This is a genomic window from Sphingobacterium sp. R2 (assembly GCF_040760075.1).
Classification (GTDB): Bacteria; Bacteroidota; Bacteroidia; order Sphingobacteriales; family Sphingobacteriaceae; genus Sphingobacterium.
This window is the reverse complement of the sequence record NZ_CP142884.1, coordinates 749,730-807,400: the sequence shown is the minus strand read 5'-3', so window position 1 is coordinate 807,400 and position 57,671 is coordinate 749,730. Positions and strand designations below refer to the sequence as shown.

At 41.1% G+C, this 57,671-nt stretch carries 46 protein-coding genes (2 of these 46 cut by a window edge); 17 read left to right on the top strand and 29 right to left on the bottom strand.

The annotated features are described in order from the left end of the window. The 7 genes from VXM68_RS03345 to VXM68_RS03315 form a co-directional block, all read right to left on the bottom strand. A protein-coding gene (locus VXM68_RS03345) for a nitroreductase (protein WP_367210450.1) crosses the window boundary here: on the bottom strand, positions 1 to 470 show its 5' portion. Its footprint begins 94 nt before the window's first position; only the first 470 of its 564 coding nucleotides appear in the window; it begins with the start codon at positions 468 to 470; the stop codon falls past the left edge of the window. A gap of 122 nt (positions 471 to 592) precedes the next feature. Beyond that, positions 593 to 1,855: a peptidase T gene (gene pepT, locus VXM68_RS03340; protein WP_367210449.1), complete on the bottom strand. Its 1,263-nt coding sequence runs from the start codon at positions 1,853 to 1,855 to the stop codon at positions 593 to 595. Between the two features lie 329 nt (positions 1,856 to 2,184). Then, positions 2,185 to 3,003: a DUF4197 domain-containing protein gene (locus tag VXM68_RS03335; RefSeq protein WP_294185304.1), complete on the bottom strand. Its 819-nt coding sequence runs from the start codon at positions 3,001 to 3,003 to the stop codon at positions 2,185 to 2,187. A 232-nt stretch (positions 3,004 to 3,235) separates the two neighbouring features. After that, on the bottom strand, positions 3,236 to 4,072 hold the full coding sequence (locus VXM68_RS03330; RefSeq protein WP_293957073.1) for an endonuclease/exonuclease/phosphatase family protein: 837 nt from the start codon (positions 4,070 to 4,072) through the stop codon (positions 3,236 to 3,238). Between the two features lie 101 nt (positions 4,073 to 4,173). Continuing rightward, the gene (locus VXM68_RS03325; RefSeq protein ID WP_294185309.1) at positions 4,174 to 4,941 is read right to left on the bottom strand and encodes a glycerophosphodiester phosphodiesterase family protein; all 768 of its coding nucleotides are present in this window, start codon (positions 4,939 to 4,941) and stop codon (positions 4,174 to 4,176) included. A gap of 252 nt (positions 4,942 to 5,193) precedes the next feature. Further along, positions 5,194 to 5,841 (bottom strand): HD domain-containing protein, encoded by a 648-nt coding sequence (locus tag VXM68_RS03320; RefSeq protein WP_293957070.1) that lies wholly within the window; start codon positions 5,839 to 5,841, stop codon positions 5,194 to 5,196. After that, the gene (locus VXM68_RS03315) at positions 5,834 to 7,015 is read right to left on the bottom strand and encodes a class I SAM-dependent RNA methyltransferase (RefSeq protein ID WP_312362302.1); all 1,182 of its coding nucleotides are present in this window, start codon (positions 7,013 to 7,015) and stop codon (positions 5,834 to 5,836) included. The genes VXM68_RS03320 and VXM68_RS03315 overlap by 8 nt, the downstream gene beginning before the upstream one ends. 77 nt (positions 7,016 to 7,092) lie before the next feature. Between VXM68_RS03315 and VXM68_RS03310 the strand changes: the two genes are divergently transcribed. Together VXM68_RS03310 and VXM68_RS03305 are read left to right on the top strand one after the other, a co-directional pair. Further along, positions 7,093 to 7,467 (top strand): DUF3127 domain-containing protein, encoded by a 375-nt coding sequence (locus VXM68_RS03310; protein WP_070570272.1) that lies wholly within the window; start codon positions 7,093 to 7,095, stop codon positions 7,465 to 7,467. Between the two features lie 197 nt (positions 7,468 to 7,664). Beyond that, a complete protein-coding gene (locus VXM68_RS03305) occupies positions 7,665 to 8,129 on the top strand; it encodes a copper resistance protein NlpE (protein ID WP_367210448.1) in 465 nt (154 codons plus the stop codon). Between the two features lie 21 nt (positions 8,130 to 8,150). Here the strand turns inward: VXM68_RS03305 and VXM68_RS03300 are convergent, their stop codons facing one another. The 5 genes from VXM68_RS03300 to VXM68_RS03280 form a co-directional block, all read right to left on the bottom strand. Beyond that, on the bottom strand, positions 8,151 to 9,152 hold the full coding sequence (locus VXM68_RS03300) for an acyltransferase family protein (protein WP_293957067.1): 1,002 nt from the start codon (positions 9,150 to 9,152) through the stop codon (positions 8,151 to 8,153). 15 nt (positions 9,153 to 9,167) lie between these two features. Then, complete coding sequence (locus tag VXM68_RS03295) at positions 9,168 to 10,322, bottom strand: MFS transporter (RefSeq protein WP_294348259.1); 1,155 nt, start codon at positions 10,320 to 10,322, stop codon at positions 9,168 to 9,170. A gap of 63 nt (positions 10,323 to 10,385) precedes the next feature. Beyond that, on the bottom strand, positions 10,386 to 10,919 hold the full coding sequence (locus tag VXM68_RS03290) for a fumarate hydratase (protein WP_294348256.1): 534 nt from the start codon (positions 10,917 to 10,919) through the stop codon (positions 10,386 to 10,388). A gap of 3 nt (positions 10,920 to 10,922) precedes the next feature. Beyond that, positions 10,923 to 12,320: a class II fumarate hydratase gene (gene fumC, locus VXM68_RS03285; RefSeq protein ID WP_294185313.1), complete on the bottom strand. Its 1,398-nt coding sequence runs from the start codon at positions 12,318 to 12,320 to the stop codon at positions 10,923 to 10,925. Positions 12,321 to 12,449: 129 nt separating this feature from the next. After that, positions 12,450 to 13,019, bottom strand: coding sequence for a hypothetical protein (locus tag VXM68_RS03280; protein ID WP_293957062.1), 570 nt, complete (start codon positions 13,017 to 13,019; stop codon positions 12,450 to 12,452). Positions 13,020 to 13,335: 316 nt separating this feature from the next. On the opposite strand from VXM68_RS03280, the gene VXM68_RS03275 reads away from it, so the two are divergent. Continuing rightward, a complete protein-coding gene (locus VXM68_RS03275) occupies positions 13,336 to 14,946 on the top strand; it encodes a S41 family peptidase (RefSeq protein ID WP_293957061.1) in 1,611 nt (536 codons plus the stop codon). Here the strand turns inward: VXM68_RS03275 and VXM68_RS03270 are convergent. From VXM68_RS03270 to uvrA, 5 genes are all read right to left on the bottom strand, one after another. Next, the gene (locus VXM68_RS03270; protein ID WP_294185314.1) at positions 14,936 to 16,000 is read right to left on the bottom strand and encodes an endonuclease/exonuclease/phosphatase family protein; all 1,065 of its coding nucleotides are present in this window, start codon (positions 15,998 to 16,000) and stop codon (positions 14,936 to 14,938) included. The genes VXM68_RS03275 and VXM68_RS03270 overlap by 11 nt on opposite strands. 43 nt (positions 16,001 to 16,043) lie before the next feature. Next, complete coding sequence (locus VXM68_RS03265; RefSeq protein ID WP_294185315.1) at positions 16,044 to 16,922, bottom strand: rhomboid family intramembrane serine protease; 879 nt, start codon at positions 16,920 to 16,922, stop codon at positions 16,044 to 16,046. An 11-nt stretch (positions 16,923 to 16,933) separates the two neighbouring features. Beyond that, complete coding sequence (locus VXM68_RS03260) at positions 16,934 to 17,620, bottom strand: rhomboid family intramembrane serine protease (protein ID WP_367210447.1); 687 nt, start codon at positions 17,618 to 17,620, stop codon at positions 16,934 to 16,936. 12 nt (positions 17,621 to 17,632) lie between these two features. Continuing rightward, the gene (gene mutL, locus VXM68_RS03255; RefSeq protein ID WP_367210445.1) at positions 17,633 to 19,519 is read right to left on the bottom strand and encodes a DNA mismatch repair endonuclease MutL; all 1,887 of its coding nucleotides are present in this window, start codon (positions 19,517 to 19,519) and stop codon (positions 17,633 to 17,635) included. 301 nt (positions 19,520 to 19,820) lie between these two features. Then, complete coding sequence (gene uvrA / locus VXM68_RS03250; protein WP_310081437.1) at positions 19,821 to 22,661, bottom strand: excinuclease ABC subunit UvrA; 2,841 nt, start codon at positions 22,659 to 22,661, stop codon at positions 19,821 to 19,823. Positions 22,662 to 22,818: 157 nt separating this feature from the next. Between uvrA and VXM68_RS03245 the strand changes: the two genes are divergently transcribed. Beyond that, a complete protein-coding gene (locus VXM68_RS03245) occupies positions 22,819 to 23,874 on the top strand; it encodes a DUF2157 domain-containing protein (protein ID WP_293957054.1) in 1,056 nt (351 codons plus the stop codon). A 3-nt stretch (positions 23,875 to 23,877) separates the two neighbouring features. Here VXM68_RS03245 and VXM68_RS03240 read toward each other — a convergent pair whose 3' ends face one another. Both VXM68_RS03240 and VXM68_RS03235 read right to left on the bottom strand, forming a co-directional pair. Further along, the gene (locus VXM68_RS03240; protein ID WP_367210444.1) at positions 23,878 to 24,552 is read right to left on the bottom strand and encodes a response regulator transcription factor; all 675 of its coding nucleotides are present in this window, start codon (positions 24,550 to 24,552) and stop codon (positions 23,878 to 23,880) included. A 105-nt stretch (positions 24,553 to 24,657) separates the two neighbouring features. Beyond that, on the bottom strand, positions 24,658 to 25,992 hold the full coding sequence (locus VXM68_RS03235; protein ID WP_310081444.1) for a HAMP domain-containing sensor histidine kinase: 1,335 nt from the start codon (positions 25,990 to 25,992) through the stop codon (positions 24,658 to 24,660). A 230-nt stretch (positions 25,993 to 26,222) separates the two neighbouring features. Here VXM68_RS03235 and VXM68_RS03230 point away from each other — a divergent pair, with 230 nt between their 5' ends. Next, positions 26,223 to 28,592, top strand: coding sequence for an outer membrane beta-barrel family protein (locus VXM68_RS03230; RefSeq protein WP_367210443.1), 2,370 nt, complete (start codon positions 26,223 to 26,225; stop codon positions 28,590 to 28,592). 142 nt (positions 28,593 to 28,734) lie between these two features. Here VXM68_RS03230 and VXM68_RS03225 read toward each other — a convergent pair whose 3' ends face one another. From VXM68_RS03225 to VXM68_RS03215, 3 genes are all read right to left on the bottom strand, one after another. Further along, complete coding sequence (locus VXM68_RS03225) at positions 28,735 to 29,151, bottom strand: OsmC family protein (RefSeq protein WP_367210442.1); 417 nt, start codon at positions 29,149 to 29,151, stop codon at positions 28,735 to 28,737. A 148-nt stretch (positions 29,152 to 29,299) separates the two neighbouring features. Next, positions 29,300 to 30,628 (bottom strand): SGNH/GDSL hydrolase family protein, encoded by a 1,329-nt coding sequence (locus VXM68_RS03220; RefSeq protein ID WP_367210441.1) that lies wholly within the window; start codon positions 30,626 to 30,628, stop codon positions 29,300 to 29,302. Between the two features lie 22 nt (positions 30,629 to 30,650). Further along, positions 30,651 to 31,877: an OmpP1/FadL family transporter gene (locus tag VXM68_RS03215; protein WP_293883995.1), complete on the bottom strand. Its 1,227-nt coding sequence runs from the start codon at positions 31,875 to 31,877 to the stop codon at positions 30,651 to 30,653. A gap of 147 nt (positions 31,878 to 32,024) precedes the next feature. Between VXM68_RS03215 and tpx the strand changes: the two genes are divergently transcribed. Beyond that, a complete protein-coding gene (tpx, locus tag VXM68_RS03210; protein ID WP_294185325.1) occupies positions 32,025 to 32,525 on the top strand; it encodes a thiol peroxidase in 501 nt (166 codons plus the stop codon). A gap of 78 nt (positions 32,526 to 32,603) precedes the next feature. On the opposite strand, the gene VXM68_RS03205 is transcribed toward tpx, so the two are convergent. Next, positions 32,604 to 33,776, bottom strand: coding sequence for a PLP-dependent aspartate aminotransferase family protein (locus tag VXM68_RS03205; protein WP_209578140.1), 1,173 nt, complete (start codon positions 33,774 to 33,776; stop codon positions 32,604 to 32,606). Positions 33,777 to 34,101: 325 nt separating this feature from the next. On the opposite strand from VXM68_RS03205, the gene VXM68_RS03200 reads away from it, so the two are divergent. From VXM68_RS03200 to VXM68_RS03180, 5 genes are all read left to right on the top strand, one after another. Beyond that, entirely contained in the window at positions 34,102 to 35,985 is a 1,884-nt protein-coding gene (locus VXM68_RS03200; protein ID WP_367210440.1) for an alpha-L-fucosidase, read from the top strand. Further along, positions 35,975 to 38,314: a glycoside hydrolase N-terminal domain-containing protein gene (locus VXM68_RS03195; RefSeq protein WP_367210439.1), complete on the top strand. Its 2,340-nt coding sequence runs from the start codon at positions 35,975 to 35,977 to the stop codon at positions 38,312 to 38,314. The genes VXM68_RS03200 and VXM68_RS03195 overlap by 11 nt, the downstream gene beginning before the upstream one ends. Further along, on the top strand, positions 38,301 to 39,503 hold the full coding sequence (locus tag VXM68_RS03190; protein ID WP_367210438.1) for a DUF4369 domain-containing protein: 1,203 nt from the start codon (positions 38,301 to 38,303) through the stop codon (positions 39,501 to 39,503). Before VXM68_RS03195 ends, VXM68_RS03190 begins: the two co-directional genes overlap by 14 nt. Positions 39,504 to 39,569: 66 nt before the next feature. Continuing rightward, positions 39,570 to 40,430, top strand: coding sequence for an AraC family transcriptional regulator (locus tag VXM68_RS03185; RefSeq protein WP_293957040.1), 861 nt, complete (start codon positions 39,570 to 39,572; stop codon positions 40,428 to 40,430). A 247-nt stretch (positions 40,431 to 40,677) separates the two neighbouring features. Then, a complete protein-coding gene (locus VXM68_RS03180) occupies positions 40,678 to 42,120 on the top strand; it encodes a hypothetical protein (protein ID WP_367210437.1) in 1,443 nt (480 codons plus the stop codon). 90 nt (positions 42,121 to 42,210) lie between these two features. On the opposite strand, the gene VXM68_RS03175 is transcribed toward VXM68_RS03180, so the two are convergent. The 4 genes from VXM68_RS03175 to VXM68_RS03160 form a co-directional block, all read right to left on the bottom strand. Further along, positions 42,211 to 43,680: a glycine--tRNA ligase gene (locus VXM68_RS03175; protein WP_312362293.1), complete on the bottom strand. Its 1,470-nt coding sequence runs from the start codon at positions 43,678 to 43,680 to the stop codon at positions 42,211 to 42,213. Positions 43,681 to 43,712: 32 nt separating this feature from the next. Further along, a complete protein-coding gene (gene bcp / locus VXM68_RS03170; protein ID WP_293957034.1) occupies positions 43,713 to 44,174 on the bottom strand; it encodes a thioredoxin-dependent thiol peroxidase in 462 nt (153 codons plus the stop codon). 74 nt (positions 44,175 to 44,248) lie between these two features. Continuing rightward, positions 44,249 to 45,973, bottom strand: a complete 1,725-nt coding sequence (locus VXM68_RS03165) for a M23 family metallopeptidase (protein ID WP_367210436.1) — start codon at positions 45,971 to 45,973, stop codon at positions 44,249 to 44,251. Positions 45,974 to 45,985: 12 nt separating this feature from the next. Continuing rightward, a complete protein-coding gene (locus VXM68_RS03160; protein WP_367210434.1) occupies positions 45,986 to 46,597 on the bottom strand; it encodes a fumarylacetoacetate hydrolase family protein in 612 nt (203 codons plus the stop codon). A gap of 372 nt (positions 46,598 to 46,969) precedes the next feature. Between VXM68_RS03160 and VXM68_RS03155 the strand changes: the two genes are divergently transcribed. From VXM68_RS03155 to VXM68_RS03130, 6 genes are all read left to right on the top strand, one after another. Then, complete coding sequence (locus VXM68_RS03155; protein WP_367210433.1) at positions 46,970 to 47,605, top strand: DUF6266 family protein; 636 nt, start codon at positions 46,970 to 46,972, stop codon at positions 47,603 to 47,605. 36 nt (positions 47,606 to 47,641) lie between these two features. Beyond that, the gene (locus tag VXM68_RS03150) at positions 47,642 to 48,301 is read left to right on the top strand and encodes an HAD family phosphatase (protein WP_293883975.1); all 660 of its coding nucleotides are present in this window, start codon (positions 47,642 to 47,644) and stop codon (positions 48,299 to 48,301) included. An 87-nt stretch (positions 48,302 to 48,388) separates the two neighbouring features. Then, positions 48,389 to 48,877 (top strand): gluconate 2-dehydrogenase subunit 3 family protein, encoded by a 489-nt coding sequence (locus VXM68_RS03145; RefSeq protein WP_293957024.1) that lies wholly within the window; start codon positions 48,389 to 48,391, stop codon positions 48,875 to 48,877. Between the two features lie 7 nt (positions 48,878 to 48,884). Then, positions 48,885 to 50,600, top strand: coding sequence for a GMC family oxidoreductase (locus VXM68_RS03140; protein ID WP_312362296.1), 1,716 nt, complete (start codon positions 48,885 to 48,887; stop codon positions 50,598 to 50,600). Positions 50,601 to 51,003: 403 nt separating this feature from the next. Continuing rightward, positions 51,004 to 54,180 carry a SusC/RagA family TonB-linked outer membrane protein gene (locus tag VXM68_RS03135; protein WP_367210432.1) on the top strand — a complete coding sequence of 1,059 codons (3,177 nt, stop codon included), beginning with the start codon at positions 51,004 to 51,006 and terminating at the stop codon, positions 54,178 to 54,180. Between the two features lie 17 nt (positions 54,181 to 54,197). After that, positions 54,198 to 55,760 carry a RagB/SusD family nutrient uptake outer membrane protein gene (locus VXM68_RS03130; RefSeq protein WP_294185354.1) on the top strand — a complete coding sequence of 521 codons (1,563 nt, stop codon included), beginning with the start codon at positions 54,198 to 54,200 and terminating at the stop codon, positions 55,758 to 55,760. Positions 55,761 to 55,987: 227 nt separating this feature from the next. On the opposite strand, the gene nrdF is transcribed toward VXM68_RS03130, so the two are convergent. Both nrdF and nrdE read right to left on the bottom strand, forming a co-directional pair. Beyond that, a complete protein-coding gene (gene nrdF, locus VXM68_RS03125; RefSeq protein WP_209578155.1) occupies positions 55,988 to 56,974 on the bottom strand; it encodes a class 1b ribonucleoside-diphosphate reductase subunit beta in 987 nt (328 codons plus the stop codon). 44 nt (positions 56,975 to 57,018) lie between these two features. Then, a protein-coding gene (nrdE, locus tag VXM68_RS03120; RefSeq protein WP_294348217.1) for a class 1b ribonucleoside-diphosphate reductase subunit alpha crosses the window boundary here: on the bottom strand, positions 57,019 to 57,671 show its 3' end. Its footprint extends 1,453 nt past the window's final position; 653 of the gene's 2,106 nt are visible here — the last part of the coding sequence; its start codon lies beyond the right edge, outside the window; the stop codon is at positions 57,019 to 57,021.

Sequence of the window (57,671 nt, the reverse complement as noted above, 5' to 3'; positions counted from 1 at the left end):
TTTTGATTTTCTTCGAGATTTAAGAAACCACCCAAGTGATTGATTAAACCTGGGGTTGCCCAGTATCCGCCGATATTTAGCGAGTGCGCAGCTAACCACATGTTTTCAACTGCAGCAGCGGTACAGGCCAGCTCTTCCCATTCAGGAACTTCTCCCGTATAGTTGACAACAATCGCAATGGCAACGTTTGACTGGGTTGCTTTTTTACCCATGGTTATTTCTGTTGCCTCCGTGTATTTCTCTGTTGGTGTTACCGATTTGTAAATACGTGACAATTCGGCCCCTAAACGTTCTAACCCCTCTTTACGGAAGATTACAAAACGCCAAGGTTGTGTTCTTTTATGGGTCGGAGCCGCGTTAGCGGCTTCCAAAATATTCAAGATATCTTCTTTACTGACTTTTTCTTCTGTAAAAGAAGCTTGAAATACGGATCTTCTGTAATGTATCGCTTTTAATACGTCGTTTTTCATTGTTAATTATTTATGCGTGTCTACTTTTTAATTCTATAAATGAACCTGTTATACTCAGTTATTTGCTCAGAAATTGATATTATTTTGGGCATACACAATGCCTTTGGCAGGATGAAGTCCAACTATGCTTTCTCTTCCCATAAAGATACGACATGTAGAATTGTTTTAACAGCTTTTTCCATATCTTGTACCGCTACCCACTCTTGTTTTCCGTGGAAAGCATGGCCTCCGGCAAAAATATTCGGACAAGGTAAGCCCATAAATGAAAGGCGCGAGCCGTCTGTTCCACCACGGATACTTCTTCTTTCAGCCACCATTCCTGCGCGGTTGATCGCCTCCATGCCGATTTCCATGATTTCAGGATGCTGATCCAGCACTTCTTTCATATTACGGTACTGTTCTTTTACAGCGAAAGTATACGTACAATTTGGGTATTTTCCCACGATAGATTTTGCAATTTCCTCCAGTTCGTCTTCGTGTTTCTTGAGATTGGCGGTCACATGATCGCGTATGATAAACTGAATTTCTGCTTTTTCTACCGAACCGCTGATATGAACAGGATGTACAAAACCATCTTTTTTACTGGTACTTTCAGGGGAAAGCCGATCTTTTGGTAATGCATCAATTACTGAGCTGGCAATTTTGATAGCACTTTGCATCTTCCCTTTGGCAAAACCCGGGTGCACAGATACACCATGAATAGTCAACGTTGCCCCATCCGCTGAAAATGTCTCATCTTCAATAGTACCTGCTCTTTCACCGTCCATGGTATAGGCAAAATCTGCTGCTAAACGTTTTAGATCTGCTTTATCAACACCTCTACCAATCTCTTCATCGGGCGTAAAAAGTATTTTGATATCACCATGTTTGATTTCAGAATGTTTCATTAATAAACGGGCCGCATCCATAATTTCCGCCACACCAGCTTTGTCATCTGCACCCAATAACGTGGTGCCGCTGGCAGTAATGATATCATTGCCAATTTGATTGGCCAGGTCTGGATGCTCAGCGTATTTGATGACAATACTATTGTCGTCAGGAAGCACCAAGTCTTGTCCCTGATAGTTTGTGTGTACCAAAGGTTTAACATCCTTCCCCGAAGAATCCGGAGAAGTATCCATATGAGAACAAAAGCAGATAACAGGAACTTGCTTTGTAGTATTGGAAGGGATGGTTGCATAGATGTAGCCATTTTCATCCATTGCCGCGTCTGAAATACCTAACGCCAACAATTCCTTTACCAGTAACTCTCCAAGGTTTTTTTGCTTTTCCGTGGAAGGACATGTTGGTGAATTTGCATCAGATTGTGTGTCAATCTGTACATAGCGTTGAAATCTTTCGGATACCGAAAAATCACTTATGTTATTGATATCAAATGTGCTCATTTTCTAATAGCCTTAATGTGATAAGGGCGATCAAACTTAGATAAATTGCTTTTTATTTGCAATTTAATTTGGTTGCATTTACAAACAAATTGTCCCTACTCCATGGGTTTAATTCTATTTATTAACAAACCGATAGGAACTGAAACCTATAGGAGCGGATACGATCTTATTTGCCTTTGAAGAGAATTTATTGCTACATATAATTGCATTGGCGCTTTTGAATACTAAAGTTTTACCCTTCGATATTTGAAAAGAAATCTTGGATCATTCCACATCAAAAAAAAGACCTATCAAATCGTTGACAGGTCCTCTTTTTATTGTATCGTTCTCTATTTCTTTTCGTCTGCGTAACCAAATACTTTCTGTAAAATATTGGTATTTCTACTGCCGCCTATGTTCTGCCTAATTTTTGACTCCTGGTCGGCAACTTTGATGAAAAGGCCGTCAATTGCTTTCTGCGTAACGTAGGCAGTAAGATTTGTCTCCACTTTATTGCCTAAAGGGAGATTGTTGTAAGCTGAGGTCAATTGTGTCCAATACTGGTCCACATTGTTTGCACCCATGGCAGATTTGATAACAGGACTAAATTTGTTCGTTAACTCCGTCGATGTATTTGTTTTAAAAAACGTTGTCGCGGCGTCTTCTTTGCTGCCTAGAAGAATATTGGTCGCATCTGTAATCGTCATCTTCGAAAGTGCATTGACAAATACAGGGGCAGCCTCTTTAACGGCTCCCTCAGCAGCTCTGTTCATGCTCTGTATAAACTGATCGCATAATTTTCCCATACCAACAGCGCGAAGCGTTTTTTCTACTTTCTGTGCTTCGGCAGGCATCAAAATCTTTACTGCCGCATCACCCAAAAAACCATCCTTCTTGGCTAAAGATTCGATACTCAGATTTAAACCATTGCTTAAAGCCTGTTTGATCCCCAAAGAAGCATCTTTGTTAGATAAAGAGGTCAAGGTATTAGATTTCGATGCTGCTGCTTTAGTATTTGAAGCTGTAGTGGTTTTAGTACTGTCGGTTTGCCCCTGATTTGCTTTTGTCAATGTTTCACTGATTTTCTTAAAAATCTGTGCGTCACTTGCATTGGAATAAAGTAGTCCTGAGACAAATAGTGTACCATATAATAGTGGAAATTTCATCATGTTATTGTTTTGCTGTCAAAATTAAACATATCGACTGTTAATCGATGTGAAAGTTTAACCCAATTTCTAGAAACCATGGCTATTGTCTAGCATCGTAGCAGATAGGCTACAGCAATCTGTAGAGATCGTACGAATGCATCACCCCAAATCACTTCAATTGACGCAATTTAAACAAAAACAGCAGGTCCTCATCGGACCTGCTGTTTTTACGATAGGATTTCTTCACGCAATATTATTTCCAGGAGAGTGTCGTTGCCACTGGAAAGTGATCTGAAGGGAATTTATTCATATACGTGTCCGTTAGGATACCATATTTTTTAACCTGGAAAGGTTTGGTAATAAAAATATGGTCAATTCGGCCTGTTGGTCTGATGCTTTTTCCCCAGCCATTGAAGGAAGAATTGGGCTCGTATTTGAATGCTGCCAATTCATGTACGTCAGTGACTACTTTGCTGTTTGCTAAGGTGAAATAAGCTTCATCCTTTTCATCCACATTGAAGTCGCCGGTTAAAATCAACGGTAGATCTTTGGCAAACTCTTTTGCTTTTGCCAATATCAATTTGGCACTTTCGGTACGTGCTGTACGACCGATATGATCAAAGTGTGTGTTCATAAAGATAAAGCGTTTTTTGTTGGCCTTATCCTCAAAAATACCCCAAGTACAGATCCGCGGTAGTGCTGCATCCCAGCCTTTATTCGGGTGTTCGGTGTCGGTTGCTGAAAGCCAAAAAGTTCCACTCTTTATCGCTTTAAAGCGATTTGTATTGTAGAAAATAGCGGAGTGCTCACCTTCCTGAGCGCCATCATCGCGTCCAACTCCCACGTAATCAAATCCAGGAAGCAGCTTTTTAAGATCTTGAACCTGATCAAAGAATCCCTCCTGAATACCAAAAATATCGAAGCCGTGATATTTGATCAGATTAGTTAACGGAACTTTACGGTCGTTCCACATGTTGTCCACATCGACAGTGTTTCTTTGGCGAATATTATAGCTGCCCGCAATAAATTCTTGGGCATAAGACAGAAAGGAAATGCAGAGCGCTAAAAATAGAAAAAGACTTTTTTTCATGAATAGTTTCGTTTTTAAATGTTGGTGATTTGTTAATGACCACGATGTCAACCTTTTTAATTATTCGGCTGATTGTGGGGCATAACTATGTTAAAGCATTCTTATTTCTTTAATATGCGGAGTAACAATTCAGGCTCATCCGTTGTAATAAAATCAATATTCTGATTGATTAAATTGGTCATCTCCTCAGCAGTATTTACTGTCCATGCGTTCACTTTCATACCAAGCTGATGCGCATCTTTTAACCAAGTGCCATTCTTTTTGAAAACCGAAAAGTGATAATCCAATCCATTTATTCCAGCAGCCTTCACCTCAGCTGGAGATTTGTCGCCCGTAAGGTATTGGATATTGGCTTTGGGAGCGAGTTCGTGAATCTTTTGACAAGCCTCCAAGCTAAAGGAAATATAGTCGGTGACTTTCTCCGCCTTTAATTTTTTGACCATTTCCACTGTTTTTGCGGTCGCTTCAAGCGTACGCTCGACGCCGAGTTTATTAATTTTTAATTCAAGGATAAGACGTAAACCCTTCAATTTTTTTCCGGCGTTAAGATATTCTTCCAAAGTGGGAATAGATTCACCGTTAGGATGCTTCTTCTCCAAAAGTTCCTTGTATGTTGCTGTAGCAATATCGATACCATAGAAATCATTGTCATGGTTGACAACCAATATGTTGTCTTTGGTCAGATGCACATCAAACTCGGACCCAAAAAGCTTGAGATCGTGAGCAGCAGTTAACGATGCAATTGAATTTTGGGGAAGGTGGCTGTTTTTCCATACGCCACGATGCGCAATGGCTTTAGTTTGTGCAAATAATGCCGAAGATGAGATCACCATGGCTAGCGTAAGGCAGCTAAAAATATGTTTTTTCATGCTATAATTATGTATGAGTGTTTGTTTTAAACGGTATAAATTATCCGTTTCACCCGTTTATTTATTCCTGTTTTTGAACAATTAATCTTGAAGCTTATAAGCTAAACCGCATAAGAGCACCACTGATCATATTATTATTTCTTGCGAATAATTTCTAAAGCTGACGTTATAGAAAGCAAAAAGTGGTACTTTTTATCTCGATGTACAAGATCTAAAGTACCACTTTTATATTTAGTAATTGTTAAGTGTAATTTATTTTTTACCATTCCATTCGGCTATAAACTCATCTAGAAAGCTGAGCATATAATCGTGGCGATGTGCTGCTATTTTCTTCGCAGCCTCTGTATTCATCTTATCCTTTAGCAATAAGAGTTTTTCGTAGAAGTGATTGATTGTAGGAGCTTCCGAATGTTTGTACGCCTCTTTATCCTTATATTCCTGTACGGGAATGTTAGGGTTATACATCTCACGTCCCTTGTTTCCGCCAAAGCTGAATGCGCGGGCAATACCAATGGCTCCGATGGCATCCAGGCGATCCGCATCTTGTACGATCTCCATCTCTTTCGAATGGAATGACACTTCGCCTAAGCTTGCTTTAAAAGACATGTTGAAGATAATTTTTTTAACATGGTCAATGATCTCAGGCGAAATTTCTAGACTTGCCAAAAACTCTCCGGCAACACGAGGGCCTACAGTTTCGTCGCCATCATGAAATTTACTGTCAGCGATGTCATGTAATAGCGCGGCCAATTCGCAGACCATGACATCTGCCGTTTCATTTTCTAAAATTAACTTCGTATTGTTCCATACGCGTTGAATATGCGACCAATCGTGGCCTGCTTCTGCAAATTTCAATCGGTCTTGCACAAATGCTACTGTGCGCTCAATAATGTTATTCATACAATACTTTTGTTTTTTCGCGAGTACCCTCGTATAATTCGTATTCTAATAATCTACAATCTAATTTACCATTATAAAACTCTATCCTTCGGGATGCACGCAGCCCAATTTTCTTTGCCAAATCTGGATTCCCTGTAAATATATAGCCTCTATACCCTTTGCACTCCTGCTTCATGAAATCCCCCATACGCTTGTAGGTAATTTCCAGTTTGCTGTGCGTGCCTAGGCGTTCACCGTATTCAGGATTGAATAAAATAACGCCACCTTCCTCTTTAGGAACGTGTGTTTCGGCAAAATCGCATACTTCAAATGAAATTAATTGTTCCACGCCGGCAGTCCTGGCATTCATCTTGGAAACATTGATCGCCTCTTCCGAAATATCACTAGCAATAATTTGTGGGGCCGCTTTTTTATTGATCTGATCTTTCAGTAGTCTGCGCTCTTGGAAGAAAACAGTTTCATCATAACCGATGAAATGCATAAAAGAGTAATTCATGCGCAGCAAACCCGGTTTCCTGTTTGTTGCAATCAGAGCGGCTTCGATTGCTAACGTTCCAGAACCGCACATCGGGTTCACAAATGGCGCATTTCCATCCCATTTGGATGCCATAATTGTTGAGGCTGCAAGAGCTTCCAGCATAGGCGCTTTTCCAGGGATCTTGCGATAACCATGTTTTGCTAGGGTCTCACCGGAAGTATCGATAAAAATTTCTGCGCGGTCATCTTTCCAATACAGGTGTACAACAGCTTTATTGTTGTCTGGACCTGAATTAGGACGCATACCCTTTTTTTCCTTGATGCGGTCCACGATAGCATCTTTAACCTTTACGTTTGCAAATAAAGGTGTGCTGATTGTTTCATTGTCCACATTGGAGCTGACCGAGAAGTATCCGTCAAATTGAATGAGTTCTTCCCAGGCAATTTGACTTAATTGTTCATAAAGCTCCGTAGGATTATTGGATGTAAACTCTTTTAACGAATACAAAATTTGCGATGCTGTACGTAGGTTCAGATTCAGCTTGATCGTATCATTTATACTAACCTTTAACTCTACTCCTGTAGGAAATGCCCTGACAATGTCAAAACCTAACTCTTTAACTTCCTGCTGCAAATAAGGTGATAAGCGCTTATTGCACGTTATAATAACTTTATTGGGGGTGTTGAAAACTTCCATCATATTTTGTACAAAGTTAATTAAACTCTTCCTCAAAAATTGCTTAATTTTACGCTTTAATATTTATTTTTTTGATTATGGAAATTAGAGGAAAAGTACACGAGATAGGAGCGACACAACAAGTGACAGAATCATTCAAAAAACGCGATATGATTGTAGCTTATGCCGAAAACCCACAATTTGTTGAGTACATCCGTTTTGAAGCTACACAAGACAGAACGTCAATCTTTGATAACTTAGCGATTGGTGAAGAGGTAGAAGTATCTTTTAATCTTCGTGGTCGTCCCTGGACGAATAAAGATGGCGTAACAACTTATTTTAACTCATTGGTTGCATGGCGTGTAACAAAATTGGGTAATGCTGCTCCAGCACCTTCTTCCCCAGGTTACGCAGATATGCCTGCTCCTGTAGATTTAGCTGGTTCATCAGATGACGATGATCTACCATTCTAATCGGAATAGGATTTATGCAATACCCGCGGTAGCGTTAAAATAGATTATTTAAACTGTAAGCAATACAGTTATTTACAATAAAAAAGGCTTCTTCAAGAAGCCTTTTTTATCATATAGATAGCCCAATACCAACCGCTAGTTTTCTTGGCGCTGAAATTGCTTGCTGTTGGATGTTTTTAAATCAAAAAATAACAGCTATGAAATTACCCGTATTCTATTTTTGCTTAGCAGCGATTTCGCTAAGTGCTTGCAATCAAACCTCAAAAAATAGTCAGCATACAGCTGCAGATTCTGTTACACATGAGACTGCGGCAGCAGATAATGCCCATACATCGCAAAATTCGCTGGATTGGCCGGGTACCTACGAAGCTACTATTCCCTGTGCCGACTGTGAAGGAATCAAAACCAACATTACCTTAAAAAGTAACAACACATTCACCATTGTGAGTGAATATATTAATAAAAATACCAAGGTTGAAGATACTGGCAAAGTCATGTGGCACGACAACGGGGCAGTTGTTCATCTCACAGGGAAAGAAACCAATATAAAATTAAAGGTAGGGGAAAATAAGCTGATCGGACTGGATCAGGAAGGTCATGAAATCGATGGTCCCAACGCACATCTTTATGTTTACAATAAGGTTGAAGGAGAAAAATTATAAAACAAAACTCCGTTGCTTGACTTAGCCACTGACATACTTGCCATACGGAACTTTCCGTAATAGGTAGGTCAATAAAGCACTTGCCAATAGCGTGATCACCGTTGCAGCCGGTATCTTCCACATCGTGGACAACGGAAGCAGCGGATGGATATAATTCAGCAATAAAATATGGCATAAGTAAATGCCAAAGCTGTGAATGTCGATAAATTCCCAGAAGGCGTTGAGTTGTTCTGGGAGTTTAAGGCGTTGAACGAAAATAAATAAAAAGCCGGCGCTTAAGGCAATATTCGGCGAAAGATAATTGTAGAGTGTCGGATCAAATTCCCCTCGTGATACACTCAGATAATATGTTCCTGCAGTAGTTGTCAGACAGCATACCAGAAAAAATGTAAAACTCGACAATTTTGCCATCCCAACCGGGTAATTGCGCAGATAATGACCTAAGACCAAATACCCCATATAGCCCGAGAAAAAAGTCAGATCAAAATTAGGTAGGACACTATTAAACCATTTATTCATGAAAAATAACGCTGCAAACCACAACCCCAAAAAGATCTCAAGCTCTCTTTTACTGCAGTTGCCCACAATTTTACGGATAAATGGCACTGCAAGGTAGAGCCCAAGTATCATATATAGATACCAAAGGTGTGCATTCGTTCCTGACTTTAAGCGAATTAACACAATGTTAATAACTTGTGGAAAACCGATATAGTTAAAATCAATGTAACGAATGAAATAATAGACAAGATAAACGACAGTCCAAAAAAGAAAAGGCGGGACAATTTTTAACAGACGTTTTCGGTAAAACTGTCCCGTGCTTTCGTCTTTCTGTAGCAGCAGTGCGCCTGAGATGATGACAAATAGGGGTACTGCAAAGCGCGAGAAGCTATTGAGCCAATTGGCATAACTCCAGTCGAATGACTCAAATTCGTTGCTGTTTAGGTAGCCCGAAGAGGAATGAATCAAGATAACGAGGAATATCGCAACAATACGAAGTACACTGATATAACTGGTTCGCGCCATTTGATTATGCTATTTTTATTGACTTTTACTGTCGTATACTTTCAAATATAACAGGGTTAAGAGTGCACCAATGCTCGCCATCCCCACACCAACAAGCGACGGTGTGTTATAAGCTAAACCCAAGGTTATTGGAATTCCACCTAAAAATGCACCTAAGGTATTGCCAAGGTTAAAGGCGGCCTGACCACCTGCCGCAGCCAGTGTTGCCGCTTCTTTTGAAGCGCGAATTAACATCAGTTGTGTCGGCGAACCAATAGTGAAGGACACCAGTCCGGTAATAAAGGCCAGTGGATAGGCTGTCCAGCCCAATGGCGAAATAAAGTAAACCATCACAAGGCATAGCGCCATGGCGGAAAAACTAGCAATCGCAGCTTTGGTTGGGGAGATTGTATCCGCCAATTTTCCACCGATAAGATTCCCGAAAAACATACCAACACCGATCAGGATCATAATCAGTGGCACACGATCAGCAGCGATACCCGATACATTGGTCACCAAAGGGGCGATGTAACTGATCCAGGCAAAAAGTCCACCGGTGCCGATGGCGATAATAGCCATTAATAGCCAGGCAATTTTTTTGTTGAAGAAGTTGAGCTGACTAAAGATGTTATTCCCCTTGGAAGCTTCAATTTTTGGCATCCAAGCATATATTGCTGCAAAAGTGATTAAACCCAATATACTGATAATTCCATAGGTCAACCGCCATGAATAATGATGACCGAGATAGGTTCCTAGCGGTACTCCAGCCAAATTGGCAATGGTCATTCCTGTAAACATAATGGATATGGCCTGGGCTTCTTTTCCTTTCGGCGCCAAGCGAGCAGCAACAACAGACCCAACACCAAAAAATGCACCGTGCGGAAGCCCTGCCATGAAGCGGGAGAGGCTGATCAAAAACTGTCCCGGTGCGATACTAAAAAGGCCATTGAAAATAAAAAACAGCAGCATTAAGAACAGCAATACCTTCTTTGGAGGATATTTTCCCGTAAATAGCACTAATGTGGGGGCACCGACAACGACACCTAATGCATAGAGTGCAATCAGATGGGCGGCTGTAGGGATCTCAATACGAAGATCTTGGGCAATATCCGGCAAAATCCCCATCATCGTGAATTCGGTCATTCCGATGGCGAGCCCGCCAAATGCCAAAGAAATAATTCCTTTGTTCATTGTGTTTTAAGGTTGAGGTTGTACGATAATGGTACGAAGATAATAAATAGATTGTACTAAAAACTACTGATACCTTTTTTGAGGGACACAGGTAATATTTTTAGTTTTTCTTAAGATGATTTGACGTTGATCTAACCTGCTTTCCAGTACGACCGAATCAGCAGCATGATAAACGACTTTAAAGCGGGGGATATACTGGCCGGAAAGATAACAGCCAGAAATCTTTTGCTTGCCATTTTCTTTGGTATAAATACCATCGACAAGGATAGAGTCCCCACGCAAAACATAAATACCCTTTGCATGTTCTGTCCAGGATCCATCTTTGTAACAGCTATCCGGTATTGTCTGTACTTTATTGTTGACGTGCATTGTCGCGTAAACAGAATCACAGGTAAACTTGAAATCGGTCAAAGTATATTGCATCATCTGCTGTTGTCCTGGAATACTGTCTTGGACCCATTCTCCCTGTAAAAAGGGCGCGCCTTCGCTCTGCATATCTGAATTGAATTTGCAGGCTGTACAAAAGAAAAACATACCTATGGCAAATGCCAATAGGTATGTCTTCGTTTGTATATTTTTTATTGAAATAAAATTCACAGCTTATTTTAAACTTCCAACCATATCTTCTGGTTTAACCCAAGCATCAAAGTCTTCAGGAGTCACATAACCCAGGCGTACGGCTTCTTCTTTAAGCGTAGTCCCATTTTTATGTGCTGTTTGCGCGATTTCTGCTGATTTGTAGTAACCAATTTTTGTGTTTAGCGCTGTTACTAACATCAATGAGTTGTCTACCAATTCTTTGATGCGTTTGTAATTCGGCTCAATACCTGCAGCACAGTGCTCTTCAAATGAAACACAAGCATCACCCAATAGGCGAGCAGACTGTAAGAAGTTTGCTGCCATCAATGGTTTAAACACGTTCAGCTCATAATGGCCCTGTGTTCCACCAATGGTGATCGCAACATCATTACCCATTACTTGTGCCGCCACCATCGTCAAGGCTTCACATTGTGTCGGATTAACTTTACCTGGCATAATGGATGATCCTGGTTCGTTCTCAGGGATCAAGATTTCACCGATACCAGAGCGTGGGCCAGAAGCCAACATACGGATGTCATTTGCTATTTTATTTAAGGCTACAGCCAATTGCTTCAATGCACCATGTGTTTCAACAATTGCGTCGTGAGCAGCCAAAGCCTCGAATTTGTTTTCAGCAGTGACGAAAGGTAGGCCGGTAAATTCAGCGATATATTTAGCAACGACAACATCATAGCCCTTTGGTGTATTTAATCCTGTACCTACAGCAGTACCTCCCAGTGCAAGTTCAGACAAATGCGAAAGTGTATTTCTCAAAGCTTTCAGACCATGGTTCAATTGAGCAACATAACCTGAAATCTCCTGACCTAGCGTCAACGGAGTAGCATCCATTAAGTGTGTACGGCCAATTTTTACAACATTTTTAAACTCCTCCGCTTTTTTAGCCAAGGTGTCACGCAATTTTTCTACGCCTGGAATGGTCACTTCTGCCACAGCTTTGTAAGCTGCGATATGCATTCCGGTAGGGAAAGTGTCATTCGATGATTGTGATTTGTTTACGTCATCATTTGCTTTTAACACAGGCTCGCCCTCACCGATTTTATGTCCAGCCAGCACTTGCGCACGGTTTGCCACAACTTCATTCACGTTCATATTGGATTGCGTGCCCGAACCTGTCTGCCAGATAACCAATGGAAATTGATCATCCAATTTGCCCGCTAAGATTTCATCACATACTGCAGCAATTGCATCACGTTTCTCCACAGATAATACACCCAGCTCGTGATTAGCATAAGCGGCTGCTTTCTTTAAATAGGCAAAGCCTGCGACGATTTCTTGTGGCATAGACGCTGCCGGTCCAATTTTAAAGTTGTTGCGTGAACGCTCTGTCTGTGCACCCCAGTATTTGTCTGCAGGTACTTGAACTTCACCCATCGTGTCTTTTTCAATTCTGAATGACATAGTATGTAAGTATAAATAAAACGTAAAATTAAAAGTACATGCGCCAAGCACATCATACATCAATCACAAAGTTACAGGATAATACAGTAAAGAACAAGGATTAATAATAATACTCCCAATAGGCAGATCTTAAAAACCAAGCCGTTTTGTCAAGGATTCATTCACATGATAGAATACCTGTTTCGGCTTTAATGTTCGCCAAGCAAGCGTATTCAAGCCACCACCAAAATTAATGTAATAATCTATATTCTGTTGTTGGAACTCTTCGATCACATGTTCACGGAAACCAATGCCTGCAATCCAGCCATCCTCAATATCCTGAAACCATTCCTCATAGTATGAGTCGTCTGAAGCATGAAAATTCAGTACATTCTCGCCGATTACAATAAAATATTTGATACCCTGACTGATCAATACATCAATAATTTCTCGCTTGAATAACATAATATCATTGTAGATGGCATCATTCCATTCACCAATCAGTTCGATAATGCAATAGTGTTTCTCATAGTCGACAAACAGTATTTTTAAATATAAAGTAAGCGAACCAAATTCATCCCATTGCGGATGCAGGAGAAAATTATAGACCTGTTTATCAAAATCGAATTCACTATAGATCGTGCCATAGAAGGGCGATTGTTCATCTTCAGCGGCAATGTAATAATCCCGCCAATTGTAATAAGGTTCGATTTCGTGCATACCAGTTGAATCTTTTTCCACTCAAACTAAGATAAATTTACGCGGATTTGCAAGTTAAATTGAGGCATAATACTGTTTTGAGCAAAAGATCGGAAAAGTCCTACGGCTTGCTCTTCGATTCATCGAAAGTTTGTCGGGATGGAATTGAACGGACGCATGGCACTGACAGGCTGTTCTAAACCACAGAATGGATTTTTAATTTTTAATGTAAAAATATGGTTCACGTACTCGTTTAACCGAATAAACTTATTATTTTTGATCAGGTAATGAATGTTGAATAATTTTTCTTTTCTTCGATAATTCAGGAAGATTTCCCATGCAAAAAAGTATTAAAAGAAATATTTTTGTAGCCGCTACATATGCTGCAGTATTGCTTCTCGGCTTGCTGTTGGGACAAAATTATGCTGAAGAGCAAGGAAGTAACCAAAAAACAACCTTTTCAAGTTTACGCTCCAACGGAAATTCGGATAAACTGCAATATCTCATTCAATTAATTGCTGAAAATTATGTCGATAACGTCAGTATAGATACCGTTCAGGACGAAGCCATTGAGCATGTAGTTTCCCGCTTAGACCCTTTTTCCACATTTTTGAAACCAAATCAAGTACAGGCCAAGCAGGAGACCCTTGAAGGAACATTTGACGGTATTGGAGTAGAGTATTTTCGCTTGAAAGATACCCTGCTCGTCGTTGGGATGGTTGCTGCAGGGCCTGCTGAGAAAGCAGGAATGCGTATTGGTGACCGCATTTTAAAGATCGGAAATAACGACCTTGTCGGAAGAAAAGTGACCGAAAACGAAATAGAAAAACTGATCCGTGGAAAGAAAGGAACAGCGGTATTGATTTCCATTCAGCGTAATGGAGTGGTATTGAGCAATCCAATAAAAGTGATTCGTGATCAGGTCAATGTTTCGAGCTTAGATGCATCCTATATGATCGCTCCAAAAACAGCTTATGTTAAAATTCGGAGGTTTGGACATAAGACGGCAGACGAATTCAGGCAGTCACTCATTGACTTACGAAAAAGTGGAGCGCAAGATCTTATTTTAGATTTACGTAATAATGGTGGTGGGTTTGTGCACACGGCAATTGATCTAGCGGGTCAATTTTTTCAGGAAAAAAGACTCCTGATGTATACCGAAGGAGCCAATGAGCCACGTCAGGATTTCTATTCCGAAAAGCCTGGCGAGTTTGGCGATGGCCGTGTCATTGTGCTGATCAACGAAAGCACTGCCTCAGCAAGCGAAATTGTGAGCGGCGCTCTTCAAGACCTGGATCGTGCAACAATTGTCGGACGTAGGTCGTATGGCAAAGGATTGGTACAAGAGCAATTTGATTTTTCAGACGGTTCGGCAATCAATTTGACCGTGGCACGTTACTATACGCCGCTTGGAAGATGTATTCAACGAAAATATACACGTGCCAATTTTGATGCAGCAAAATACATGACAGGCTTCGATCTTTGGACAATGGATACCGAATTTAGTCAAAAAGAAATGTTTACAACCAGCAAAGGAAAGCTTGTGTTTGGTGGTGGCGGTATTCTTCCCGATGTGACCATCCCGATTGATACCAATGAGACCAGTGCCAAATACCGCGAGATCTTTCATTCCAATGCAATCGAAGAGTTCGTTTATGATCGATTCACAAAACATCTGCCCGCGTATTCTATCGAGAATTTTATAAGTGGCTACCATTTGCCTGCGGCAGAATTTGATCTATTTATTTCATATCTCAATAGCCAAAAGCGTATTTCGGTAACGTCCAGAGAAGCTGCAAATTTACATGATATCATTCAATCCGATATCGAAGCATTAGTAGGACGCTATTATTTTGGCCGTGAAGCCTACTATAAAATCAAAAATAGAAGAGATAAATTTATCGAAATAGGGCTTAAAACATTAGGGTATCAAATGCCTAAGGTTTAAGTCTAAGATCAGCCCATACCGGATAGTGATCTGATAATTTCTTTTTGACGATCTGATAGTTCATCACCTGAAATTTCTGGCTTGCAAAAATATAATCAATCTGAAAGATCGGTAAAAGGGAATGATGCGTCACGCCCCAGCCATTACCTTTCTCCTTAAATGCATTGTACATACCATCTCCAATCAGATTGACCGAGTAGCTCATCGGCGTATCATTGAAATCACCTACGGCAATATAAGGATATTGACATTCATTCATATGCTTCTTTAATGAATGTGCCTGTTCACTCCGCAGTTCGAATGCATTCTTCAGTTTGCGACTCAGTCTACGTGTTCTTGAATTATCCAACTCATTAGTATTGGATAAATTCTGAATGAACTCTTTGTCTTCATTTTGAAGTGCAAAAGAACGGAGATGTATATTGTAGAGGCGAATCAAAGTATCCTGTTTTTTGACATCGACATAACTGATTCGATTGATCCCGTAATCGTTGTCTCTTATAGTGCCTGAATCATAAATCGGGAATCGTGAAAGGACAGCCATTCCATAGGCCTCGTAATCATTTTTAGAGCTAGGTTCGAAGAAAAAGTAATCGTAGCCGAGCTTGTCTTTAAACTCTTCCGAAAAAACATGCTTTCCTTTAATTTTACTAATATATTCCTGAAAGCAGATCACATCGGGAGATATACTGTCGATAATGCGAACAACATCGGCTTTAAAGTTTTTTTTCTCATCGTTTACCTTTTTGAATAAATGTGCATTGAAGGTCATGATGCGCAGCGTACGCGTTTCCGACGAGACAGGGGCATTCTCTTTGCGAATGTTCCAGTGTTTAGTTAGATAAGGCCATCCAATCAGGATCGTCACGAGTGAATAAAATGCAATTTTTCGCTTACGGAGCAGCCAATAGCAGATAAAGCCAATATTAATAACAAGTATAGGGAGGTAGCCTAGTCCCATAAAGGCAATAGGCCAAAAAGATTTAGGATTGATGAAAGTCGCTGAATAGCTCATCAGCAGGGCAATGATCGCAAGCATATTTGCCAGGAACATTGTTTTACTTATAAACCCCAGTTTTCTCCTTAAAAATGTCCTTCTATCCATCAACCTTATCACCACTGTTGCTTGCCCTAAAGAGCGTTTCTTTTTCGGGATTCGTTAGACTGTCGTAGCCAGAAACAGAAATTTTATCTAAAATGGCATCGATTTCGGCCTGATTGGGCAGGTCATAACGATGTTTCCGATTTGTCTGTATGTTGTTGCCTACAACAACTTTCATTTTTGCAGGCTTATTTTGCTTTTTCTGGAATATTGTGGACCAGTCCATCCCCGATTTTAATGCATAGGTGAATCCCATTCCAAACAAAATAACCGCAAAATAGGAAATGGCCGCGGGACGGTTTGTCAGGGTGAGGGCCAGGAATTCCAACCCAAAATAAATGATGGCTATTAATTTTAATTTGATATTACCAATAAGCAGTAAACGTAATTCGTACTTGGGAACTAACGTGACAATAGCCGCCAATACCGCTGCCAGAGGGAGCGATCCGCCCATGAGCTGTAAATCGCTGGACATCGGAAGAAGCGATCCGAATCCCACGTAGAGGATACCGCCGAATAGCCAAGAGGTGATATAAATAAATAAAAACTGCCTTTTGTTTAAGAAAGTAAAAAAAATCTGACCGACCCAATAGAGCCATAAGCTTTCGAAGAGTATAGTCCAAAGTTTTACATACACAAAATTTGATGTAAACAAAGACCATGGCTGTTCGAGAAAACGCGAAAAACTACTTGGTAGGCTCATTCCTCTCACTAAAGGTTCCAGAAAGCTTTGCGAAACGATCTTTAATTCAAAGAGTAGATCCAAAAAATAGATGAGGACAAACAAACACGCCTGAATACTAATTACTAACGGTACTGGTGATCCAGTTTTATAGGTTTGTCTCCAAAAATCTTTTAGCCCGATGTTATTCATTTCGCACGATATTAATAAATTCCCTTTCTAACCTTCCAGAGTTTAAGGAGTAGATAGCCAAATAGTGCTCCTCCGACGTGAGCCAGGTGAGCCACAGAATCTCCGGGCCGCGACAGGCTCATATAGATTTCGATAAGGATAAATCCACCGATCATGTACTTCGCTTTGACTGGTACAGGAATAAACAAAAATTGAAGCGGTATGTTTGGAAAAAGGTAGGCAAATGCCAATAGAACACCATAAATAGCTCCTGAGGCCCCCAACATCGGAATGAGGTAGGTTAGTGCTTCATTATTTCCGGTATTGGCCATGGCAATAAGTTCGTTCCCGCTTACGCCATGAAGTGGAGCAAATGAACCTGTCGCATTATAGAGTTGTATACCATTTACAGCTGTATAAAGAAACCAGGCACCAATTCCTGAAACCAGGTAGAAATTTAAAAAACGTTTCGATCCAAGTACCTGCTCAATCATTGGTCCAAACATGACCAGCGAAAACATATTGAAGAAAATATGGCTAATATCTTTCTTGTCGTGCATAAACATATGCGTGATCACCTGCCAGATTTTAAAATAAGGGGAGTCCGGATAATAGACCGTAAGATAATCATATGCTACAGGTACAAGTTGTGATCCAATATAAAATATGATATTGATGATCAATAAATTCTTGATAACAGGTGTCAATTGTGGAAACATATATTTTATCTTCTAATTTTTGCCAAATTTTTCCGCTAATTCTTGCAATGTAAATGTTACAATTACGGGGTTGCCATAGATGGAGATATTGGGTGAGTGACAAGCAAACAGTCTGTCCACAAGCTCTGCCATTGCTGTATTGTCCAACGCGGTACCAGGTTTAATGGCCGCATTACGGGCAAGGCTCTTGGCAAGATTTTCTCGCTTAGCGAGCTTATACTCAGATTGATTGTTTTTATAATCTTCCAATATTTTCTCAATCATCTTTATTTCATCGAATCCTGTCCCTAAATCGGCTGGAATTCCGTCAATAATATAGGAATTTTTTCCAAATTCCCGAATTTGAAAGCCCAAACCATTGATGTCCTCCAGGAGATCTTTCATCAATTCATTATCTGCGGCATGCAGATCTAACGTCTGCGGAAATAAACTCTGCTGACTCAGACCTCTATGTTGATCCAGCTGTGTAAGAAACTGTTCAAAAAGAATACGTTCGTGCGCAGCCTGCTGATCGATCAGAATAAATCCAGAGTGAATCTGGGAAACAATATATTTATTATGCAGCTGGAAAAAGAGCTTCGATGATGATTTATCTTCGACTTGAATAACCTGTGGACCATCGTCATCTAACTCAGATTTTCTATGCAGAGGTAGTTGAACGGACTCTTCTTTTTCGACGATTTGATAGAGGGAATCCCAATTGCTCGGAATCCCGCCCGTTTTCTTGGTAAGTCCTTCCGCATAGCTTTCTGATCGGGTATAGCTCGAATTGGATTTTGATTTGTCCGTATCAAACGGGTTAAAATCCGGATTGAACGTTACTGTTGGAATAATAATTTCATCCAAGGCCTTTTTGGTAATCAGGTTGGTGAAACTTGTTTCCTGTTCAAAATCCAGCGAAGGCATGATGTTGTACCGCCCCAGTGACCTTTTTACTGCAGACCGTATAATGGCGTAAATGGCCTTATCGTCTTCATACTTGATTTCGGTCTTTGTAGGGTGTACATTAATATCGATTCGCGCAGGATCTATGTCGATAAATAAGACATAGAAAGGGAATGTTTCGGCTTGTAAAATATCCTCATAAGCATTCATCACAGCATGATGAAGATAAGGATCACGTACAAAGCGTTTGTTGACAAAGAAAAACTGTTCACCACGAGTCTTCTTTGCAAACTCGGGTTTCCCGACAAAACCTTCTACCTTGATGATGGATGTATCCTCTTCGACAGGAACAAGGCGCTGATTGTAATTGTTTCCGAAAATATGCACAACACGCTGTTTGAGCGTCTCCGCGGGCAAATGATAAATTTCATTTCCGTCGCTGTGCAAGGTCAGGAAAATCTGTGGATTGGATAAGGCTATACGTTGAAATTCATCAATAATATGACGCATTTCTACGGAGTTACTCTTTAAGAAGTTCCGCCGTGCAGGAATATTGTAAAAAAGATTTTTTACTAAAATATTTGTTCCGGCAGCAACAGCTTCCGGGTATTGGTTGACAACTTTTGATCCTTCTATCTCAACAACTGTCCCTAGTTCATCTTCGACGCGGCGTGTTTTGAGTTCGACCTGCGCTATCGCAGCAATGGATGCCATTGCTTCACCGCGGAAACCCATGGTGCGGATTGCAAATAAGTCTTCAGCCTTACGAATTTTTGATGTTGCGTGCCGTTCAAAGCAAAGGCGGGCATCAGTCACACTCATGCCACAGCCATTGTCAATGACCTGAATCAATGACTTGCCTGCGTCTTTAACAATAAGTTTTATTTTGTCAGCTCCAGCATCAATAGCATTCTCAATCAATTCTTTAATGGCAGACGCTGGTCGCTGCACCACTTCTCCCGCCGCAATCTGATTAGCAACATTATCTGGAAGTAATTGAATAATATCCGACATATAATACAAAGTTACGAAATATCCATATTTACAGCGTATAAACACAGATGAAAATCAAATGGACATTCCACTTGTTCCTTTAAAATAAAAGCCTTTAAAGCGCTCACTTATACCAATTAACTGGCTGCAAATGATACCTTATTGCATACTAAAACAAACTGCAAAACCGACATAATTATTGCATATGTGCTATTGAATTGCTTATGCACAATTTAACGGCGGTCTGATACGGCGTGCATTACCCATGTTCGGAGTAAAAACAAGGGTTCTCCGTTTCAATGATAGCACATCTCCAGCGACATTACATCTCCAGCTTTAAGAAACGTGCCGTTTCGCTTTTATTATTTTTAATTAAGTTTTCAGGCGTTCCCTCAAATAAGACCTGGCCCCCTTCTTTACCACCCTCAGGACCAATATCAATGACCCAGTCTGCCGATTTAACCACATCAAGATTGTGCTCGATGATCAATACCGTATTTCCACGGTCCACTAAACGATTGATAACACCCATCAGTACATTCACATCTTCAAAGTGAAGGCCGGTAGTCGGTTCGTCAAGGATATAAAATGTATTTCCAGTATCTTTTTTAGAAAGTTCAGTAGCCAATTTTACCCGCTGAGCCTCACCTCCCGATAAGGTTGTCGACGACTGACCTAAGGTGATGTAACCCAAACCGACATCCTGCAGTGTTTTAATCTTTCGGTAGATACTCGGTACATTTTCGAAGAAATCTACCGCATCGTTGATGCTCATATCGAGAACATCGGAAATGGATTTTCCTTTATAGCGTACCTCCAAAGTTTCTCGGTTATAGCGTTTTCCGTGACAGGTTTCACAAGGAACCTGTACATCAGGAAGGAAATTCATCTCGATGACCTTTAGTCCGGCTCCCTGACAGGTTTCACAACGACCACCTTTCACATTGAAGGAGAATCTCCCGGGCTTATAGCCCCTGATTTTTGCTTCAGGCAACTGGACAAACAAGGTTCTGATATCCGAGAATACACCTGTGTACGTTGACGGGTTAGATCGCGGTGTACGACCGATAGGACTTTGATCGATCTCGATAACTTTGTCAATATGTTCTAACCCTTCAATTTTTTTGAAGGGAAGTGGAGTTGCTTTTGCCCTGAAAAAATGTTTATTCAAAATCGGGTACAACGTGCCTGTAATCAAGCTGGATTTGCCCGAACCCGAAACACCGGACACCACAATAAGCTTTCCTAAAGGAAAAGAGACCGAAAGATTCTTCAAGTTATGCCCTGTTGCGCCTCGTAACGACAATGTTTTTCCATTGCCCGTACGCCGTTTTTCAGGGATTTTTACCGCTTTTGTTCCGTTGAGATAAGCTGCCGTTAGGGAGTCTGATTTTAAGATTTCCTTAGGTGTGCCTTCGGCAACCACCGTACCACCATGAACTCCCGCAGCAGGTCCCATGTCGATAACATGGTCGGCATGTAGGATCATGTCTTTATCATGTTCTACCACAAGCACCGAATTACCAATATCGCGTAGGTTTTTAAGTGCATTGATAAGTCGCTCATTGTCCCGCTGATGCAGTCCGATACTCGGCTCATCAAGAATGTAAAGTACATTGACTAATTGCGAACCAATCTGTGTGGCCAAACGAATGCGTTGTGCCTCACCACCTGAAAGCGTCTTCGCTGTACGGTCCAGGGTCAGGTAATTTAAGCCTACATCCAGCAAGAAACCCAAACGCGCACGGATTTCCTTTAAGATCTCTGTTGCAATAATAAGCTGGCGTTCGTCAAGTTTACTTTCTACCTGGTCAAACCATTCTTTGATGGAAGTAATATCCATCGTAGCAAGTTCATGAATATTCTTATCGGCAATTTTGAAATGTAAAGATTCTTTTTTCAATCGTGCGCCCGCACAGGTCGGACAGGTAACTTTTGTTCTGAAATCATCTAACGAAGGGGCTTCATCGGACGATTTGCCCGAAAATTCCTCCAGCATCTTAAAGATGCCTTCAAATTCAACGCGATATTCACGCGTGCCATAACTGCCATAAGAAACCGTGACAACGATAGGTTCTTCTTTATTTCCAAACAAAAGCTGATCAATCTGTGCTTCATTGAGCTTTTCAAGCGGCGTGGAAATGGTAAAATCCAATTTTTTAGCGACAGCTTTCAAGACTTCCGAAGTCCAGTTTTCACGCGTGGGCCCCAGAGGCGCTAAACCGCCTTTTTGAATGCTTAGCTTTTTGTCCGGAATAACCGCTTGCTTATCAATTTCAAAAATATAGCCTAAACCATCACACGTGGGACAAGCACCATAAGGCGAATTGAATGAAAACGTATTTGGTTGCGGCTCATCATACGAAATACCCGATTCCGCATCCATGAGGTACCGGCTATAAAATTGCTCCTGATTGTCCTTGTTAGATACTTTGATGATTCCTTTTGCTGTTTTCATCGCCTGCATGACCGAAGTCTGTAAGCGCTTTTTATCTTCACGCTCTACTTTCAGACGATCTACTACGATTTCAATATCGTGTATTTTATACCGGTCAACCTGCATTTTTGGAACAAGATCCAATATTTCCCCATCCACACGCACCTTCACATAACCTTGCTTGCGGATTTGTTCGAACAATTCCCGATAATGCCCCTTACGTCCTTTGACCACAGGTGCCAGGATATTTAAAGCCTGTCCTTCAAATTCTGTCAGAATACGTTCAATGACCTGATCGTCCGACATGCGCTCCATCTTTTTTCCGGTCACATAAGAGTAGGCTTCTCCAGCACGGGCAAAAAGTAAGCGCATAAAATCATACACCTCAGTGATCGTTCCAACAGTAGACCTGGGGTTCTTGCTGGTGGTTTTCTGTTCAATGGAGATTACCGGACTTAAGCCCGATATCTTATCCACATCCGGACGTTCCATACCACCCAAAAACTGGCGGCTATACGCACTGAATGTCTCCATATAGCGGCGTTGCCCCTCGGCATAAATGGTGTCAAAAGCCAACGATGACTTTCCACTTCCACTTAGCCCTGTAATTACAACCAATTCATTTCTTGGAAAAGAAACATCTATATTTTTTAAATTGTGCGCACGCGCTCCAAATACCTGAACTTCACTTTGTTCGCCCAAATCTGGACTTCTTTTTATTGCCATGAAAACTCCTTAAGGTCCCTTTGTGAGGGATTAAATGCAAAACATGCAAAATTACAGATTTTAAAGGAATTATGCGAGCCGATCTGACTTTTGGAATAAAATGTGATATACAAGTGATTTAAAAAAATAATGTACCTTGCACCATAAATCTAAATGTATGCGAAAATACGACGTCAGCAAACAAGAAAAGCAATCGATCGATGATATTGTCCAATTCTGGAAGAAAGAAAATTTATTGGATGAGCAAAAAGCGAACGAGCTGATGGAGAGTTTGGACGTGAAAAGTTTTGATTGGGGGCAACTGGCTCGGTATGCTTTTTGGATTGCACTGGCATCTCTGGTATTCGCCGTTTTTTCGCTGTTTACCGATGCGTCATTCCTAGCCTTTGTGGATACCCTTTACGAAGCACCAAATATCTTGTTTTGTTTCTTTTTTGCTGCCGTGGCCGTATTGTTCTATACCCTGGGGTTGCGCTATAAGAAACGCTATCCGTATAAAAACTTATCCACCGAAACCATGATGCTGATTGGAGTTTTCGCTACGGCAGCCTGTATTGGATTTATGGGTAAGGTATTGGATAAAGATACCATGCACTACTCGCTTTTATTTTTGCTTTCCGTGGCGATTTATGGCTTTCTTGCTGTCAAGCTTGATAGTAAGCTCATCTGGACATTTATGCTATTGGCGCTAGGGGTATGGTTTGCAACCGAAACGGCGTACCATAGCAATTGGGGCTTCAAGTTTTGGGGAATGAATTATCCCCTTCGGTTTACCATTTTTGGGACACTGATCACTGCACTGGCCGTTTGGGCTCAGCCACGGTTCGCACAGCTACAAGTCTTTCAGCCTATCAGTTATATTGTCGGATTGATCTACCTGATGGTATCCTTATGGACACTCTCTATTTTTGGGAATTATGCTGATTTTTATGAATGGACCACCGTACGTCAATACCATATGTTCTACTGGGGTATATTGTCAACTGCGGTATCTGTATTTCTAGTCGTCTATGGATTAAAAGCGAAAGACAATGTGACCAGAGAAGTTGGGTTTGTATTTTTAGTGCTCAATATCTATACACGTTATGTGGAATACCTCTGGGACAACATCAATCGAGCAGTATTCTTTTTGATTTTGGCCGTGTCCTTTTGGTTTGTTGGCCGTTGGGCAGAGAAATTATGGAACAAACGGAAGGAAGAGATTGCTGGATAACGCTTAAAATTGAATCGTAAATCCGACACCTCTATTGGAATTGATGCTCAGATTGGGATCCAGGCTTAAATATTTGCGGATCCGGGTAACAAAGACATCCATGCTCCTTCCGGTAAAGAAATCTGCATTCCCCCATACCTTTTCAAGAATATCTTCACGCGTGACAAGCTGGCCCCTGTGTTGCCATAGAAATAGGAGCAGTTGTGCTTCGCGTTCAGTGAGCTTAAACTGACCCTGTGCATGGCTTAATACTAACTGTTCGGGGTGAAATACATATGTCCCGAGGACAATCGATTTTGGCGTACTATTTTTCTGATTCCGTTTTAATATATTCTGTATGCGAAGCAAGAGTTCTTCAGGATCGCAAGGTTTAGTGACATAATCATCAGCACCGATTTTTAGTCCCGTAAGCTTGTCGATCTTTTGTTCTTTGGCGGTTAAAAAGATAAATGGTAATGCGGGATGCAGGGCATTAATTTCTTTGGCCAGACTAAAACCGCTGATTTGAGGAAGCATCACATCCAGTATAACCAGGTCGTAGCCGGCTAGCTGCTGAAAATTTTCCATAAGATCCTGAGGCTGCGCCATCCAATCTACGACAAATGCAGATAGCTCAAGGTATTGCTTGAGCATAAAACCAAAATCAGGATCATCTTCAACGAGGAGTAATTTGTTCATTTTTTATATTCAGTCGTTCATCTAAACTACTTTTCTATGCTTGCTATATTGGCTTTGTCGCGGGGCTTATTTCCTATTTCTTTGCCGCAGCTGATTACACTTACCTTATGATGGAATAGCAAGGAGCGGCAATTGAATTTTAAACGTAGTACCTACACCAAGCGTACTAATTACTGTAAGCTGTCCCTGATAACGATCCACGATTTTTTTAACAAGGAAAAGGCCAATTCCCAATCCCTTGGTGTCGTGTATATTGTTTTTTTGGATGCGGTAAAACTTGTCGAAAATATAAGGGAGTTCGCACTCCTCCATGCCATCACCATTGTCTTGTACGTAAATTGAAAGCTTATTTTTCTTTTGCTCAAAATGAACTTTAAGCCATTTTGCGCCATACTTTACAGCATTGTTCATGAGATTCTGAAATAATGTTGTTGCATCGCTGAGGCCCAAGCACAATTTCCCTTCAGGCAATGGGCTTGTTTCAAATGCAATGGCTGGGTTCGTCAATTTAAAATCATCGAAAATCGCTTGGAGTTCCATCGTGGTAACAGGAGGATGATCCGATGGTTTAAGGTCTTCGGTCAGCGGGGCAAGGGTGTGTTCCAGGCGATTGACTTGCCGCTCAATGACCGTTATAATATTTTCATCTGTCGATTTTCGAAGTGTCTTAGCTGCAATTTTTAAGGTCGCAATAGGGGTTTTAAGTTCATGCGATACATTGTCAACCACGTCGTGAAGCACGGTGATCTGCTTCTGCTGTTTTTTGAGATTTTGAATGGTTCTATAAAAAAGCCAAAGAAAGGCGGCCAATATAAATAAGGTGCTCAACAGGAGGGATGTGAGTTCTTTGAATAATATCCAGTGGAGATTGGTTACCTCAAAAGAACTTTTCCTGTGGACTAAAAAGGTGTATAAGATTTCCTTGCTTTGGATGCTCTCTTCAATTTTCTGTGTTTCGGTTTTTTCCGTTATCCATTCACTGGAAGAAAGTTCAACAGGTCGTCGGAAATTTCCCTGTGTGGTGTAAACCGTAATGGGGCCATCAGCAATCTGCTTGTTAAAGTTTCTAAAATAAATACCCAAGATCTCCTTTTTTAGGATAACATCCATACCCAGTGGTTGAAATAGACTGTCGACATAGCGTGTGAGCTTCCCGGATGTTTTATGCGCATTGGCATGATATAGTCCTTTAAGCTGTTGAGCTGTTATCTGATTTTTAACCAATTTGATGTAGTAGTCTCTGGCGATGTCCTTGCTCATTAAATCATCATCAAAAAGACTGTCAATTTTGGGAGATTTGTTCAGTTTGCTTTTTACTGTTGCAAAAATATCGCGCTGTTTGAGCTGATAGGTGTTGTACAATTGATAGCCCTGAATGCCGATCAGTACAGCAAAAAATAATGTAAAGAGAACACTATAATTTTTGGGTTTCAATTCCATACACAAATATAACTGCTGAAGGCCAATATAATATACTTTAACGCAGTATTAACCCTTCATTAACCATTATTTACTACGGAGATGGACAATTTTGGGACATCGGAAGCGCGTAAAAGGTCAGTGACTGTCACATACGATAACCACAAAAAAGGCATGCGTTTGACAGCACAGCTAATAGATATAATAATCCCGGTATGCGCTAATGAAATTAAAAGACTAATTATTTGTACATGAAATCGAGCCTATTTTTTCTAGCTTTCCCTTTAGCGCTTTCAGCACAGACAAAGATCGGGGGACAAGTGCAGGATACAAACAAAATTGTATTAGCAGGTGCAACCGTTATGCTATTGGATAGTAACTATCAAGCAATTCGTGAAGTGAAAACTGACCATCTTGGAACGTTTATGCTGTCGCTGGATCATTCTGGCAGCTATTATCTACGGTCCACTTATCTTAACTTTAGACCTCAGGAGCACTTTTTCCGTAGCGACACCATTGCTCGCCCTCTGATACTTGAACTTATTCCCGAATCAAAAGTACTCGAAGAAGCACAGGTTGTCGGGCGGGCGCCGAGATTGATCCGCAAGTTGGACCGCCTGGAATTTAACGTGCAGCATTCTAATCTTTCGGCACTCAACAGTTGGGACATTTTGAAACGGACGCCATTGGTGATGGCAAATGGCTCAGATTTAATGGTCCGTGGAAGTAAAAATATTGTTGTAATGATTAATGAACGAAAAGTTATGCTCACAGGGGAGGAATTGAAAACCTATCTTGAGAATACGGCGGGCAGCGATGTCCAATCGATCGAGGTCATTACCAACCCCCCCGCAAAATATGAAGCGGAGGGCAGTACCATCATCAATATTAAACTTTCCAAATCGAACCTCTTTGGATATCGGGGCTCGGCGGTTGCGTTGGCCGAAAAAAGCAGCACCTGGAAGCAATTGTTTGGGCTGACCCAGTATTACAGAAATGAAAAAATCAACGTTCGTGGCACCTATAATTTCGGAAGGGGAACTTATGCACGTTACGAAACGAATTATGTGTATTATCCCAATGAGCAAACCTCGTGGGAAGGTGTGATGGATCGATTTGATACCAATAACAGTCAGAACAGCTATGTGCTTTCGATGGAATACACACCCGATTCAACCTGGACTGTTAGCGGAGGACTAAACGGATATTATGGCCCCAAAACCTATGGTACCTACGTGGTGCCAACTGTCATTTACGATAGCAACCGTATTCAACAATCGAGCTACCTCACGACAAACGATCATGAGTCATCTTCAGAAACAAAAAACATGTATCTCCAGGTCATTAAGAAGCTTAACGCCAGCTGGAGTATAAATTGGTCTTCTTACTTTACAGACCATCATTCGACAAATAATCAGGATGTGCTCACCGCGCTGAGATTTAAGGATCAACAACCCAGGGATACACGATTTATTAGCAACAACGGAAATAAAAATAGGCTCTTTTCTTCACAGGTCGATTTTTCCGGTAAGGTAAAGCAGCTTGGAATGGAATTTGGAGGGAAATTTAGCGATGTTACCACAACAAACAGTCTTGTGTTCACTGACGATGAATCGGGCAAGTTGGAGCATAGGCCGGATAAGAGTAGTGAGTTTGATTACAAAGAACGGAACGTAGCTCTTTATGGTTCATTGGACTATACCTGGAAAAAATGGAGCTGGAAAGCAGGATTAAGAGGAGAATATACCAACTTAAAGGGCATTGTATCAGAACCAGAAGATATCAATAAACAGGATTATTTTGTGCTCTTCCCGACATTTTATATGCAATATGCCTTGACGGAAAATCAGCAGTTAGGTTTTTCCTATGGAAAGCGGATCAGTCGTCCTTCCTACTCTTGGCTCAATCCCGCAAAATCCTACTACAATCGTTTTTCATACTTTCAGGGAGATCCCCGTTTAAGGGCTACGATCGTGCATAACCTGAATCTGACGTGGACCAAAAACAACTGGAATATTGATCTATTCTACCGATTTGAAAAGTGGCCTAATATGGAAATAGCCTTGCAGGATAATGTTAACCACCAGCTGATTTATCATTATACCAATATCAAAAAGGGGCAGGGAGCAGGGATAGACCTGGGTAAGAGTTTTCAGTTTACTGAACGTTGGGGAATGAACCTGCAGCTAGAGGGAATGTACAATGAGAATTACTTTATGGGGACCGATGATGTGCTGCACAAGAACGATGTATACATTGGCAACGGAAATATAAGTAGCAGCTATGTCTTGAGCAAAGAAGCAGGCTGGAATCTTGAGCTCGGCAATACGTTTACATCGCCCACCATACAGGGGCCATTTAAAATAACTGGGTATTCCAGTACCTATGTAATGACAAATCGAAAATTCTTTAAAAACAAGTTTGAGGTAAATCTATCGTTTATGGACATCTTTAAAACGGAAAAAATGACCATATCCTCCAAATATGCCGATCAAAATAACTTTTATAAAGATTATCGGGATACCAGAAAGGTAAATCTGACGCTGCGGTACCATTTTGGAAATCAGAAAGTCAAAAGTAACAATCAGCCCGCAAAAACAGAAGAGCAGAACCGCTTGTAAATCTATTGAATTCTTGCAAAATCAAATTGTTCATATCTCTTTACCTATTATATCCATAAAGAAAATGAATACGGCAAGGATTGAAAGCAATTGTCCTCCACGTCGGATGTGGAGGACAATCAGATGTCAGAAAGGTATTTCCTTAGTTTATTTTCAAAGAATACGTGATATTGATACCGCCCGCAGCAAGCATATCATGTACGGAGCAATATTTTTTAACGGCCAGTTCAGCCGCTTTAGCTGCTTTGACCTCATCAATTTCACCTTTTAAAAAGAAATTGATGTGTATATCTGTAAATACCTGTGGTATTTCTTCCCGGCGTTTACCCTCCACTTCAACCTGGATATCTTCAATTAGCTGGCGTTGTTTTACCAGGATACTATGCAGGTCAAAAACGCTGCACGAACCCAGTGCCATTAGAACTAATTCCATGGGACGAACACCTTTACCTTCACCACCGATCGCTTCCGAACCGTCGATGTTGACTTTGACCGAAGATAATTCACTGCTGGCTTCGAAATGTACAGCCTGGTTGACACGGTTTAATTTGATTTTCATCTTAACATATTTTATTCATTTTTTGCACACCAATTTTAGCGAATAGCCCTCATTGATAATAACAGATCTAACTAAAATCCGTGCAACACAAATATACAAAAAGGCAGACGATTATTCGTCTGCCTTTTGTCAGTATGTTGGTCACTGTTTATTTTGTGACGGTATCTGGCAATTTAACTCCACGATATTTGGCGACGTCAACTTGTGGGATCTTCGATCCATATTTAGAATTGATGGCACTGATAAAGATGTTTGCCATGAGGGCATTACCAATTGGCGTGAGGTGGATGCCATCCAAAGAGAACGCATTTCCAGTGATGTATTTGGCACTAACGGCTAATCCATTGATACGAACGCCACCTTTTACATTGTTTAGGAAGGCATTTACGTCTGCTAAAGCGAGGTCTTTTGAAGCTGCAGCAGCTTTGATGGCTGCATTGTACTCGTTGATCCGCTTCACAACTGTTGCTGTTTCGCTTACATCAAGCACGTATTTGTCTTCCACGGGGTTCAATGGATGCAAGCCGTAAGGAAACTGTGCTGCGTTTGGCTTACCCAATAGTCCTGCAGACAAGAAAGGAAGTACAAAATAATCTTGATCAGTCGCTGCACGCGTTCCAGATTTCGTAGCGATATAAATATTTGTTACCGGCGCAGGGGGATTTGTTGCGTTGACAGCTGCCAGCAGGGCCGCACGGGTAACCGTTGTAAAATAAGGTGTTGCGGTTACATCTGGAATGGTGGCCAGTACACCTTTTTTTCCGCCGGCAGTCAGCGTCTGCACATAGCCATTGAGAATCGCCGAAAATTGAGCCGTTTCAGTCAATACGGTTGTTGGATCGGGCTTATTCGTTGTTGGATTCATATTGACCACTCCACCATTAGTTGCCCAACCCAATGCATCGTTGTTACCCAGTGCAAAACTAAAAAAGGTGTGGTTTTGTGTCGTTGAATAGGTGAAATACGTTTTCGAGGCGTCCGCGTCGGGCAATAAGCGCTCGAAATACGGATTGCCGGCAGTTGAACCCATACCTGCTACCATAGAAAGATCCATCCGCATACCCGGTACACCGAGGTTATTGACCGGATCAGTATATTTCGTCAATAGTTTTGTTGAACCAGGTCTGTAGGCCAGTTTATCTGTAACAGGTGCCGTCACAGGCTGTCCATTGACAAGTGCTGTAAGGGTAATGTAGCCAGAACCGTTGGCTTGATCTTCGCTGAAAAACGGCGATTTAAATTCCCCACCACCCACTTGTTTTAACTGCTCGGCAATTAAGTTGGGGTAAGCAACCTTTTGGCCCTCCAGATAAAGTCCCCCATCTGCGTATCCTGCCGTCAATGAATTCCCGATGGCAACATATTTTGAAAAATTAAGCGATCCTGCCGAAGGTGTATACTCCTCCAAAGAAGGTTTGCACGAAGCAATAGCGACAAGTGCTAAAGCTGCGGCTATGTAAAGTTTGTTTTTTTTCATCTTAGTCAAATTTGGCTGTTAATTACCATTTATAGCTTACACCAATGCCTGGAGCAAAAATGTTAGTCGCATAAGTCCCCGAAAGACGGCTCTCAATATTGGTTGACTGGCGAGCCATGATGCGCTGATAAGCAAAAGAACCTGTGACGTCAAATTTTGGTGATGGTTTTATTGTAAAACCCCCAGAGATTAAATATCGGGTGTTATCTGGTGTCTCCGGATAAACATAGGCGCTCTGTTGTACTGGAGTGGCGATATAGCCCCCTCCTACACGCAATTGCAAACGGTCGGAGGCAATATACTCCAAACCTGCTTTGATTGACCCTGCTTTATCATAATTTTTTGGTGAATGCGTATCTTGTAAGACAGGTGTATTTTCTTTGTAGTCAAAATCCAGTGCCTTATAAATGTCGTAATTGATCAGTGTTGCATCGATCGCCATTTTTAGCTTTTCCGAAAGCGGGAAGGCTATTCCGGCAGCAAAAGTGGATGGAAGCGGTAACTCAGCACTGAATTTGTTGCCCGCAGGAAAATTACTTGCCACCGATTCCGGCACGTCAAAAGTTGCATCCCCATTTTTAAGTTTAGTGACAACTTTCGAGCGGTAACTTAAAGAGATGGAAAATTCGTCCTCTAAATTGTAGTGGATACCTACGTTATAGCCTGTACCTGTACCGGTCCCCTTTAAGGTTGCAAGTCCTGCATGACCATCCGGATAGAATACAGGAACTGAATTTTCCAGGTCTACCGTTCCGACGTTATAGACGAAACCACCACCGACACTAAAATTTTCAGTCAGTTTGAAACTTAATGTAGGTTGAATATAGATTGCGCGTAGCGAAAGGCTAACTAAACTGAATTTACCAACCCAATCCTTTCCCCAATCGACAGCCCCACCATATGGTGTATAAACTCCAATACCGGCTTTCCACCAGGAATTTTTAGGCCCAAATGCAGCAAATACTGAAAAAGGAGTAGATATTTGATTTCTAGTATTATAAACAACGGTGCTGCCGACCTCTTGAAAGGCAGATTTGTACATAACAGCATTTCCAGCAACGGAAATGGCGTTATGATCCATTTTTGCTAAAGCACCCGGACTATAAAAAATGGAAGACTCATCTAAAAAGTAAGCAGAACCTGCTCCCCCCATTCCCACAGCTTTGGGACTTTGTAGATTCACTTGAGATCCTTGTGCAAACAGGAGTGACGGACTTGCACAAAGTATTGAGAATAGTAGTTTCTTCATACTAGTGTTTATTTTTGGTTAACATTCCTCTTTCAAATACAATGCTAACATAATAAATGTTTGACTAAAATTAATAAATGTTGTGTAATATTTTTTTTGCTCGTACCTTTAAGTGCAAGGATAATAAAATTAAACGATCATAATTATATGGCTACAATCACATTTAAAGGCAATCCAGTAAATACAAAAGGCAGTTTACCTCAGGTTGGCGAGCAAGCTCCTGATTTTAAATTAACTGCAGGCGATCTTTCCGATAAGTCTCTTGCAGACTTTAAAGGAAAAAAAATTGTATTAAATATTTTTCCTAGTGTCGATACAGGAACTTGTGCTGCTTCTGTACGTGCATTTAATCAAGAGGCTTCTCAGTTGGATAACACGGTCGTGTTGTGTATATCCAAAGACTTACCTTTTGCGCAAGGACGTTTTTGTGCAGCAGAAGGTTTAAATAATGTCGTGACATTATCAGAATATAAAGATTCAAACTTTTCTGACGCTTATCAATTGACTATCGTCGATGGTCCTTTGGCAGGTCTGTTGAGCCGTGTGGTTATTACATTGGATGAAAACGGAAAGGTATTGTATGAAGAGCAAGTTGCGGAAATTGCAGATGAGCCAAATTATGCTGCAGCCATTGCTTCCTTGAATTAAAGGCGATGTCAGAACGAATCAAAAACGCCTTCGCATATTGCGAAGGCGTTTTTGATTTCAAGCAGAGTTTGTTCGCTGTTATTTTGTTTTCTCCAAAGCCTGCAAGATATCGTTGATAATATCTTGTTGATCTTCCAAGCCCACCGATAGACGGATACTGCCGGGTTTGATGCCTAAATTGAGACGTTCATCTTCGGATAGTTTAGAGTGTGTGGTGGAAGCAGGATGCGTAGCGATCGATCTTGAGTCGCCTAGATTGGACGTATATAAAATCATCTCCAACTGGTCCACAAAAGCTTTCGCGCGCTCGAAGCCGCCTTTGACCACCAACGTTACAATGCCGCCACCGGCTTTCATCTGTTTCTTGGCCAGTTCATATTGTGGATGGCTGGGCAAGAATGGATATTTGACATCTTCAATCTCCGGATGATTTTCCAAAGCTTCAGCCAAAGCCAATGCGTTGGAACAATGGCGGTCCATACGGATGCCCAAAGTGTCCAAACTTTTTGATATGATCCAGGCATTAAATGGGGATAACGCTGGACCTGTATGACGGATGAAGAACATCAGTTTGTCGATAAGCGCTTGTTTACCGACAACAATCCCGCCCAAAACACGACCTTGCCCATCCATATATTTTGTTGCCGAATGGATAACCAGGTCAAATCCATACTGAATGGGTTTCTGGAGATAAGGTGTGGCAAAACAATTGTCGATAGAAAGGATAATATGGGGATATTTCTCTTTGAACTTACCCAACCATTCCAGATCCACCAATTCCAAACCGGGGTTAGAGGGCGATTCTAGAAAGATAATTTTTGTATTGGGCTGGATCGCTTTTTCCCATTCTTCGGGATTTGCGGCATCCACATAAGTCGTGGTCACTCCCCAGCGGGGGAATAGCTCCGTAAATAACTGGTGAGTAGACCCGAATATTGCGCGTGAAGAAACGATATGGTCTCCACTTTCAATAATTCCCGCAAAGGAAGCAAATACGGCCGCCATACCGGACGCAAATGATAAGCCTGCTTCTGCTCCTTCCAGAATACACACTTTATTGATGAATTCTGAAGTATTTGGGTTGGCATAACGGGAGTATATCATCGCATCCTCTTCGCCAGCAAAGACCGCCCGACCTTGTTCAGCGCTGTCGAAGATAAAACTTGATGTAAGGTATAAAGGTGTCGAATGTTCGCGAAGTGCAGAACGATCGACCTGTTCACGTATGATTTTAGATTGATCTTGTTTCATGATATGTAAAGGTACGAGATGAAAATTTTATATCCACATTTTTAAGTAGTGAAATCATTTATTTTCATCAGATTTCCAAGGGTATTTTTTTGCATGTTAAACTTGTTTGCTTGCTCACAGTGGATCATAGTTGCTATTCGATTGCCACAGTTTCAGTCGGACCAAGTGATTTTCGGGTATGCTTAGCGGTATTAACATTCAAGACTTTTTATCCGCGAATTGATTTTTGGGTTACAATAGTACGCAAATGTTACATACAGCATTTTGTAAAAACTTCTTATCTTAGGGCTTTACAACCTAATTTTCTAGCACATAAATAAAGACTATGTTGACAATCTTGTTATCCTCCATTTTACTTTCCAGCGGAACTGTAGCCAAGTCAGATACTTTAAAAGCTTATGGGGCTTTGCCAACCGAGCGTCAATTAAAGTGGCAGGAGATGGAAACGTATTGTTTGATCCATTATACGCCAACAACTTTTCAAAACAAAGAATGGGGTTACGGTGATGCACAGCCTGCATTGTTTAATCCTTCGGCTTTTGATGCGAACCAAATTGCGCAAGCTGCAGCGGCAGGTGGTTTCCGGGGACTAATTAGCGTCGCAAAACACCACGATGGATTCTGTTTATGGCCAACCAAGACAACATCTTACAGTATTGCCGCTTCACCATGGAAAAATGGAAAAGGTGATATGGTCAAAGAATTTATGGAGGCGACCCACCGGAATGGGATGAAATTTGGTGTGTATCTTTCGGCTTGGGACCGTCACGATGAACGTTACGGTACTCCTGCCTATGCCGATGCGTACAGGCAACAGCTCACTGAACTAATGAGCAATTATGGACCATTGTTTACCTCTTGGCATGATGGCGCAAATGGTGGGGATGGCTTCTATGGTGGCCACGAAGGGAAGCGCATCATCGATCGCACAACCTACTATGAATGGCATGAAAAAACTTGGCCCATCGTACGTAAATTACAGCCCCAAGCGGTGATTTTTTCAGATATCGGTCCGGATATGCGTTGGGTGGGCAATGAAAGAGGCTATGCGGCCGAAACATCTTGGGCAACATTTACTCCGATCGGGTTAAACGGAAAAGTCGCTGTTCCAGGTGCAACAGAGTCACACAATGCCGAAACGGGCGACCGTAACGGTAAATATTGGATACCTGCTGAATGTGATGTGCCTCAACGCCCCGGATGGTTTTACCATGCAGAACAAGATAGCCGCGTAAAAACACCGAATGAACTGTTTGAAATCTACCTGAAATCTGTAGGTAGGGGAGCCTGCATGAACCTGGGCTTAGCACCGATGCCTTCCGGTACATTACATGAGCACGATGTGAAGTCGTTGCAGGCTTTTGGAAAAAAAGTGAAGGAAACTTTCCGTACAAATCTAGCCAAAGGAGCAAGCATCACAGCGTCTAACACCCGTAATGGTGATTCCCAATCCTATGGTACTTCCTTTATTACCGATGACGACCGCTACAGCTATTGGGCAACAGACGATGCCAAAACATCGGCTACGCTAGAAATTAAATTACAATCACCTGCTAAATTTGATCTTATACAGTTAAGGGAGAATATTAAGCTAGGGCAACGTATCGATAGTGTTTCTGTTGAACGATGGGAAAATAACAGCTGGAAGCCCTTAGCCAAAGCAACAAGCATTGGGGCAAACCGCCTGATCAAATTGGAACAGCCGCAGACGGCAAGTCGATTAAGGTTACATGTTTACGCGCCTGTAGCGATTACGCTCAGTGATTTTGGATTGTTTAAGGAATATGATGAGCCATTTGCCTTTCGTACGGAAGAAGTCAAAAAACTACGTGGTTTTCAGATTAAAACTGGCAGATCTAATGCCAACGCCTATATGTTAGATGGAAAGGCGAATACTTTCGCTACAGTTGCCGAGCAGGGCGTAATTGTTGTCTCCACTGACGAACCTGTTTCTGGTATCGGCTTCCTTCCTCGCCAGGATGGAAAGCATGTTGGTACACCGACACAGTATCGCATATCCACCAGTGCCGACGGTAAAAAATGGACTGTCGCCAAAGAAGGAGAGTTCTCTAATATTAAAGCAAACCCAATTTTACAACAGGTGTTTTTTGATACCAATAGCGCAACCAAGTTTATCAAATTTGAGCCCAAGCAATTTATAGAAGGCAACGAATTAGCCATAGCAGAATTTGAATTGTATGGTAAATAGAATTTTAATGCTCATTGTGGTATGTACAAGTCATACCACAATGCTTTTTGCTCAGCAAAAGCCCCTCGTACTTCGCTATAATAAACCCGCTAAAGTCTGGGAAGAAACTTTGCCACTGGGAAACGGACTTATCGGCATGATGCCGGATGGCAATCCCCATCAGGAAAAAATTGTACTCAATGAGATCAGCATGTGGTCGGGGAGTCCCGAGGATCCCAATAAGGATGCGGCCTATAAGAATGTCGATGCCATTCAGGCACTACTTAAAGCGGGCAAAAATGATGAGGCCGAAAAGCTGGTCAACGAAACTTTCGTTACAAAAGGAAAGGGGTCGGGATTCGGCAACGGAGCCACTGTACCCTATGGCTGTTATCAACTGTTCGGCGACCTGTTACTGGATTATAAATTGCCAGCCGGTACAGTGCAAGACTACAAACGCTCTTTGGACTTAGCGACAGCGTCTGCGCAAACTTCATTTAAAATCAACGGGCAGCAGTTCCAACGAAAATATTATACTTCCTTTGACAAAAATGTTGGACTAATCCAACTGAACCAACCGAAAAATAAAGTACAGACGGTAGACCTATCGTTCCAGCGCCAAGAGAATATCGACCGGTATACCCTACTGAATGATGGAATTCTAATTGAAGGATCATTACCAGATGGAAAAGGTGGTAAAAACCTGAGGTTCGTTGGATTAATTCAGGTAAAAGGTGAAAATCTGCAGATCAACAAAAAGGATCAGTCCTTGGAAGTATCGGCAAATGGCAACCTCACGATCTATTTTTCCGCAAGTACTTCCTATTATGGAAAGGATCCATTACCTGTTGTCAAGGCAAATGTGGCAGCGGCAAAAGTCGCTGACGAACAAAAAATATTCCGCAACCATCTTGCTGCGTACCAAAAGATTTTCAATCGGGTACAACTCAACCTATTTGGCAATGTTGCGAATGACACTATTCCTACGAATGAACGGATAGCAAATTTCTACAAAAATCCAGTACAGGATCCAGATCTGGCAACAATTTATTACCAATTTGGCAGGTATTTGAATATTTCAAGTGCTGCTCCGAAAATTGCAAATTCACTTCCCCCTAACTTGCAGGGCCTATGGGCAAATAAGATCAATACACCCTGGAATGGGGACTATCATCTCAATATCAATGCACAGATGAATCATTGGGGAGTAGAGGTCAACAACCTGAGCGAATATCATCGGCCTTTTATCGAGATGATCAAGCGTATCGCTAAGACAGGTGAACAAACCGCAAAGGCTTACTATAATGCGCCAGGATGGGTGGTTTATATGATGACAAATGTATGGGGATATTCTGCTCCGGGTGAGCAAGCTTCGTGGGGAGCGAGTACGGCTTCTGGCTGGCTATGTAACCATCTTTGGGAACATTATCTTTTTACCGGGGATAAAAGTTACCTCAGCGAGATTTACCCCATATTAAAAGGAGCTGCCGTGTTTTACGATCACACACTTGTTCAAGACCCTAAAACAGGCTGGTGGGTAACGTCGCCGTCCATATCGCCCGAAAATGCTTTTCGGATGCCCAATGGGAAAGTCGCTGCGGTGGTGATGGGACCTACAATTGATAACCAGATCGTGCGGGAATTGTATCAGGCACTCATTCAGGCAGATGCTATTCTTAAAAAGAAAGATACTTTTGTTGATAGCCTTAAAAAGAAGCTAACGAATATTCCACCACCTGTGGTCGTTAGCGCATCTGGGCGCGTGATGGAGTGGCTGGAGGACTATGAGGAAGTTGAGCCTAAACATCGGCATGTATCGCATTTATATGGCCTATATCCAGCAGCATTTATATCGCCACAAACAACGCCCGAATGGGCTGAAGCGGCGCGTCAGACGCTCGCTGTACGTGGGGATGAGGGAACAGGCTGGTCTAGAGCCTGGAAGATATTGTTCTGGGCAAGACTGCAGGATGGAGATCATGCGCTCGAGATTTTAAGACAGCTACTCAAACCGGCATATCGTAATGAAACAACTTACCAAGGGGTCGGAGCGGGCACTTACCCCAATTTGTTCTGCGCACATCCCCCTTTCCAGATCGACGGGAACTTTGGTGGAGCAGCTGGGATTGCCGAGATGCTCATTCAGAGCCATAATGGGTATATCCATCTGTTGCCTGCATTACCCAAAGCTTGGCCAAAAGGGGAAGTTAAAGGACTCAAGGCCCGAGGAAATTATACAGTAGACATCGCATGGGAGAATGGGAAAGTCTCCGCTTTGCAGATTAATGGAAAAAAAGGAAAGATTCGACTATTTGAAAATGGAAATTACAGGGATTATGAAGTGCGTTAACTTTTTGTGTTTGATAGCGGTGTTGGCCTTGGGGACAACAAGCTGTTCACAACGCACAGAATCAGAAAAGAATGCAGCAATAGCGAAGAGTTTCAGTTACACGATCACCGGAAAAACCACTGCCCCGGATGGGACGCAGGTAAGCCTCGTGGATCACGACAATAGATTGCAGCAATTTGTAAAAACGCAGGTCACAAATGGACAATTTGTTTTGGAAGGCGAATTGGCCATCGCGGGATTTTACGATATCCAGATCAAGGGAATGAAACCCTATACGTTAGTTCTCGAAGGTGGAGGCGACTACGATCTGAACGAAGAGCATGGGAAATTTACGTTGACGACATCTTCTTCCAATGCTAAAGATTTTATGCAGTTCAATGCGAAATATCAACAACGTGAACAGGAGGAAAAAAGTAAAAGCACCAATAAAAGTCAGCGGGTAAGGCAGCTGGAGAGTCAGTTGCCTTTGATGGCAGCAAAAAACGATGGTTCTTATGAAAAAGCGGTGGATGAAATACAGCGGTTGAGCACTACTGAAGCATTTAACCCACGCACACTTTATGCCGATTTTATTCTCGACAGTACCCACCGTTCCTCTTTGCTATTGCCTTATTTTTTTAAGTACGTATCGCTCGACCAGACAAATTATAAGAAATTTGATGTGGCATTGCAGGGCTTTGATGTTGAACTACAGAAACACCCTTATTTCAAATTTGCCAGGGAAAAGGTCGATAAGGTGAAAGATTTTTATGAAAATATGCCTGTGTTCCCATCAATAACGCCAATGAATGTGCAAAGGGATACGCTGAACCTGAACGATGTGTCAAAATCGAAAATGCTGATTGCCGCTTTTTGGAAGGCATCAAATAGCAATAGTAAAGCTGATATCAAGATGCTACGGACAAAGGAAGCGCAACTGAATGCCCTAGGGGTACAGGTTATTTACTTTTCGCTGGATAAGGATCTGGACAAATGGACGAAAGCAAGCAAAGATCTTGCCCTGGGAAAACAGAGTTACTTTTTAAACTACAACGATCAGGCTACGATGGAAAATAATTTTGGGATAGACCGCACACCAAGCTATCTTTGGATTAATCCGGAAACACTGGAGATCTTATCGTTAAACGGTGAAGATCCTGCCATGCCGAAGTTTGTGACGAAGGTAAAGGAATTTATCGCCAAAAATTAACGTTTATTGTCTTAAAAAAGTGCTATATTTGAAATAACTGTTTAATATTTGTTATTTCAATATATAATGAAAGTTGTTCAATTTACAGTTCCGGTAGTTTACCAGGGATCTATTTGTGTGCAGGAAGACATTCTGCCTTCGTTCTACAGCAATTACCACCGGCACAAGGAAATCCAGCTGACCTATATTTTAAAAGGCCGGGGAACCTTTATGATCGGCAACTTTACGCACAGTTTCGAACAGGATGAAATCTATATTGTGGACGCGGATGAACCGCATATGTTCAAAACAGGAGAGGATGTAAAGGATGGCATCCATGCGATCCATATTTTTTTCGACTATGAACATTTTAGATCATTCTTGGACTTCCCTGAATTTGATGATGTCAAGTATTTTTTGGAACACATCAATGTCAGTAAAAAATTGGATGCGGAACATGCTGTGGCATTAAAAGAGAAGTTTGTACAGATCAATGCCAGCGCGGGTATCGATCGCTTGCTATCGCTCGTGAAGCTGATTAACTTTTTGAGTAAAAAGGTAGATCAATGGACTTCGCTGTATACCGGTATCCCACAAAAGAAGTTTTCAGATGCCGAAGGATTGCGGATCAACGAAATATTCCAATATACTTTTCAGCACTTTGGAGACAAGATATCCCTGGAAGATATCGCTGCGGTAGCGCACATGACACCACATGCGTTTTGTAAGTATTTTAAGAAGCATACCCGGAAGACCTATGTTACTTTTCTCAATGAAATCCGAATTGAACGCGCCTGCAAAATGTTGATTGATGAATCTTCGGAGAGCGTTTCGAACATCGCATTTAAGACGGGATTCAATAATGTTGTGAATTTTAATCGGGTATTTAAAAAAATAACCAAACTCTCGCCGAGCGAATACCTGCAGGAACACCGCATGCGCGACTAACGTGTTAATGTTACAGCGAGTTGTTTGCAATTGGCAGCTACCCATCACATCCCATTGGAAGTCTCGTTAAACGTAAAAGATAAGGTCGCCCTCTACCTTAAGAATAATACAGCCATGCATTGTAAATTGACAAGATATTCTCAAAAGCCAAAATCACTTGTAACATTTTAGTTACTTTTTTGGATCTAAATAATTAATACGTTAGTTTTATTCTGCCGGTTAATTAACTTATAAATCATTTATATTTATGAAAAGAACATCCAAGTCAACTTGGGGAATTCTTTCGGGTGTATTCATCCTGGTTTTAGCGGCATTGCCTTCTTGCAAAAAGCATGCAAAACTTCCCGATGAAAACAATGAAACAATTCATGCCGTAAAATTCAAAATCAAGGATTTTGAAGCGATTGTTACTCCGCTAAAAAAACAATCAGCAAGACCAAATCGAGCTGCCTTACACAGAACCGCTTCCGAAAGCGAGTTGCTACTGTATCATTGGACCTTTGACAACAGTAACGCCGTTCCTGAGACTGCGCTAGATGAAGGTAGCTTAATCAATTACAACGACGGAAAGACAGATTATGATTTTCTGGCCGGCTGGCCCACCACGGGGAAAGCCATTAGCTTCAAAGGTGCTAGAGAGATCTTGATTAAAATTCCAACGCAAGGTATTCGTTCCATAGGCAGCTGGGCATTTGATGGAAATAGCTCAAGTACAGGGCCAAGAGCGCTCCTACTGAGTTATTCCTTGGATAAAGGAAATAGTTTTTCGCTGCTCTCAGATACCATTAAGTATCCCTCAAATCTATCATTGTCAGGAAAAGTTGCAGTGAACACCTCTTTGGCAGATATTCCCCTCGGTTACAGTAAAGAGCTTTGGTTAAAAATCTCACTATTGGCTGGAAGTAGGGATGGTGGATCGGGTTACAGCTCAACGACAGGCACCTTTAAGATGGATAATTTGATGATTTATGGTCAAGTTAATCCGGAAGCGCTACCCAGCAAATTCTACTACCATGTTTTCGATGCAAATTCGAAGGCGATGGTTACCTCAGGGGTGCTTAACTCGCAGGACGCTTTTGATTTAGAATTGCCGAATGGCACCTACTATCTGAGCCTGATTGCTAAAAATTCAACATTGCCTCTCGTTATGTCGGAGGCCGCTGATTTTGAGCACTTTTATGCTACGAACCCTTTTTCTGAACGGTCTGCAGAGTTATTTGCCGGTCGTGATACCTTTGAAGTGAAAGGTGTTACCGAGCGGGTATTGAACTTAAACCGGATTTATAGCGAGGTTAAACTGACATTTACCGATACGGAGGATCTCAGTGTAATTGATAGTATTCAAGTACAGCAGCTTCATCCTGTATTTCATTATTACCCCTTTATAGCGCGAAGTAGTGATCAGATTGATAAAAGTATGTTGACGATAGTGCCACAATTTACAGCAGAAAATAAAAGCTTTTCGTTCAATCAATTTATGGGCTATTATTTAGAAAACAAGGTTATTAAATATCAGTTCCGCGTTTTCAGAGAAGGCCAACTGCTACGTACGTTTGAACTGGGAAGCGAAATCCGAAACAATGTTCAGATACAATTTAAGGGTAAATTGTTGGAAACTGATAATGGGAATCTGGGTTTTCAGGTCGTGAAGAACGAACATTGGGACGACAATATCACGATCGAATACTAACTAAACTATTTTCACCGAGCATCTAGCCTCCCTACATCTATAACAAAAAGGTGTCCAACAGTGGACACCTTTTTTGTTATAGCATTTTGGTTATATTAATTTCTTTAGCATGGTATTCCAACCAGCTAGGTTATGTATTATGTTTTCAAGATCGGCAATGGCAACACGTTCTTGTGCCATCGTATCGCGGTGGCGGATCGTGACAGTATTATCTTGCAAAGAATCGTAATCAACTGTAATACAGATTGGCGTTCCGATAGCATCCTGACGACGATAACGTTTTCCGATAGCATCTTTTTCATCGTACTGAACATTGTAATCCAATTTCAGCGTATTCAATATTTCTCGCGCTTTCTCTGGCAAACCATCTTTTTTGGTTAATGGTAAAATGGCAGCTTTTACCGGAGCCAATGCTGGGGGGAATTTCAATACAACGCGCGAATCTTGTTTTTCTTCCGTAGACAAATCTTCCGTTACCAGAGAGTTACATAGTACAGTTAAGAAAAGGCGGTCCAATCCGATTGAAGTTTCAATCACATACGGAATGTAGTTTTGATTGATCTCCGGATCAAAATATTGCATTTTCTTTTTAGAATACTCCTGATGTTGTTTCAAATCGAAATCTGTCCGTGAGTGGATACCTTCAACCTCCTTAAACCCAAATGGGAAATTAAATTCAATATCAACAGCAGCATTTGCATAATGCGCTAATTTATCATGGTCGTGGTAACGGTAGTTGGAAGGATCGAAGCCCAATGCCAAATGCCATTTCAAGCGTGTCTCTTTCCATTTGTTATACCATTCCAATTCGGTTCCCGGACGGCAGAAAAATTGCATTTCCATTTGCTCGAATTCGCGCATACGCATAATAAACTGACGTGCGATTACTTCATTACGGAAAGCTTTACCAATTTGGGCAATACCAAAAGGAATTTTCATACGTCCTGTCTTTTGTACGTTCAGGAAGTTGACGAAAATACCCTGTGCAGTTTCAGGACGAAGGTACACTTGATCTGCACCGTCAGCCATAGCACCCATTTGGGTTGCAAACATCAAATTAAATTGACGTACTTCAGTCCAGTTTTTGGTGCCTGAGACTGGGCATACAATGTTATGTTCTTCAATGATGGTTTTTAGTCCAGCTAAATCGTCGGCATTCAATGCTGTATTCAACGACTCTAATAATGCTGCTGCTTCAGTTGTTTTACCATCCGCTTCATAACGCGCAATTTTATCTTCGATCAATTGATCCGCACGGTAACGTTTTTTTGAATCTTTATTGTCGATCATTGGGTCATTGAAACCATCGACGTGACCCGAGGCTTTCCATGTTGTGGGGTGCATAAAAATTGCGGCATCGATACCAACAATGTTCTCGTTCAATTGCACCATGGATTTCCACCAATAAGTTTTGAGGTTGTTTTTTAGTTCCGAACCCAATTGACCATAATCGTAGACGGCACTTAATCCGTCATATATTTCGCTCGATTGAAATACAAAACCGTATTCCTTCGCGTGTGATACTACACTTTTGAAAAAGTCGTCTGTCTGTTTGCTCATAAGTGGCAAATATAGATATAAGTATTTAGATTTTAAACGCCTAAATCGCGGATCTGCTGAGACGCATTTTTGTTATCTACTTTTTTGATAATATGTTGGATAATACCATCTGCATCAATCACAAAGGTAGTACGTGCGGTGCCCATATACTTTTTGCCATACATATTTTTTTCGACCCATACACCATACGCCTCGACGAGTTTCTTGTCTTCATCGACAAGCAACTGAAAAGGGAGCTCATGTTTACTGCTGAATTTTTGATGTGATGCCTCATCGTCCACACTTACACCTATGATTTCAAAACCATCTTTTTGCAAAGACTGATAGTTGTCTCTGAAGTTGCAGGCCTCCGTGGTGCAGCCTGGTGTATTGTCTTTGGGATAAAAATATAAAATAACTTTTTTCCCTTTAAAATCGGAAAGATGGACGGTCTCGCCATGTTGATTTTTTGCACTGAAATCCGGTGCTTTCTGTCCTACTTCTAGTGTTGCCATAATACGCTGTATTTAGTCATTTAAGATACGATTAATCTCTTAAAACCGCAGATTTATTGCCGAAAATCAGGTCGCTATTTCATAAACGAAGCTTCGTATGTCTTCAAATTCCCTTTGTTGTCTTTCACTTCGAGTTTAAACTCATGTCTGCCACTGCTGAGTTCCGGTTCGAAGTCATGCCAGATATGTCTTGTTTTAGGGTCATATTTCATTAAAGCCCATTTCCCGTCAATATAAGCGTCAAAAGTAGCTATACCCGATAGATTGTCACTGATGGTAAAATCGATGGAGCGTTGATTGGAAACATTCTTGCCGTCGGTCAGGTTACGCGCAGTGATATTTGGTGCAATGGTATCGACAGCGATGTAAAAACCACCAAATTCGCGTACGTTGGCTACCACCCAGCCGTTCTCATATTGACCACCTTGTGCTCCGCCATCAGAAGAAACAATCAAGGCTTTGTCATACAGGTTATCAGACAGGGTGTAGTCTGGTTTGATCATGAGCTTATAATATCCGAACACCGGCGTATAGCTGTTATGGATATAATGCATTGCCGAGTAACCCCTTGCCGGTTTTGCAGCCTGTGAATAATTGAAATAAAGGTCATCATACAATATGTTTTTACCCATGTAAATACGCGCATTTTCCGCCTCATATTTGTTTTCATCGGCATAGTGAAACATTTTAAGCCCCTTCGCATTTGGGCGGCTGATTGACAGCGATGGGTTATTTTGTACCTTAAAATTCAATTCACTCGTATTCCCTTGGACATCTTTAACGACATATTTTACATCATGGACCTCATTGTCTTTCAACGTTATTTTACCGAGGTTATCCAAGTTTTTGAAGATGTTGATCGGATTGTTTGGATCTTTGAAGCTCTTTTGCACGCGTACCCCTGACTTTTTTGAATAAGGGTAGTCTACGTAGGACTGTATCGCACGGGTCTGATCAAAAGGAATGGATTCGAACAGTACCGTGCTGATGTTTTTATTGTCCAGAAATAGTTCAATCGAATACACACCATATGTAAAAGAGATGCCTCTCCGTTTATCAACCGTGTTGATTCCCAACCCAAAGGTACCATTCACTGGTATCGGCGCGGTACTCGCTAAGCTATAGGTACCATTGCCGGCCGACTTGATCGTCTGATGTCTTCGGGGTGTGTTTTCGTCGAATAATTCGGAACCTAAATCGTAGACCGTCATACCGCGGATAATCGGTTTTACACCGTCTGGAAACAACAGGCCAAACAATTGCGGATTGAGCGGCAATTGTGCTTTTGTATCCCGGATCTCGAAATGAAGATGTGGGCCGGCTGAACCACCGGTATTACCTGAATTTGCAATAAACTCACCTTTTCTTACAGGAACTTGGTTGGGTTTGAGAAATATATCGACATCAAAACGTTTTTGCTTGTACTGCTCATCTTTAACGATTTTCGCAAGATCCGAATTAAAGCTTTCGAGGTGCATGTACACCGAGGTATAACCATTGGGATGATCAATGTAAACATAATTGCCCCCACCACCTATTTGTACTCGCACACGGGATACAAAACCTTCGGCTGCTGCATGTACAGGGATATTTATACGTTGTTGTGTGCGGTAATCGTCTCCGCCATGAAAATGCGTCGCGCGCAATTCCCCAAACGATCCCGAAGCCTGTGGAGGAATATCCATGGGGCGTACAAAATAATTTTGTGGATAATTGCGGCTTTTGATAATATCTTGTCCCTTGCTTAGACCTGTCATGCAGGCCAGCAGGGAGAGCATTGCTGTCGTTTTTTTTATCATGCTATTTCCCAGCTATTTGATTTTACAGCTAAACATCTTCTGTTCGCCAATGAAACCTTCCAATAAATCGCCGATGGCCACAGATCCGACACCAACTGGAGTTCCGGTGTAAATGAGGTCACCTTTGCGTAGGGTAATAAATTTGGAGGTATATACAATCAGATCTTCGTAGGAAAATATCATGTCCTTGGTATTTCCCTGCTGAACTTTTTGCCCATTTTGCTGCAGGGAGAAATCAATCGAATTTACTTCCGCAAATTCTTCTTTAGGAATCATGTTGCTGATGACTGCCGAATGGTCAAATGCTTTTGCCAATTCCCAGGGAAGGCTTTTTGCTTTTAATTCTTGCTGTACATCCCTGGCGGTAAAGTCAATCCCCAGGCCGACAGCATCGAAATAAGTTGATGCAAATTTTGGTGTCACATGTTTTCCTTCCTTACATATCCGAAGGACGACTTCAGTTTCAAACTGGATATTTTTTGAAAATTCAGGATAATAGAAATCTTTGTTATCCTTTAACACCGCAGTATCAGGTTTTAAAAATATAATGGGAGTTTCAGGGACTGGATTATTGAGTTCTTTAGCGTGGTCGATGTAATTGCGACCGATAGCAATTATTTTCATGATATAAATTTTTAAGGCGATGAAGCTTTTAGATTTCTTAGCGAGCACTTAAGCTCGACGTACGTCGCATATGTCTGTTAAGCGGTATTCGTTATGTATAGCTCACCTCAACAAACTTAGTAAATGTCCAAACCTTATCCAAAAATGATGATAAACAACCTGTATTATCCACTAGGTCAAATGGCCTATTTGCATAGGGTTTAGTTAGGGTTAGCTTAGGGTTTAGTTAGGGTTTGTTTAGGTATAGCCTAATTAAAACCTAACTTAAACCTATCTAAATTCTAACTTATTACTAAACTAAGTCAAACATTGATAACTATTATTTGTTAAGCTGTAAAATAGATTATAGCATTACAATAAAAAGGTTTAAAAATGGCAATATTAGAAGATGGTCCGAATGGTGGTTTTCGTGGTAAAGTGGGCTCAGTCTATGGTTATAACCTCAATGGCAAATGGGTGATACGCGGTTCGCGTAGAAAAAGTTCCAAACCTCCAACTCACGCGCAATTGACACATCGTGAAAAAATGAAATTGGCCGGTAAGTTTTGTGGCTGGATAAAGCCTATTGTTAATTTTGGGTATCAATTTGAAGAATCTAAAAAATCGGGGCTTGGGAAATTTCAGCTTGCACAACAGCAGATTCTCAAAAACGCGATTGATTTGGATGTCGAAAATAGACCTGTTATTAATATGGAAAAAGTGCGGGTATTTGTCGGGGAGCTCATGTCACCCGAAGGTGTTGAGGCTCGATGGGAGGATGATCTGCTGAAATTACACTGGATACCGAATCCGAAATACAGGGATAGCACTTTTAAATTAAATTTGGCCTTGGTCAGTTTGGATAGGGAGGGGGATCTCAAAATGGCTATCGCGGATGTATGGCAGGGTGAATGTACGGTTGAGATCCCGAGATTTAAAATGGACAAATTTGATTATCATGTCTACATCGGTTTTTGGGATACCTATCAAGGTGTACTCTCCAATTCGACCTATTGCGGTGTCATTTAATAGGATTTTTCAGCCTACTTGTGTATCTTTAACACTATGGATAAAATTAAGGCAGTGTTATTTGACCTAGACGGAACGTTGATTGATTCGGAATATTTCTATTTCAAAAATTGGGCGCCGATATTAAAGGATGAATTTAATTTAGTGATCAGCTACGAAGATTGGATTCGTGATTTTGCAGGGCATACTTTAGCACATAATGTCAAACGATTGGTCGATGACTACGGCTACGATACGACGGAAGAATATATGTGGAAGCGTACACGTGCAGCTTATGCCGATTCCAACATGAGCGACATTGAATTGATGCCGGATGCCCGGGAAATCTTAACGTTTTTGAAAGAGAGCGGCATTCATATCGGACTTGTCACCTCCAGTTTCCGCAGTACGGTAGATACGGTTTTGGGTAAACATGGGCTTTTGGATTATTTTGAATTTTTCGTTACCCGTGAGTGCGTCGAATTTCCCAAGCCTAATCCGGAGCCATACCGTTTGGCATTGACGAACTTAAACTTAGCAGCGGATAGTTGTGTGGCTATTGAGGATACGATAACTGGAAGTAAATCGGCTTTGGGCGCGGGTATGCGGTTGATTGCGGTAACGAAACAGGAGGTAGAACGTGCTAGACTAACAGCTGTGGATAACATTGTGGAAAACTTATCTGAAGCAAAAGCGCTGTTATCACAATGGATTTAAGGATTGCCGGATAATTTAATCGTTTTAGCATTTGTATTTTTATTTGGATATACGTAATATTACCGAATTGTAAATGGAATTCTGATTATGAACCGAAGAACCGCGATAAAGCAATTTTTCATTGTAGCAGGCGGACTGACAATTTTGTCGTCCTGTCTGAATGATGGTGGTGCGTCCATTGTATTGAATAAGCTGAAGATTTCGGCGGAGGATGAGCAATTTTTGGGCAATCTCGCCGACATACTAATTCCAAAATCGGATACACCGGGAGGAAAGGATCTGAATTTGCATCTTTTTGTCATCAAAATGGTGGACGATTGTGAGTCACCAGAAAATCAGGCTAAATTTGTCGCAGGTTTCAATGCGTTGAGGAAAAAGTTGAATTTAGCGAACCGTAAAGAAACGGAGACCACATTGGCGGGATTGAAAGACCAAACTGACGAGAAGGCTTTTTTTGATATGTTCAAATCACGTGCAATTCAGGGGTATATGAACTCAGAATATGTGATGAAGAATAAGGTGATCTATAAACTTATTCCGGGTCCGTATAATGGTGAGGTAAAAGTTAAGGTGTAAATAGCACATGGCAAATTTAAATATTGACAGTGAAAAAAGCAGGACCTACGATGCTATTGTAATCGGTTCTGGAATTAGCGGAGGATGGTCCGCAAAAGAGTTGTGCGAGAAGGGGTTAAAAACATTGGTGTTGGAACGTGGACGTGATGTTCAGCATATTAAAGATTACCCAACCACCAATATGATGCCCTGGGAGTTTGAGCATCGGAACGAGATGCCTTTCAAAGTAAAGGAAGAAAATCCAGTCGTCAGCAAATGTTATGCATTTCATGAAGATTCAGCCCATTTTTTTGTGAAGGACAAAGAGCACCCGTATATTCAGGAGAAACCTTTTGATTGGATCAGGGGATACCAGGTGGGGGGTAAATCGCTGTTATGGGCGAGACAGACACAACGTTGGTCTGATTTTGATTTTGAAGGCCCTGCCAGAGATGGCTTTGCTGTAGATTGGCCGATACGTTACGCCGATTTAGCGCCTTGGTACAGTTACGTCGAAAAATTTGCCGGCATTGCTGGAAACCACGACGGACTTCCAGAATTGCCAGATGGTGAGTTTCTGCCGGGATACCCTTTAAATATTGTTGAAAAGTATTTTAAAGAAAGCGTTCAAAAGAGATTTCCGGAACGCAAGGTAATTTCAGCCCGCTGTGCACACCTCTCTAAGCCCAATCCCATTCACATCGAGCAAGGTCGTGTACAGTGTCAAAATCGGGTACTTTGCCAGCGCGGATGCCCTTTCGGTGGATATTTCAGTTCGAATGCCACGACAATCCCTTGGGCCGCAAAGACCGGAAATATGACCTTACGGCCATTTTCTGTAGTTCACTCCATCCTGTATGATGAACAAAAAGGAAAAGCCGTGGGCGTACGTGTGATTGACACCAATACAAAAGAAGAAATTGATTTTTATGCTAAGCTGATTTTTGTCAATGCGGCGGCAATCAATACAAATTTGATCTTATTGAATTCTACATCCAACCGCTTTCCAAATGGTTTGGGCAACGATAGTGGCGTTTTAGGCAAATACGTTGCCTTTCATAATTATAGTGCACGTATCTATGCCGAGTATGAAGGTTTGTTAGATTTTAAGACCGAAGGGCGGAATCCCGCAGGTGGAGGATATATTCCACGTTTCAGGAACTTGCACAAGCAGGAGACCGACTTTTTAAGGGGGTATGCTGCCGGATTCGGAGCTTCGCGCGGTAAACAGTCCGATCGTTCGGGTTTAGGACTTGATCTGAAAAATAATTTGTTAAATCCTAAACTGGGTATTTGGCAGGTCGGATCTCACATGATGGGTGAAACCATACCAAAAGAATCAGGGATGGTTTCATTAGATGGAAGTAAAAAAGATGATTGGGGAATTCCGCTGTTAAAAATTGCTGTCGATTATGATGAGAACGATGAAAAAATGAAAAAAGATTACATCGCTGTCATGACAGAAATGTTTACGGATGCTGGATTTACAAATATTCGGCCCGATACACGCTGGCAGGCTCCGGGGCTGGATATCCACGAAATGGGCGGAGCTCGTATGGGACACGATCCGAAGACTTCGGTATTGAACAAATGGAATCAAATGCATGCGGTGAAAAATGTATTTGTCACTGATGGTGCAAGTATGACGTCTACATCAACACAAAATCCTTCATTGACGTATATGGCATTTTCGGCACGGGCTGTCGATTATGCGATCAGCGAAATGAAAAAAGGAAATATCTAAAAGTACGGTACTGGAGAAAGGTTTTTAAAAAAAAATCTTTCTCCAGTAAAATTAAAATGTTATCTTTCCAACTGGATAACATGTGACAACCAAGAAACAATAACCAAAAGAAAGACAAGAAGCTATAGACAATCAAAAAACCAAAATTGGGAAACCAAAAAATTTTTACAACAAAAGCAAAAGCGATTTAGCTTATTTATTGCGAATTCTGTGAAACAATAATTTCATAGGCATTTAGGTCCGGTGCTTTCTATTTTATCGTAAATGGACGCAAAAGGAATCTAATAGGCAATTCGTCACGCAGCAGATTGCAAAAAAATATCAATTAAGGGAAACTAAATTTAACTAGACGTTTTTAGCTTCATTTTGCTAAAACGTTTTTATAAACCAAATCACTATTAATATGAGCAAAGTTGACGTAAAATCACTTGCGCAGCTTGGGAAAAAATCGAAACTATTTTTCTCATTAGCTGTCATTGCTGGTACTTTCCAACAAGTCAATGCCGCAGTCGAAACTTCATTCAAGTACGAAGGCAAATCCGTCGTCAAAGAGATGAACCATTTGCAGCAACAAGTTAAAGGAAAAGTATTGGATGCTACCGGAAAGCCAATTTCGGGAGTAAACATCGCCGTTAAAGGTACTTCAAAAGGTACGCAATCCGATGCCTTGGGTAATTTTACACTAGATGCTAAATCGGGGGATGTACTGGTAGTTTCTTCCGTCGGTTACAAATCCAAAGAAGTTACTGTTTCCGGTACAACAGTTTCCGTGCAATTGGACGATGATCAAAGTCAATTGGACGAAGTTGTCGTTGTAGGGTACGGTACCATGCGTAAATCGGATGTAACGGGGTCTATTGCGATGGTCAAAGGAGCCGACATGATTAAAGATCAAAGTTTCAGCCCTTTGGACGCCCTAAGAGGAAAAGCTTCTGGTGTTAATATCTTTTCAAACTCGAGCCAACCGGGAGCATATGCCAACCGTGTGGTCATTCGTGGTGTGGCAACAATCAATTCTTCCTCTAATCCTCTTTACGTTGTAGATGGTGTCGTCATGGAAGATTTTCATTTGTTAAATCCGAATGATATTGAAAACATAGAGGTATTAAAAGATGCTTCCTCCGCAGCAATTTATGGTGCGCGCGGTGCAAATGGTGTTATCTTGGTGACTACAAAACGTGGAAACAAAGATGGATCTCGGACGATTAGTTATCAAGGATCGGCCGGCGTAAGTTCTGTGCAACGCTATATGGATGTGCTGAATGCGCAGGAATGGGTGGATGCCTTTATGATTGGATTAGAGAATGAAAATAAATACGCTGCGCAGTTTTTGAAAGATAGGGATAAGAACTGGACGCCTTGGTCTTTAAATAAAAAAGATTGGTTCAATGATTCCAACTATTTCGACGCGAATGGAAATCCCTTGTATGATACGGATTGGCAGCGAGAAGCGACACGTACGGCCATTTCACATAATCACCAATTAAATGTACAGCAGGGTGATGAAAAATCATCTGTTGGTGCATTCTTAAACTATACGGATCAACAGGGTGTGGTCAACAATACTTGGAACAAACGTGTTAATGGTAAATTATCTTATGATGCGAAACCGACGTCCTGGTTGTCTACAGCTATTAATATGACGGTCAATCATACCTGGGGTCGCTACACGCCGGAAGATGGTGGTGGTCAGGAAGCACGTCGAACAATGATCGAGATGTTACCTTGGTATCCGGTTTATGATCAAAATGGTCAGTATACCAATTCCTCTTCCTCTACAGTCTCCGAGAAGTTAGGGTTTGAGGGTATGGCGAATCCAGTATCAATCTTAGATCTACAAAAGAGGATGCGTTACAACACCCAGATTTTCGGAAATGCCGCATTGACTTTTCATCTGGCCGATGGATTGGATCTGAAGACACAATTGGGTATAGATAGCCACCGGAAAATTTATAAAGGCTACTCTTCAATATCGTTAAATAATATTTCTAGACCAAATGGTTGGGCAGAAATCAATAACACCAATACGCTTTACTGGCAAGAAGAAACTTATTTAACCTATAATAAGCAATTTGACAAACATAGGATCAATGCAATGGCGGGTCTGTCGTGGCAGGCAAGAACATACGATAATGACCGTTCACGAACAACAGGTTTCTTTGATGATTTTTATGAATATAATAATTTAGGTATTGGCATTACACCTGATCCGTCTACATCAGCATGGAACAGATGGGCAATGAATTCTTATTTCTTAAGAGCAGCCTATTCATACAACGACCGATATTCGGCCACCGTTACAGGCCGCTACGATGGTTCTTCCAAATTTGGTAAAAACAATAAGTATGCCTTTTTCCCTTCGGTTGGTTTAGCATGGAATGTCTCTAACGAAGATTTCCTGAAAGGAAACGAATCTATCAGTAACATGAAATTGCATACTAGTTTTGGTCTAACAGGTAATTCCGAGATAGATCCGTATAAATCACTCGCTATCGTGGATGCTGGAACGATTTTATTGGATAATAATCGTGCACCATATTCTTTTGTTAATACCATCGCTAACCCAGATTTAAAATGGGAGAAAACTGCGCAGTTTGATGTTGGGGTAGAATTAGGTTTATGGCAAAACCGTTTGAATTTTGATGTATCTTATTACCGCAAAAAGACGACGGATCTATTGTTGGATGCTCCTTTACCAACAGCCTCTGGTTTTAGTACGGTCATGAAAAATATCGGATCTGTTCAGAACCAGGGTCTGGACATTATGGTTAATGGAACGATCATAAATAATGAAGATTTCAATTGGAAGGCTTCTGTGAATGCTAACTACAATAAGAATAAAGTATTGACGCTTGGTGAAAATAACGCGGACATCCTTATGAATAGTTGGGTAGGTGGTGCTAATAGTATCATTCGCGTGGGTGAAAACCTAAATAGCTTCTATGGATATAGAAGACTAGGCGTATATACACAGGCAGACGTAGACGCAGGGGATGCGAAAATGGAAGATATTGGCCGGGCTAAACGTACTAAAGATAAGGAGATCATTGGAAAAGGGCTCCCTGATTGGACAGGAAGCTTTGTTAACAATTTGAGATATAAAAATTTTGATTTTACGCTTGATCTTCAATTTGTCAAAGGTGTAGAGATTATGCAACAATTTTTCCACTCTACCTATGACCGTTTCGGTATTACCAATGGGTTGAAAGAAATTCTGACAGATGCTTATAATGGTTCTAATCCAAATACCATGGAACAAGCTATTTATCTAACAAATGGAGGTCATCGTGGACAAGACTCCAACGTGGATGATTCTTGGATTGCAGACGGATCATATTTACGGGTCAATTTGATTCAATTGGGCTATACCTTTACGCCGGATGCACTGAAGCGCATTGGCCTCAATAGATTAAGGGTCTATGCAAACGCAAATAATCCGTTTCTATTTACATCAAGCGATTTCAAAGGTTATGATCCGGAGAGTACTTCCCAGGGAGAAGGTAAATTTGGACAAAATATGACCTTTTTTGCATATCCAAGAGCAAAAACTTTCTCTTTGGGTGTAAACGTTACATTTTAATCAAGAACTTATCAGACATGAAAAATAAATTATTTATGTTGTTGCTAGCCGGCATGGCGTTGACAACATCTTGCAATAAATTTTTGGAAGAGGAGCCAAGGTCCAATTTATCCTTAGAACAATATTATGCCAATGATGGTCAGGCGATGGCTACAGTGAATTCACTTTACCGTAGGGGGGCACCATCTCGCTATTCTGTTGCTGCAAGTGCTTATGTAGGCCCTACAGCTTCAATAAATACGATGTTAACTGGTTATTTTATCAATTCCTATGAAGGTCAAGAACAAATCTGTCTATTTGCACGGCAGTTGACAAGGCAACAAAATACTAGTGTGGTGTCAAGTACCATGAATACCATTTGGGACGAAAGCTACAAAGCAATTAATATTGCCAATGCAGGTGTAAAATATATACCTGGAATTAATATGGATGAGTCCAGAAAAAAGACCTTATTGGCTGAAACTAAATTCTTCAGGGCGTTTAATTATTTTTATCTTGTTAAGACCTTTGGCGCAATCCCTCTATCCGTTAAACCAAATGAGACATTGGCTGATGAACTTTACCTAAACCGTACGGATGTTGCAAAAGTATACGAGCTGATTGAAACCGATTTGAAAGATGCTGTTGCTGATTTGCCTGCCACTACGTTTGCTGCAAGAGGACATCGAGTAGGTAAATATGTCGCAGCTATGACTCTCGCAAATGTGTATTTACAACAAGGTAAATATGCTGAGGCGGCTGATGCAGCTAAGGTTGTCATCAATTCACCCCATAAAATGACTACCAATGTGGATATGGCATTTAATAGTGCATACAACAAATTGCGCACCACTGACGACCTTGAAGAAGTGATTTACGCACAAGAATACGACGCTACAATCAATAATAGTGGTTGGTGGACAACTTACGCCTTTAATTCTTCAGCAACTGCTGTTTTCGACAAATATTCAATTTTTGAAAGGGTTTATGGTCCTACTAATCAATTCTTGAATGTTTATAATACAAAAGATTTACGTATTCAACCGAATCAGTTTTTCCATTGGAAATATACCAATCCAGTAAATGGCAAAACCTGGACATCTGACGTGCCTGGTATTTGGTATTATTTTGATGAGCAGGCAGCTACCGTAACTGGGCGGGGTACGAAGGACTGGAATTTCTACCGTTTCCCTGAAGCCTTATTGATTGCTGCTGAGGGTATTGCTAAATCAACAGGTGTAAGTGCAGAAGCAGCGGGTTATCTGGCGCAGGTCAAAGCACGTGCAAACACAGAAGGAAAATCTGTTGCTGCTTTCACGACTGAGCTACAAGGATTATCAGCAGAAAATTTTGTCAAAGAGTGCTGGAAAGAACGTCTTCGTGAGTTTCCGTTAGAATTTAAAATGTGGGATGATATTTTGAGAACGAAAATGTTCCCTGTGATCTCCACAACAGAAGCCGGAAAAGTAGATTTTGTTCCGCTTATTGGTGCGAAAAACGCATCTGGTGCGACATTTAAAGAATCCGACCTCTTATGGCCTATTTCACCTGATGAGATTCAACGCAACAATAAATTGACGCAGAATCCAGGGTATCAATAGATCTTTCAATAGTAGTCATGGCTATCAAAATGGATAGCCATGATTATCTAAAGTGATTTGTAGGTGAAAATCCAGAATCAGCAAAGTTATTTTAGAAGCGGCGCTTTGTCTAATGCTCCTTCAGGAAAAAACTCAGTCTGATTGTTCAGAATTGGCCGGGCACCAGAGCCACATAAAAAAAGCCGTTAAGATCAATTCTTAACGGCTTTTTGACGCTATCGCCAGTATTATATATCTACGACCACATCCATTTTAAAGTCATCATCTTTTAGATGAACAATCTCAGTTGCTTTTTCGTAGTTCGTTGATTTCTTGGAGAAGAAATCATGTTGTGTTGTCTCGGTATTCAATCCATTCAATACGATTGGATTAACCTGTTTTACTTCGAAGATCGGATCAAATCCAAGATTCATTAACGCTTTGTTGGCATTATAACGAACATATTCTTTCACCTCGGCAGTTAAACCTACTTCGGTATAGATCTCTTCGGTATATTTCAATTCATTTTCATATAAATTGTAAAGAAGTGCCAAGAAACGTGCTTTGACCTGATCTTGATTTTTTAGTTTTTTGAATTGATCTTGAGCGATCAATCCTACGAATACGCCATGTATCGATTCATCAGCGATGATTTTTTTAATGATATCAGCTGATGCGACCATCTCCCCTTGTCCACATAACCATAATGGTAGGAAGAATCCGGAATAGAACAGGAAGGACTCCAATAATACCGAAGAAGCCATCGCCATATAGATTTCTTCTTCTGAAGCGTCTTCTTTATCGATCGCACGATAATAACCATCGATTGTTTGCGCTTTGTATTGCAAGTATTTATTTTGCTGAACCCATTCGAAAATATCGTTGATTTCAGCAGTTGTAGAAACTGTCGTGAAAATAGTAGAATACGATTTTGCATGGATAGCTTCCATCATACACATATAGGACAATACCGCTTTATTCTGTAATGTGTCGATGTGATCGATGATCTTAGGCATACCCGTATGACTCTGAAGGGTATCCAATAAGGTTAAGCCACCCAATGCTTTTTTATACGCATCTTTCATTTCTGGACTGATACGTTTCCAACTATCAATATCTTTCGATGGAATGTATTCTGTGTCGATCCAGAATTGACGGATATTTTGTTCCCAGAACATTAATACATAATCGTTCTCGGGGGTATTCCAGTTGACGGCTTTATATGTTTTACTCATTTTTAGTTTAAAGTATTAGGCATTTAGTTTACCAAATCGCAAAATTAAGCTGAACAAGAGACACATTCGTCAATCGTTGATTTTCTTGTCCGTGTGTAATAGAGGGATTTTAACCCTAGTTTATGTGCATAGATATAATATCTCGATAAATCTCTCGTCGAATCTTTTGAGTTGGTATGCAAAATAGTGGATACACCCTGATCGATATGACGTTGAATGACTGAAATCAGCTTCAATACCTTGAATTGATCCATATCATATGCCGATTTGAAATAGAAATAATTATCATTTGTCAAATATGGCATTGGATAGTAAGTTGTGCTGTCGCCATATTCACGTACTTCAATGATATCTACAATAGGCATAACCGATGCAGTAGCATTCATGATATAGGAAGTCGACTGATTTGGAGCAATAGCCAAGCGGTAAGCATGGTAGATGCCATGTTCTTTGATTTGTGCTTTTAATGCTAACCAATCTTCCACCGTTGGAATATGTATTCCTTCGAATAACTCTGTTACCTTAGCTGTCTTTGGCATGTAATCGCGGTTGACATAGTTATCGAAATAGGTGCCGTCAGCATAGGCTGATTTTTCAAATCCAACAAATGTTTTACCACGTTCTTTGGCAATTTCCATGGATGCTTCCAATGAATAATAGTTCATCATCATAAAGAACGTATTGGCAAAATCCAATG

Coding starts and splice junctions, on each gene's coding strand:
- pepT (WP_367210449.1), bottom strand. CDS start 1,855: ATGAGCACATTTGATATCAATAACATAAGTGATTTTTCGGTATCCGAA.
- VXM68_RS03335 (WP_294185304.1), bottom strand. CDS start 3,003: ATGATGAAATTTCCACTATTATATGGTACACTATTTGTCTCAGGACTA.
- VXM68_RS03330 (WP_293957073.1), bottom strand. CDS start 4,072: ATGAAAAAAAGTCTTTTTCTATTTTTAGCGCTCTGCATTTCCTTTCTG.
- VXM68_RS03325 (WP_294185309.1), bottom strand. CDS start 4,941: ATGAAAAAACATATTTTTAGCTGCCTTACGCTAGCCATGGTGATCTCA.
- VXM68_RS03320 (WP_293957070.1), bottom strand. CDS start 5,841: ATGAATAACATTATTGAGCGCACAGTAGCATTTGTGCAAGACCGATTG.
- VXM68_RS03315 (WP_312362302.1), bottom strand. CDS start 7,015: ATGGAAGTTTTCAACACCCCCAATAAAGTTATTATAACGTGCAATAAG.
- VXM68_RS03310 (WP_070570272.1), top strand. CDS start 7,093: ATGGAAATTAGAGGAAAAGTACACGAGATAGGAGCGACACAACAAGTG.
- VXM68_RS03305 (WP_367210448.1), top strand. CDS start 7,665: ATGAAATTACCCGTATTCTATTTTTGCTTAGCAGCGATTTCGCTAAGT.
- VXM68_RS03300 (WP_293957067.1), bottom strand. CDS start 9,152: ATGGCGCGAACCAGTTATATCAGTGTACTTCGTATTGTTGCGATATTC.
- VXM68_RS03295 (WP_294348259.1), bottom strand. CDS start 10,322: ATGAACAAAGGAATTATTTCTTTGGCATTTGGCGGGCTCGCCATCGGA.
- fumC (WP_294185313.1), bottom strand. CDS start 12,320: ATGTCATTCAGAATTGAAAAAGACACGATGGGTGAAGTTCAAGTACCT.
- VXM68_RS03280 (WP_293957062.1), bottom strand. CDS start 13,019: ATGCACGAAATCGAACCTTATTACAATTGGCGGGATTATTACATTGCC.
- VXM68_RS03275 (WP_293957061.1), top strand. CDS start 13,336: ATGCAAAAAAGTATTAAAAGAAATATTTTTGTAGCCGCTACATATGCT.
- VXM68_RS03270 (WP_294185314.1), bottom strand. CDS start 16,000: ATGTTCCTGGCAAATATGCTTGCGATCATTGCCCTGCTGATGAGCTAT.
- VXM68_RS03265 (WP_294185315.1), bottom strand. CDS start 16,922: ATGAATAACATCGGGCTAAAAGATTTTTGGAGACAAACCTATAAAACT.
- VXM68_RS03260 (WP_367210447.1), bottom strand. CDS start 17,620: ATGTTTCCACAATTGACACCTGTTATCAAGAATTTATTGATCATCAAT.
- mutL (WP_367210445.1), bottom strand. CDS start 19,519: ATGTCGGATATTATTCAATTACTTCCAGATAATGTTGCTAATCAGATT.
- uvrA (WP_310081437.1), bottom strand. CDS start 22,661: ATGGCAATAAAAAGAAGTCCAGATTTGGGCGAACAAAGTGAAGTTCAG.
- VXM68_RS03245 (WP_293957054.1), top strand. CDS start 22,819: ATGCGAAAATACGACGTCAGCAAACAAGAAAAGCAATCGATCGATGAT.
- VXM68_RS03240 (WP_367210444.1), bottom strand. CDS start 24,552: ATGAACAAATTACTCCTCGTTGAAGATGATCCTGATTTTGGTTTTATG.
- VXM68_RS03235 (WP_310081444.1), bottom strand. CDS start 25,992: ATGGAATTGAAACCCAAAAATTATAGTGTTCTCTTTACATTATTTTTT.
- VXM68_RS03230 (WP_367210443.1), top strand. CDS start 26,223: ATGAAATCGAGCCTATTTTTTCTAGCTTTCCCTTTAGCGCTTTCAGCA.
- VXM68_RS03225 (WP_367210442.1), bottom strand. CDS start 29,151: ATGAAAATCAAATTAAACCGTGTCAACCAGGCTGTACATTTCGAAGCC.
- VXM68_RS03220 (WP_367210441.1), bottom strand. CDS start 30,628: ATGAAAAAAAACAAACTTTACATAGCCGCAGCTTTAGCACTTGTCGCT.
- VXM68_RS03215 (WP_293883995.1), bottom strand. CDS start 31,877: ATGAAGAAACTACTATTCTCAATACTTTGTGCAAGTCCGTCACTCCTG.
- tpx (WP_294185325.1), top strand. CDS start 32,025: ATGGCTACAATCACATTTAAAGGCAATCCAGTAAATACAAAAGGCAGT.
- VXM68_RS03205 (WP_209578140.1), bottom strand. CDS start 33,776: ATGAAACAAGATCAATCTAAAATCATACGTGAACAGGTCGATCGTTCT.
- VXM68_RS03200 (WP_367210440.1), top strand. CDS start 34,102: ATGTTGACAATCTTGTTATCCTCCATTTTACTTTCCAGCGGAACTGTA.
- VXM68_RS03195 (WP_367210439.1), top strand. CDS start 35,975: ATGGTAAATAGAATTTTAATGCTCATTGTGGTATGTACAAGTCATACC.
- VXM68_RS03190 (WP_367210438.1), top strand. CDS start 38,301: ATGAAGTGCGTTAACTTTTTGTGTTTGATAGCGGTGTTGGCCTTGGGG.
- VXM68_RS03185 (WP_293957040.1), top strand. CDS start 39,570: ATGAAAGTTGTTCAATTTACAGTTCCGGTAGTTTACCAGGGATCTATT.
- VXM68_RS03180 (WP_367210437.1), top strand. CDS start 40,678: ATGAAAAGAACATCCAAGTCAACTTGGGGAATTCTTTCGGGTGTATTC.
- VXM68_RS03175 (WP_312362293.1), bottom strand. CDS start 43,680: ATGAGCAAACAGACAGACGACTTTTTCAAAAGTGTAGTATCACACGCG.
- bcp (WP_293957034.1), bottom strand. CDS start 44,174: ATGGCAACACTAGAAGTAGGACAGAAAGCACCGGATTTCAGTGCAAAA.
- VXM68_RS03165 (WP_367210436.1), bottom strand. CDS start 45,973: ATGATAAAAAAAACGACAGCAATGCTCTCCCTGCTGGCCTGCATGACA.
- VXM68_RS03160 (WP_367210434.1), bottom strand. CDS start 46,597: ATGAAAATAATTGCTATCGGTCGCAATTACATCGACCACGCTAAAGAA.
- VXM68_RS03155 (WP_367210433.1), top strand. CDS start 46,970: ATGGCAATATTAGAAGATGGTCCGAATGGTGGTTTTCGTGGTAAAGTG.
- VXM68_RS03150 (WP_293883975.1), top strand. CDS start 47,642: ATGGATAAAATTAAGGCAGTGTTATTTGACCTAGACGGAACGTTGATT.
- VXM68_RS03145 (WP_293957024.1), top strand. CDS start 48,389: ATGAACCGAAGAACCGCGATAAAGCAATTTTTCATTGTAGCAGGCGGA.
- VXM68_RS03140 (WP_312362296.1), top strand. CDS start 48,885: ATGGCAAATTTAAATATTGACAGTGAAAAAAGCAGGACCTACGATGCT.
- VXM68_RS03135 (WP_367210432.1), top strand. CDS start 51,004: ATGAGCAAAGTTGACGTAAAATCACTTGCGCAGCTTGGGAAAAAATCG.
- VXM68_RS03130 (WP_294185354.1), top strand. CDS start 54,198: ATGAAAAATAAATTATTTATGTTGTTGCTAGCCGGCATGGCGTTGACA.
- nrdF (WP_209578155.1), bottom strand. CDS start 56,974: ATGAGTAAAACATATAAAGCCGTCAACTGGAATACCCCCGAGAACGAT.